At 31.0% G+C, this 57,671-nt stretch carries 56 protein-coding genes and 1 pseudogene; 29 read left to right on the top strand and 28 right to left on the bottom strand.

Translation table 11 applies throughout. The annotated features are described in order from the left end of the window. Positions 1-416 precede the first annotated feature (416 nt). Complete coding sequence (locus R6X41_RS07305) at positions 417-1,013, bottom strand: hypothetical protein (RefSeq protein WP_318498851.1); 597 nt, start codon at positions 1,011-1,013, stop codon at positions 417-419. Between the two features lie 117 nt (positions 1,014-1,130). On the opposite strand from R6X41_RS07305, the gene R6X41_RS07300 reads away from it, so the two are divergent. Further along, on the top strand, positions 1,131-2,027 hold the full coding sequence (locus R6X41_RS07300; RefSeq protein ID WP_318498850.1) for a site-specific tyrosine recombinase: 897 nt from the start codon (positions 1,131-1,133) through the stop codon (positions 2,025-2,027). Between the two features lie 13 nt (positions 2,028-2,040). On the opposite strand, the gene R6X41_RS07295 is transcribed toward R6X41_RS07300, so the two are convergent. Together R6X41_RS07295 and R6X41_RS07290 are read right to left on the bottom strand one after the other, a co-directional pair. Continuing rightward, a complete protein-coding gene (locus R6X41_RS07295) occupies positions 2,041-2,841 on the bottom strand; it encodes a hypothetical protein (RefSeq protein ID WP_318498848.1) in 801 nt (266 codons plus the stop codon). 134 nt (positions 2,842-2,975) lie between these two features. Further along, positions 2,976-4,871 carry a M61 family metallopeptidase gene (locus R6X41_RS07290; RefSeq protein ID WP_318498847.1) on the bottom strand — a complete coding sequence of 632 codons (1,896 nt, stop codon included), beginning with the start codon at positions 4,869-4,871 and terminating at the stop codon, positions 2,976-2,978. Between the two features lie 180 nt (positions 4,872-5,051). Here R6X41_RS07290 and R6X41_RS07285 point away from each other — a divergent pair, with 180 nt between their 5' ends. Genes R6X41_RS07285 through R6X41_RS07265 form a run of 5 tightly spaced genes read left to right on the top strand, consistent with a single transcriptional unit; the run spans position 5,052 to position 9,469 of the window. Then, the gene (locus R6X41_RS07285; RefSeq protein ID WP_318498845.1) at positions 5,052-6,977 is read left to right on the top strand and encodes a BatA domain-containing protein; all 1,926 of its coding nucleotides are present in this window, start codon (positions 5,052-5,054) and stop codon (positions 6,975-6,977) included. Further along, positions 6,974-8,233, top strand: a complete 1,260-nt coding sequence (locus R6X41_RS07280) for a dihydroorotase (protein ID WP_318498843.1) — start codon at positions 6,974-6,976, stop codon at positions 8,231-8,233. The genes R6X41_RS07285 and R6X41_RS07280 overlap by 4 nt, the downstream gene beginning before the upstream one ends. After that, entirely contained in the window at positions 8,233-8,559 is a 327-nt protein-coding gene (locus R6X41_RS07275; protein WP_318498841.1) for a hypothetical protein, read from the top strand. The genes R6X41_RS07280 and R6X41_RS07275 overlap by 1 nt, the downstream gene beginning before the upstream one ends. Then, the gene (locus R6X41_RS07270; RefSeq protein ID WP_318498840.1) at positions 8,560-9,210 is read left to right on the top strand and encodes an alpha/beta hydrolase; all 651 of its coding nucleotides are present in this window, start codon (positions 8,560-8,562) and stop codon (positions 9,208-9,210) included. Positions 9,211-9,265: 55 nt separating this feature from the next. Beyond that, the gene (locus tag R6X41_RS07265) at positions 9,266-9,469 is read left to right on the top strand and encodes a hypothetical protein (protein ID WP_318498838.1); all 204 of its coding nucleotides are present in this window, start codon (positions 9,266-9,268) and stop codon (positions 9,467-9,469) included. 159 nt (positions 9,470-9,628) lie between these two features. On the opposite strand, the gene R6X41_RS07260 is transcribed toward R6X41_RS07265, so the two are convergent. Together R6X41_RS07260 and R6X41_RS07255 are read right to left on the bottom strand one after the other, a co-directional pair. Next, positions 9,629-10,129, bottom strand: a complete 501-nt coding sequence (locus R6X41_RS07260; protein WP_318498836.1) for a hydrolase — start codon at positions 10,127-10,129, stop codon at positions 9,629-9,631. Further along, positions 10,129-10,890 carry an MBL fold metallo-hydrolase gene (locus R6X41_RS07255; protein ID WP_318498835.1) on the bottom strand — a complete coding sequence of 254 codons (762 nt, stop codon included), beginning with the start codon at positions 10,888-10,890 and terminating at the stop codon, positions 10,129-10,131. The genes R6X41_RS07260 and R6X41_RS07255 overlap by 1 nt, the downstream gene beginning before the upstream one ends. Before the next feature lie 95 nt (positions 10,891-10,985). Between R6X41_RS07255 and R6X41_RS07250 the strand changes: the two genes are divergently transcribed. Further along, on the top strand, positions 10,986-12,434 hold the full coding sequence (locus R6X41_RS07250; protein WP_318498833.1) for a TonB-dependent receptor: 1,449 nt from the start codon (positions 10,986-10,988) through the stop codon (positions 12,432-12,434). Positions 12,435-12,527: 93 nt separating this feature from the next. Here the strand turns inward: R6X41_RS07250 and R6X41_RS07245 are convergent. The 3 genes and pseudogenes from R6X41_RS07245 to R6X41_RS07235 form a co-directional block, all read right to left on the bottom strand. Beyond that, a pseudogene (locus tag R6X41_RS07245) lies at positions 12,528-12,779 on the bottom strand (SpoIIAA family protein); the annotation flags it as partial. 167 nt (positions 12,780-12,946) lie between these two features. Continuing rightward, the gene (locus R6X41_RS07240) at positions 12,947-13,504 is read right to left on the bottom strand and encodes a Smr/MutS family protein (protein WP_318498829.1); all 558 of its coding nucleotides are present in this window, start codon (positions 13,502-13,504) and stop codon (positions 12,947-12,949) included. 1 nt (position 13,505) lies between these two features. Further along, positions 13,506-13,706, bottom strand: a complete 201-nt coding sequence (locus R6X41_RS07235) for a hypothetical protein (RefSeq protein WP_318498828.1) — start codon at positions 13,704-13,706, stop codon at positions 13,506-13,508. A gap of 116 nt (positions 13,707-13,822) precedes the next feature. On the opposite strand from R6X41_RS07235, the gene R6X41_RS07230 reads away from it, so the two are divergent. Then, complete coding sequence (locus tag R6X41_RS07230) at positions 13,823-14,119, top strand: DUF2752 domain-containing protein (protein ID WP_318498826.1); 297 nt, start codon at positions 13,823-13,825, stop codon at positions 14,117-14,119. Between the two features lie 3 nt (positions 14,120-14,122). Further along, positions 14,123-14,440, top strand: a complete 318-nt coding sequence (locus R6X41_RS07225) for a CCC motif membrane protein (RefSeq protein ID WP_318498824.1) — start codon at positions 14,123-14,125, stop codon at positions 14,438-14,440. A 92-nt stretch (positions 14,441-14,532) separates the two neighbouring features. Here the strand turns inward: R6X41_RS07225 and rocD are convergent, their stop codons facing one another. Beyond that, positions 14,533-15,777 carry an ornithine--oxo-acid transaminase gene (gene rocD / locus R6X41_RS07220; protein ID WP_318498822.1) on the bottom strand — a complete coding sequence of 415 codons (1,245 nt, stop codon included), beginning with the start codon at positions 15,775-15,777 and terminating at the stop codon, positions 14,533-14,535. 245 nt (positions 15,778-16,022) lie between these two features. On the opposite strand from rocD, the gene rlmD reads away from it, so the two are divergent. From rlmD to R6X41_RS07200, 4 genes are all read left to right on the top strand, one after another. After that, the gene (rlmD, locus tag R6X41_RS07215; protein ID WP_318498820.1) at positions 16,023-17,432 is read left to right on the top strand and encodes a 23S rRNA (uracil(1939)-C(5))-methyltransferase RlmD; all 1,410 of its coding nucleotides are present in this window, start codon (positions 16,023-16,025) and stop codon (positions 17,430-17,432) included. 7 nt (positions 17,433-17,439) lie between these two features. After that, the gene (locus R6X41_RS07210) at positions 17,440-17,979 is read left to right on the top strand and encodes a DUF6452 family protein (RefSeq protein ID WP_318498818.1); all 540 of its coding nucleotides are present in this window, start codon (positions 17,440-17,442) and stop codon (positions 17,977-17,979) included. After that, complete coding sequence (locus R6X41_RS07205) at positions 17,951-18,700, top strand: DUF6048 family protein (protein WP_318498816.1); 750 nt, start codon at positions 17,951-17,953, stop codon at positions 18,698-18,700. Before R6X41_RS07210 ends, R6X41_RS07205 begins: the two co-directional genes overlap by 29 nt. A 139-nt stretch (positions 18,701-18,839) precedes the next feature. Then, a complete protein-coding gene (locus R6X41_RS07200) occupies positions 18,840-19,379 on the top strand; it encodes a lipid-binding SYLF domain-containing protein (RefSeq protein WP_318498815.1) in 540 nt (179 codons plus the stop codon). 39 nt (positions 19,380-19,418) lie between these two features. On the opposite strand, the gene R6X41_RS07195 is transcribed toward R6X41_RS07200, so the two are convergent. Beyond that, a complete protein-coding gene (locus R6X41_RS07195; protein ID WP_318498813.1) occupies positions 19,419-20,576 on the bottom strand; it encodes a THUMP domain-containing class I SAM-dependent RNA methyltransferase in 1,158 nt (385 codons plus the stop codon). A 58-nt stretch (positions 20,577-20,634) separates the two neighbouring features. Between R6X41_RS07195 and R6X41_RS07190 the strand changes: the two genes are divergently transcribed. The 3 genes from R6X41_RS07190 to R6X41_RS07180 are packed head-to-tail and all read left to right on the top strand — an operon-like array spanning position 20,635 to position 22,475. After that, a complete protein-coding gene (locus R6X41_RS07190) occupies positions 20,635-21,366 on the top strand; it encodes a class I SAM-dependent methyltransferase (RefSeq protein ID WP_318498811.1) in 732 nt (243 codons plus the stop codon). Next, positions 21,366-22,040 carry a ZIP family metal transporter gene (locus tag R6X41_RS07185; RefSeq protein WP_318498810.1) on the top strand — a complete coding sequence of 225 codons (675 nt, stop codon included), beginning with the start codon at positions 21,366-21,368 and terminating at the stop codon, positions 22,038-22,040. The genes R6X41_RS07190 and R6X41_RS07185 overlap by 1 nt, the downstream gene beginning before the upstream one ends. A 3-nt stretch (positions 22,041-22,043) precedes the next feature. Beyond that, on the top strand, positions 22,044-22,475 hold the full coding sequence (locus R6X41_RS07180) for a DUF4268 domain-containing protein (protein ID WP_318498809.1): 432 nt from the start codon (positions 22,044-22,046) through the stop codon (positions 22,473-22,475). A gap of 6 nt (positions 22,476-22,481) precedes the next feature. Here R6X41_RS07180 and trhA read toward each other — a convergent pair whose 3' ends face one another. After that, positions 22,482-23,108, bottom strand: coding sequence for a PAQR family membrane homeostasis protein TrhA (trhA, locus tag R6X41_RS07175; protein ID WP_318498808.1), 627 nt, complete (start codon positions 23,106-23,108; stop codon positions 22,482-22,484). Then, positions 23,105-23,788 (bottom strand): DUF4294 domain-containing protein, encoded by a 684-nt coding sequence (locus R6X41_RS07170; protein WP_318498807.1) that lies wholly within the window; start codon positions 23,786-23,788, stop codon positions 23,105-23,107. The genes trhA and R6X41_RS07170 overlap by 4 nt, the downstream gene beginning before the upstream one ends. Before the next feature lie 101 nt (positions 23,789-23,889). Between R6X41_RS07170 and R6X41_RS07165 the strand changes: the two genes are divergently transcribed. Together R6X41_RS07165 and R6X41_RS07160 are read left to right on the top strand one after the other, a co-directional pair. Next, on the top strand, positions 23,890-24,978 hold the full coding sequence (locus R6X41_RS07165) for a M42 family metallopeptidase (RefSeq protein WP_318498805.1): 1,089 nt from the start codon (positions 23,890-23,892) through the stop codon (positions 24,976-24,978). Between the two features lie 46 nt (positions 24,979-25,024). Next, positions 25,025-25,573 (top strand): NUDIX hydrolase, encoded by a 549-nt coding sequence (locus R6X41_RS07160; RefSeq protein ID WP_318498804.1) that lies wholly within the window; start codon positions 25,025-25,027, stop codon positions 25,571-25,573. Here R6X41_RS07160 and R6X41_RS07155 read toward each other — a convergent pair. From R6X41_RS07155 to R6X41_RS07110, 10 genes are all read right to left on the bottom strand, one after another. Further along, positions 25,554-26,234 (bottom strand): hypothetical protein, encoded by a 681-nt coding sequence (locus R6X41_RS07155; RefSeq protein WP_318498803.1) that lies wholly within the window; start codon positions 26,232-26,234, stop codon positions 25,554-25,556. The genes R6X41_RS07160 and R6X41_RS07155 overlap by 20 nt on opposite strands. Before the next feature lie 224 nt (positions 26,235-26,458). Further along, positions 26,459-26,902: a hypothetical protein gene (locus tag R6X41_RS07150; protein ID WP_318498801.1), complete on the bottom strand. Its 444-nt coding sequence runs from the start codon at positions 26,900-26,902 to the stop codon at positions 26,459-26,461. Positions 26,903-26,940: 38 nt separating this feature from the next. Next, positions 26,941-27,177 (bottom strand): hypothetical protein, encoded by a 237-nt coding sequence (locus tag R6X41_RS07145; RefSeq protein WP_318498799.1) that lies wholly within the window; start codon positions 27,175-27,177, stop codon positions 26,941-26,943. Continuing rightward, positions 27,178-28,218 (bottom strand): hypothetical protein, encoded by a 1,041-nt coding sequence (locus R6X41_RS07140; RefSeq protein WP_318498798.1) that lies wholly within the window; start codon positions 28,216-28,218, stop codon positions 27,178-27,180. Beyond that, positions 28,205-29,191, bottom strand: a complete 987-nt coding sequence (locus tag R6X41_RS07135) for a hypothetical protein (RefSeq protein ID WP_318498796.1) — start codon at positions 29,189-29,191, stop codon at positions 28,205-28,207. The genes R6X41_RS07140 and R6X41_RS07135 overlap by 14 nt, the downstream gene beginning before the upstream one ends. A 14-nt stretch (positions 29,192-29,205) precedes the next feature. Then, the gene (locus R6X41_RS07130) at positions 29,206-31,638 is read right to left on the bottom strand and encodes a dynamin family protein (RefSeq protein WP_318498794.1); all 2,433 of its coding nucleotides are present in this window, start codon (positions 31,636-31,638) and stop codon (positions 29,206-29,208) included. 17 nt (positions 31,639-31,655) lie between these two features. Next, positions 31,656-33,953 carry a dynamin family protein gene (locus tag R6X41_RS07125; RefSeq protein WP_318498793.1) on the bottom strand — a complete coding sequence of 766 codons (2,298 nt, stop codon included), beginning with the start codon at positions 33,951-33,953 and terminating at the stop codon, positions 31,656-31,658. Between the two features lie 54 nt (positions 33,954-34,007). Continuing rightward, the gene (locus R6X41_RS07120; RefSeq protein WP_318498791.1) at positions 34,008-36,335 is read right to left on the bottom strand and encodes a dynamin family protein; all 2,328 of its coding nucleotides are present in this window, start codon (positions 36,333-36,335) and stop codon (positions 34,008-34,010) included. A 76-nt stretch (positions 36,336-36,411) separates the two neighbouring features. Beyond that, on the bottom strand, positions 36,412-36,621 hold the full coding sequence (locus tag R6X41_RS07115) for a DUF6140 family protein (protein ID WP_318498789.1): 210 nt from the start codon (positions 36,619-36,621) through the stop codon (positions 36,412-36,414). Between the two features lie 186 nt (positions 36,622-36,807). Continuing rightward, a complete protein-coding gene (locus R6X41_RS07110) occupies positions 36,808-37,791 on the bottom strand; it encodes a helix-turn-helix transcriptional regulator (RefSeq protein WP_318498787.1) in 984 nt (327 codons plus the stop codon). A gap of 92 nt (positions 37,792-37,883) precedes the next feature. Here R6X41_RS07110 and R6X41_RS07105 point away from each other — a divergent pair, with 92 nt between their 5' ends. From R6X41_RS07105 to R6X41_RS07075, 7 genes are all read left to right on the top strand, one after another. After that, positions 37,884-39,149: an oligosaccharide flippase family protein gene (locus tag R6X41_RS07105; protein WP_318498786.1), complete on the top strand. Its 1,266-nt coding sequence runs from the start codon at positions 37,884-37,886 to the stop codon at positions 39,147-39,149. A gap of 3 nt (positions 39,150-39,152) precedes the next feature. After that, on the top strand, positions 39,153-39,821 hold the full coding sequence (locus tag R6X41_RS07100; protein ID WP_318498784.1) for a PrsW family intramembrane metalloprotease: 669 nt from the start codon (positions 39,153-39,155) through the stop codon (positions 39,819-39,821). A gap of 43 nt (positions 39,822-39,864) precedes the next feature. Further along, positions 39,865-41,781, top strand: coding sequence for a DUF294 nucleotidyltransferase-like domain-containing protein (locus R6X41_RS07095; RefSeq protein WP_318498782.1), 1,917 nt, complete (start codon positions 39,865-39,867; stop codon positions 41,779-41,781). Continuing rightward, on the top strand, positions 41,781-42,443 hold the full coding sequence (locus tag R6X41_RS07090) for a 3'-5' exonuclease (protein WP_318498781.1): 663 nt from the start codon (positions 41,781-41,783) through the stop codon (positions 42,441-42,443). The genes R6X41_RS07095 and R6X41_RS07090 overlap by 1 nt, the downstream gene beginning before the upstream one ends. Positions 42,444-42,511: 68 nt before the next feature. After that, positions 42,512-42,997 (top strand): acyl-CoA carboxylase biotin carboxyl carrier protein subunit, encoded by a 486-nt coding sequence (locus tag R6X41_RS07085; protein WP_318498779.1) that lies wholly within the window; start codon positions 42,512-42,514, stop codon positions 42,995-42,997. 17 nt (positions 42,998-43,014) lie between these two features. After that, positions 43,015-44,457: an acetyl-CoA carboxylase biotin carboxylase subunit gene (locus R6X41_RS07080; protein WP_318498777.1), complete on the top strand. Its 1,443-nt coding sequence runs from the start codon at positions 43,015-43,017 to the stop codon at positions 44,455-44,457. Positions 44,458-44,468: 11 nt separating this feature from the next. Then, positions 44,469-46,010, top strand: coding sequence for an acyl-CoA carboxylase subunit beta (locus tag R6X41_RS07075; RefSeq protein ID WP_318498775.1), 1,542 nt, complete (start codon positions 44,469-44,471; stop codon positions 46,008-46,010). Between the two features lie 74 nt (positions 46,011-46,084). Here R6X41_RS07075 and R6X41_RS07070 read toward each other — a convergent pair whose 3' ends face one another. Next, a complete protein-coding gene (locus R6X41_RS07070; protein WP_318498773.1) occupies positions 46,085-47,857 on the bottom strand; it encodes an ABC transporter ATP-binding protein in 1,773 nt (590 codons plus the stop codon). A gap of 143 nt (positions 47,858-48,000) precedes the next feature. Between R6X41_RS07070 and R6X41_RS07065 the strand changes: the two genes are divergently transcribed. Both R6X41_RS07065 and R6X41_RS07060 read left to right on the top strand, forming a co-directional pair. Then, positions 48,001-48,996, top strand: a complete 996-nt coding sequence (locus R6X41_RS07065) for an aldo/keto reductase (protein ID WP_318498771.1) — start codon at positions 48,001-48,003, stop codon at positions 48,994-48,996. A 195-nt stretch (positions 48,997-49,191) separates the two neighbouring features. Then, the gene (locus R6X41_RS07060; RefSeq protein WP_318498770.1) at positions 49,192-50,415 is read left to right on the top strand and encodes a multidrug effflux MFS transporter; all 1,224 of its coding nucleotides are present in this window, start codon (positions 49,192-49,194) and stop codon (positions 50,413-50,415) included. 137 nt (positions 50,416-50,552) lie between these two features. Here the strand turns inward: R6X41_RS07060 and R6X41_RS07055 are convergent, their stop codons facing one another. Further along, on the bottom strand, positions 50,553-51,311 hold the full coding sequence (locus R6X41_RS07055) for an acyl-CoA desaturase (protein ID WP_318498768.1): 759 nt from the start codon (positions 51,309-51,311) through the stop codon (positions 50,553-50,555). A 59-nt stretch (positions 51,312-51,370) separates the two neighbouring features. Next, positions 51,371-51,943, bottom strand: coding sequence for a Crp/Fnr family transcriptional regulator (locus tag R6X41_RS07050; protein WP_318498766.1), 573 nt, complete (start codon positions 51,941-51,943; stop codon positions 51,371-51,373). A 335-nt stretch (positions 51,944-52,278) separates the two neighbouring features. Here R6X41_RS07050 and hutI point away from each other — a divergent pair, with 335 nt between their 5' ends. Then, positions 52,279-53,517, top strand: coding sequence for an imidazolonepropionase (hutI, locus tag R6X41_RS07045; RefSeq protein ID WP_318498764.1), 1,239 nt, complete (start codon positions 52,279-52,281; stop codon positions 53,515-53,517). Between the two features lie 74 nt (positions 53,518-53,591). On the opposite strand, the gene R6X41_RS07040 is transcribed toward hutI, so the two are convergent. Continuing rightward, complete coding sequence (locus tag R6X41_RS07040; protein ID WP_318498762.1) at positions 53,592-54,476, bottom strand: chromosome partitioning protein ParA; 885 nt, start codon at positions 54,474-54,476, stop codon at positions 53,592-53,594. A gap of 131 nt (positions 54,477-54,607) precedes the next feature. On the opposite strand from R6X41_RS07040, the gene R6X41_RS07035 reads away from it, so the two are divergent. Next, complete coding sequence (locus R6X41_RS07035) at positions 54,608-55,642, top strand: formimidoylglutamase (RefSeq protein WP_318498760.1); 1,035 nt, start codon at positions 54,608-54,610, stop codon at positions 55,640-55,642. 61 nt (positions 55,643-55,703) lie between these two features. Here R6X41_RS07035 and R6X41_RS07030 read toward each other — a convergent pair whose 3' ends face one another. Then, positions 55,704-56,870, bottom strand: a complete 1,167-nt coding sequence (locus tag R6X41_RS07030) for a pyridoxal-phosphate-dependent aminotransferase family protein (RefSeq protein WP_318498758.1) — start codon at positions 56,868-56,870, stop codon at positions 55,704-55,706. A gap of 10 nt (positions 56,871-56,880) precedes the next feature. After that, positions 56,881-57,009: an RraA family protein gene (locus tag R6X41_RS07025; RefSeq protein WP_318498756.1), complete on the bottom strand. Its 129-nt coding sequence runs from the start codon at positions 57,007-57,009 to the stop codon at positions 56,881-56,883. Positions 57,010-57,671: the final 662 nt, after the last annotated feature.

Genomic DNA, 57,671 nt, shown 5'->3' with positions numbered 1-57,671 from the left:
TTAAAAAAGATTGACCGGTGCTGACTTTATTGAATTACTTGCGCTGAGGGAGGTACTTTTTCTACATAAGTTGAATTTTGTTTTTTTGGTTGGCCTATCGAAAATTTATCGTAAAATTTGAAGAGAAAGTATCGCGAAATTTAAAGCTGTTTGAGCTAAACGTATGTTTCTATATTGTTGATTTTTAGTAGCGAGTTCTTTAAATTTAGATACTGAACGAAAAATTTAGATAAAAGTTCGTAAGCCTAGATTTTTTTGGCTTGGTTTATCCAGAGCGTAGTCGAAGGATCTTTTTATCAATGAAAAAAATGAACATATAATATTATTTAGGACACGATTAGTTTAAAATGATGTGTTTTAAAGTCTACACTTTCGTTAATAAAAAAAATAACAGATAATGACTCCTTATATTTTTTCTAAACTTTTTTATTCAGATTAAACGTCATTCCTAAATTAATAGCAGACCAATGCCAATGATTTGAAATACCTGAATACGAAATATTTAATTGTAAAAGTTCAGAAATATTATAACCCAAAACAGGTCTGTAATAAAAACCTCCATTCCAATTATTACTTAATATAAAGGCATAACCTATATCTCCACCAATTACAATCCCATTATTTAAGGCATATCGGGCTGCGCCTGCTACTGGTATATATCTAAATCCAGAACCATTATATTTAAATTCCTGATTTTCTGTATTGTTTTTTTTAAAATACATCGCATAACCTGTGGCTAAACCAAACCCTATTGCTCTTCTTGATTGGTATAAATAATTCACATCTAAGAAGATACCAATAGGAACAACATTGTAATCAGAATTTAATGGTATTGAAATATTACCTCCCAAATTTAAACCATGTTGAATATTATTTCCGCCAAATAAACCAGCAACAGCTATAGGCCCCCAATCAAAAGGATCTATTTTGGTACTTTCATAAACTAAGGGTTGTGCATTAATTTCGATAACAAAAAACAGTAGAACAATTGTTGTTAAAAACTTTGTTTTCATAATAAGTAGGTGTTAATTAATAATTAAAGGCGATGTAATGTACGAAATTAACGATTAAACGCCTAAAAATTATCATATCTATAATTAGTGGTTATAATATTTATCTTATTTTTAAGCATGAAATGGGAAAATGCATTAAAAGATTATAGTTTATTTTTAAAAATTGAACGTGGATTATCACTAAACTCGGTAAGTAGTTATGTCTTAGATGTTAAGAAGCTGATATCGTTTTTAGAAACACAGTCGCTAACTATCTCTCCTATTATCATTACTTCAGATGTTGTTCAACAATTTATTTACGAGTCAGCAAAAACTTTAAACGCACGTTCTCAAGCCCGGTTAATTTCTGGATTGCGTAGTTTTTTTGATTATTTAATTTTTGAAGATTACAGAGTAGATAATCCTTTAGAATTAATTGAATCGCCTAAAATTGGTAGAAAATTACCAGACACTTTAAGCGAAGAAGATATTGATCATTTAATTGGAGCTATAGATTTATCCTCAAATGAAGGGGAACGCAATCGTGCCATGCTAGAAACACTTTACAGTTGTGGTTTGCGGGTAAGTGAACTCACCAATTTAAAAATTTCCGATTTATATTTTGATGAAGGATTTATAAATGTAACCGGTAAAGGAGACAAACAACGTTTTGTTCCCATAGTTGCATCTACTATAAAATACATTACCATTTATATTAAACAGGTTCGGCCGCGTTTAAATATTCAATCTGGACATGAAAATACCGTGTTTTTAAACCGCCGTGGTAAACAACTTACACGTGCCATGATTTTTACAATTATAAAGCAATTGGCTGTAAAAATAGATTTGAATAAAAAAATATCTCCACATACATTTAGACATTCATTTGCGACACATTTACTTCAAAACAATGCCGATTTAAGATCTATACAGTTATTATTAGGTCATGAGAGTATTACCACAACCGAAATTTATGTGCATCTGGATAAAAAACATTTAACCGAAGTTGTAGAAAAATATCATCCAAGAAAGTAACAGGTAGTTTAACTTACAATTCATTTTCAAAATAATAAATATGGTCTTCGCCATCTCTATTTGACGTAAAATAACCAGATTTTTCAGTTGTAAATACAATTGAAAAATCGCTAGCTTCACCATTTAGAGGCTGATATAGTATTGGGTTAGACCAAACATTATCGTTTAAATTAGAGACAAAAAGCTTCAGTTTGCCTGTTTGCGTATTACTTCTTGAAAAATATAATGTAGTATCATTCATGAGTCTAGGATGCAATTCATAATCTGTTGAATTTAATTCAGATAAAGCACGTTTAAATTCCCAGTTACTTTCAATATCACTTCTTGTGTATAAAAATAAGTTTACATTATTATCACTAGTTTTTGAGCTCACTATTAATTGTAATCCGTTTTCTGAAACCGTTGGATAAGCAGCATTGTTGATTTCAGAAAGTTTAACTTGCTTTGGTTTTATAATTTCCATATCCTCCATTTTAGCTTGATAAAGAACTAAAGCTCCTTTACTATTATTTGCCGTAAAGTAAATTTCGTCTGAAGCGGCTATATATGTTAAATGAGATAAATTCATGTATTTATCTCTATTTTTTAAGCTTATTAAAACGGGTTTATCTAACTGCTCTTTATCTAATATTTTAGAATAATAAAGAGAAACGTAATTTGAGTTATCAGATTCGAATGCCGAAAAAATTATGCCATCTTTATAAAGTGCTGGTGCCAATCCACTTTTTTCTAAATTGGTTTTAGTAATTTTTAATTCGGGAGTTTGAAATATAATTAATGACACAAAACTTAGAATTACAATACTTAACTTCATTGGGTTTTAATTTGGGTTAGTTTATTATTTTCCAATATATTGATTATTTTAAATAAATACTTAGTTTTCTGAAAATTAAAAAGGTCCAGATGCGAACATCTGGACCTTTTTAAAACACTATATTTCTTAATCTGTTACCCTTTTAACCACGCTTTACGTATTTCAATCTGATTCGCAGTTGCTTCAGGATTTGCTTTTAAAACTTTCCCTGTAGTAAACGATTTTGTTAATTTAGTTTTAACAACAACATTTTCTCCATTTCTATCTACTACAACTTCTATATCCTGACCTGGTTGCCAAGAAATCATTTTTTGAAGCATATTGTTTGCGTTTACGATATTCATTTCTTCACCATTTACAGTTTTAATCACATCGTTTGGCAATATACCATTATCGTTCCAAAAGCTATTATCTTTAACTAAATCGTTAAAAAAGATAGACTTTTGAACAGGATCACCGCCCAAGATTAATTCACCATTATTAAGTAAAATGTTTGTTTCAATTTTATCAGTAGCTTCTATTAAACCTACCATATTAAAATACACGTTATAATCTATTGGCGTGGTTCCTTCTACATGATTTTTCAAAAATTCGCCAACTTCAGGATATGTCATTGTTGTAATTTCGGCTATAATAGTATCGTCATCAAAGGGTTTATTTTCCCCATATTTTAAAGATAATTCTTTCATTAAAGATAAAATTCCACGTTGTCCATTACTTTCTTCTCGTATAATAATATCAATACACATACCTATCAAAGCTCCTTTTTGATATACATTATAATAGTTAGATGCGTAAGGTTCTTCTAAAACATTTTCACTCATTGTTGTAAAACTCATGGTATCGTCCATACGTTTAGACATGTTAATTTTCTCCATAATTGTAGAGTAAAAATCACTTTCAGTAACCAAATCTTCTTTGACTTGAAATAAGGTTGCAAAATATTCGGTTACACCTTCGTACATCCATAAATGCTTAGAAAATGTAGGATCGTTATAATCGAAATAATGAACATCTGCAGAATGTACACTTAACGGAGTTACAATATGAAAGAATTCGTGAGACACAACATCAATCATACTTTCGTCTAAAGACTCTTCAGATTCAGATTCTTGAAGTACAACAATTGTAGATGTATTATGTTCTAAAGCTCCAAAACCTTTTGGTTGGTCTTCTCCTTCTCCTGCTAAATATAAATAGATATCGTAGCGTGGCGTTGAATTAATATCTCCTAAAAATGCTTTTTGAGCTTGCATCATTTTCTCCATAGTCTCACGCAATCTTTTAGCCGTATGCACTTTGTTTGGAGAATATACACTTAAAACAATTTTAATATCGCCTACTTGAAACTCTTCAACATCCAAATCCCCATACATCATTGGGTTATCTGTAATGTCAAAATATCTAGGTGCAGCATAACTTGTAGTCATAACTTTACCATCGTCACTTTTAGTTTCATTCACTTTTTGTAATGCAGACGTACGTTTAAATGATGCCGGAGCAGTGACATCTAATGTGTATTGGTTGTTTTTTAATGAATCAAAATACCCAATAAATCCGTGTAGATTTAATACATAATTGTCAGTTTCAATATTAGTTCCTGCAGGAGAAAATGGTTGTTCTCCACCAATTCCGCCTTCCTCTTCAATATCGAAAGTATCGTTTACATTATAAGTAATATAATCTAAGTTTATACCGTTTAGAATTGTCCAAGTATTTACATCTGCTTTTGTTGTTGGAATTTCAACCCCATTATAATCGTAAGCTTTAAAATCGTCTATATATTTTCCGAAATCACTTACAGAATACGTTCCTTGCACTACACGAGGCAATCTATAGGTTACAGTATCTATTGTAAAACGTCCTGGATTGATCACTACTGGAGCTTTATCGTTTACAACTTTAGTAAGGTTAATGGATGTAACAATGGGTGTTTTTAGCGCCGAATCGTCTTTAGACACCTTTTTGGTAGAGCCACAACCTACAAGTACTACACTTGCAAATGCTAAGGCCAGAAATTGATTTTTCATGAATTTAATTTTGTTTTTCTATTTGTTCTTCAAATTTACAATCTGTTACAAAATATGATTATAACATTTTGTTAAAAAAATTGTGTTGCTATAATTGCAAAGGTAAGTTTTTAACTGAATTTTAAAATTTTGTTATTAATTCTGTATGCAATTCTTATCTTTGACAAACATATTTTAGGAATGCAGTTTAAACACCCCGAACTTCTTTACGCTCTATTTTTATTACTTATTCCTATTATTATTCACTTATTTCAGCTTCGCAGATTTAAAAAGGAAGCGTTTACCAATGTTGCTATATTACAATCCGTTTCTCAACAAACTCGGAAAAGTTCTCAATTAAAAAAATGGTTAACCTTACTTACACGTTTACTACTTTTAGCATGTATTATTATCGCTTTTGCTCAGCCTTTTACAACAAAAAAAGATAGTCAAGAAACACCTAAAGAAACGGTAATATTCTTAGATAATTCCTTTAGTTTACAACAAAAAGGTTCGCAAGGTGAATTACTAAAACGTGCTGTCCAAAATTTAATTTCTGAAGTAGATTTCGATAAAACCATCTCTTTAGTAACACACAATGCGGTATTTAAAAACACGACATTAAAAGCTATTAAAAATGACGTTTTACAACTACCCTATTCGGCGCAAACATTGTCTTATAAAGCTGCATTACTGAAATGTAAATCCTTATTTAGTACTACTTCCGAACAAAACAAGCAGATTATATTTATTTCAGATTTTCAGCAAAAGAAAGTTCCTTTTTCTGTTGAAGCAGATTCGTTAACACAAATTAAGCTAGTTAAACTAACCCCTACAAACACAAATAATATCGCTTTAGATAGCGTTTACATTTCTAAAAGTAACCCGTCGCAAACCGAATTAACACTTACATTAAAAAACTATGGAATTCCTATTGAAAACCTTTCGATAGCCTTACATAACGACGATAAATTAATAGCAAAGGCGGCAGTTTCCATCACAGACAAGGCTGAAACACAATTTACAATTCCGAGTAAAGATATTATAAACGGTACATTTAGTATAGAAGATTCTGGCTTGCAATTTGATAATACACTTTACTTTAACATCAATACGCCATCTAAAGTTAATGTGCTAAGTATTACTGAAGGTGATGACAGTTTTCTAAGAAAAATTTATTCAGAAGATGAGTTTAAATTCACTTCGATTTCTGCAAATCAATTAGATTATAATACGATTGAAAATCAGAATACCATCATTTTAAATGAATTAAAAGACATTCCTACAACCTTAATAAATATTCTGAGATCGTTTACAGAACAGGGTGGTAATTTGGTAATTATCCCTTCAGAACAATCCAATATAAATGCTTATAATACATTATTGACAAACTATAACACACAGTTTGAATCGCTTACAAATTCTGAAAAACGCATTACTACCATCAATTATTCGCATACTATTTATAAAGACGATGTTTTTGAAAAACAAGTGAAAAATTTTCAATATCCTAAAGTGAATCAGTATTATGGATTAAGTGGTAATTCAGGAAGTACAGCTTTAAGTTACGAAGACGGCAAACCGTTTTTAACACAATTTTCGAATGTATTTCTATTCACTTCTCCTTTAAATTTAAAAGTCTCTAATTTTAAAAGTTGGGCATTAATTGTGCCTTCATTCTACAAAATGGCGGTGAGCAGTTTGCAACATCCTAAATTATATTATACCATCGGAAAACTAAATACTTTTGATGTCGATGTATCGCTAAATCAGGACGATATTATTTCAATAAAAAATGAGCAAGAACAATTTATTCCGCAACAACAATATTTCAATAATAAAGTAAGAGTTGTTACCAAAGAGAGACCTGAAACCGCTGGAATCTATAACATAAAAAACAAGCTAGAAACAATTAAAAACATCAGTTTTAATTACAATCGCGAAGAAAGTAATTTGGTTTATCAAGACCTTTCTACGCTTAAAAATATAACTATTAGCGATTCAATACCAAGTCTGTTTGACACCTTAAAAAGTAATACAAAAATTAATGAGCTATGGAAATGGTTTACTATTTTTGCACTAGCCTTTTTGATTATTGAAATGCTCATCTTAAAATTTTTTAAATGAACGTACTTATAAAATCTGCGACTATTATTGATACTAAAAGTGAGTTTAATAACCAAACTCTAGATATTTTAGTAGAAAAAGGCAGTATTTCCAACATTGGAAAATCTTTAGAAAATCCAAATAATTACGACGAAATCGTGCTTGAAAACTTACATGTTTCTCAAGGTTGGTTTGATAGTAGTGTAAGTTTTGGCGAGCCAGGTTTAGAAGAGCGTGACACCATTGCCAACGGATTAAAAACGGCTGCCTATTCTGGGTTTACAACTGTAGCTTTAAACGCTAATAGCCATCCCGTAATAGATACGAATAGCGACATTGTTTTTATTACAAGTAAATCAAGCAATAACGCCGTGAATTTATTGCCAATCGGTGCCCTAACAAAGGATAGTCAAGGTTTAGATTTAGCCGAATTATACGACATGAAAAATGCTGGTGCTGTAGCCTATTACGATTATATGAAACCGATTACCAATGCAAATCTTATGAAAATTGCTTTGCTTTATGCGAGTAATTTTGGTGGATTGGTTTGTTCTTTCCCACAAGACAATAAGATTGCAGGAAAAGGTGTGATGAACGAACACATTACGAGTACATCTTTAGGTTTAAAAGGTATTCCTGCACTTTCTGAAGCTTTACAAATTTCTCGCGATTTATTTTTATTAGAATATACAGGTGGAAAACTTCATATTCCGACACTTTCTACAGCAAAATCTGTTGAACTAATTCGTGAAGCTAAAGCAAAGAAATTAGATGTTAGTTGTAGTGTTGCCATCCATAATTTATTTTTTGAGGATAGTGTTTTAAACGATTTCAATACGCACTATAAAGTATTGCCTCCGTTAAGAATTAAAAGTGATATTGAGGCTTTAATTGAAGGTGTAAAAGATGGCACTATAGATATGGTTACCAGCGACCATAATCCTTTAAATATTGAAGAAAAGAAAGTCGAATTCGATTATGCTGCATATGGAACCATTGGCTTAGAGAGTGCATTTGGTGCTTTACAAACTATATTTTCATTAAAAAAATCGATCGCTATTTTAACAAAAGGAAAACAACGTTTCGGAACTGAAAGTAATCCTATAAATATTGGAAATTTAGCAAATATCACCTTATTTAATCCAGATATTAAATACACCTTTACAAGAGATCATATGATATCAAGATCTAAAAATGCCATTTTTGAAGGTGAGACTTTAAAAGGTAAAACCTATGGTATTTTAAATAATAATCAATTAGTATTAAACACAAAATAATGATAAACCAAACAGTGAACGATGGTAAAAATTTAGCCATAATAAGTTATTTAACTTTTATAGGGTTAATAATAGCCATTATAATGAATCTTGAAAAACGCAATACTTTTACATCTTTCCACATCAGACAAATGTTAGGGTTAGTATTTATGGTACTTATCTCTAATATTATAGAAGAATATTTAAATAGTTGGTTAGGTACAGCATGTTGGTTTATTTCGGCGGCAGGTTGGTTGTATGCCTTTTTTCATGTAATTAAAGGAGAACAAAAACTGATTCCTTATGTCGGAGAATATTTTCAAGAATGGTTTAGAAACGTTAGATAAATGAAAGACCTAAGCTTATATCACATTACACGACCTTCTACATTGAAGGAAAATGCACCACTTTTAATCCTATTTCATGGTTATGGTAGCGATGAAAATGATTTGTTTTCTTTTGCTTCAGAATTACCTGAAGAACTTTTTATAATTTCAGTTCGTGCACCTTTTGCGATGCAACCTTACGGAAATGCATGGTACGCGATTAATTTTGATGAAGAGAATGGAAAATGGAGTGACGACGATCAAGCCAGAACTTCTCGCGATTTAATTTCTAAGTTCTTAGATGAAGCAGTTGAAAGTTATCCCGTAAATAAAGATAACGTAACGCTTTTAGGATTTAGTCAAGGAAGTATTTTAAGTTATGCTGTGGCGTTAACATATCCAGAAAAAGTGAATAATATTATAGCTTTAAGCGGATATATAAATACAGAAATTATAGCTAAAAACCATAATTCTGAAGATTATAACCATTTAAACTTTTTCTGTTCTCATGGAAGTGTAGACCAGGTAATTCCTGTAGATTGGGCAAGAAAAACACCAGGAATTTTAGACGGATTACATATTAAACATGAATATCATGAATATCCTGTAGGACACGGTGTAGCACCACAGAATTTTCACGATTTAAAAAAGTGGTTATCTAAGTTGATTTAGTTTTAACGCTTTATTCTTAGACAAAAACCACTAATATTCTAAACCTCAAGTTAATATGAAAAATAAAATATTCTCTTTAATTTTGGGGATTATAGCCATAGGAAATGTAATTTATAGTTTCTTCGGTAACGATACGACTGGTAAAATCTTCACATTCGAAATGAACATTTGGCTTTATAGGCTAATTTGGATTGGAGCAGCAATTGGTTTCTTATTAGAGTATCTAAAAATTTTAAAACAAGAAAAAAGTCAAGAATAGTAGACTTTTAATATTGCAAACGCATTTAGACAGTTATTAAAAATAGTAAAGTGTATCAAGAAACATGTGTTAAAATGGATATTGATACACTTTTTTTATATTTGAAAATGAATAAATGCAATAGGATAATTATTCTAATTCATATCAGTTAAAAATCATTTACTGAAGCGGATACAATAAGGAATCTATCACTTCAAAGGTTACTTCGTTCTGATTAATTACTTCATATTTCACAAGAAGTTCTCCCCAGAAAATACCATCAGAAAAATTGGTAATTAACCATTTATGATTTAATACTTTAATCGAGTTTATTAACATAGATTTGCCATCGTTCGCGGCATAAGGAATTAGAGGGTTCCCTCCTTTTACAGTATTCTGTTTGTAAATTTCATCTTTAACAAACGGAATTAAGGCTTCAACATCTATTCCTTTATTTTCAAAATAGGTAAAAGCATCTTCGTTATGCTCAATACTAAAATTTGATAATTCAAAAACTTTATCGTTTAAAACGCTAAGTGAATCTGTCAACTTTTCGATTTTAGCATTACTTTTTTCTATGATTCTAATGTCTTCTTCAAAAACATTTTTTGCATTTACATATTGGAATAAAATAAGTAGTAATGAGAAAATAAACAGGTACATAAAAATTTTCTGCTTCATTATATAGTGATTTGGAGGTTATCGTATGCTAAAAACACGTTGTTTGGTAATTCGTTTTGAACGGCTTCATGAAAGCCAAGTAAATGACTTATATGTGTTAAATACGCGCGTTCGGGTTTTACTTTGTTAATAAATTCTAGAGCTTCTTCTAAATTGAAATGAGAAATATGCGGTTCTTTTCTAAGGGCATTCACAACTAAAATTTTCACACCTTTTAATTTATCGATTTCAGAATCTTCTAGGGTTTTCATATCGGTTAAATATGCGAAATCTTTAAACCTAAAACCAAAAACTTGCAATTTAAAATGCATACCGTTTATAGGTATCACTTCTAGATTGTGAATCGTAAACGGTGTATTTGTAATAATATGTGTATCTACACCAGGCGCACCAGGGTATTTGTTTTCGGTTTCGAAAATATAATCAAAACGTTTAATTAAAGATTCTAAAACGCGTTCGTGCCCATAAATATTAATATTGCCTTGTCTAAAAAAAAACGGACGAATATCGTCTAAACCAGCAGTATGGTCGGCATGCTCGTGAGTAAATAAAATGCCATCTAATTTTTTAATAGGATTAGAAAGCATTTGCTGTCTAAAATCGGGACCACAATCTATTACATAACAACATTCGTCCCATTCTATTAAAACCGAAACACGAAGCCTTTTATCCTTCGAGTCGTCACTTAAACATACCGGATGATTACTCCCTATTATTGGGATACCTTGAGATGTTCCTGTGCCTAAAAAAGTGATTTTCAAAAGTGTAAAGATTTACTACAAAAATATACTTATTTTTTTGTTAAGTAGGCTATTTTGATATCTTTGTTAAACACATTCAAATCTACATTCAAAACATGGAAATCACCCTGATAGGAGACAAAAAGATTGAAGACATTCCTTCGTTAAAAACGAAAGCTCTTCGAATCAATTTAAATGAAAACATTTATGGTACGTTTGCTGAGATAGGTGCAGGACAAGAAACTGTTCGTCATTTCTTTAGGGCTGGTGGGGCTTCTGGAACAATTGCAAAAGCCATGTCTGCCTACGATAAAGCGTTTAGTGATGCCGTTTACGGGGTTGAAGAAGACGGTAGATATGTTACAGAAGCACGTTTATTGAAAATGCTTGATCATGAAATCAGATTGATTGAAGAACGTATTACTCGCGATAAACATCCTAATAAAATGTTCTTTTCTTTCGCAAATACGGTAACAACTATCGATTTTGCGAAACAATTTAAAGGTCACGGCTGGGTTGGACTGCGTTATCAAGTAGAACCTGACCAAGAATATAATGAGATTACACTACATCTTAGATTTAAAGAATCTGATGCTAGACTACAACAAGAAACACTTGGTGTTTTAGGTACAAACCTAATTTATGGAGCTTTTTACAAGTACAATGAGCCTAAAAAATTATTACGCTATTTATACGATCACCTAGATAAAGATCAGATAGAAATTGATACTATAAATTTCTCAGGACCTATTTTCGAAAATGTAGACAACCGATTAATGAGTTTACAATTGGTGAAAAATGGTATGACTGATGCCGTGATGTTCGATCCAGATGGAAACAACGTTTTACCTGCTCGTGTACTGTATAAGAAAAATATTTTAGCACTACGTGGTAGTTATAGACCTGTTACTAAAGTTAACATGGATTTATTTCACAAATCGTACGACATGTTTATTAAGGAAAATAAAGTTGATGAAAAAAATACAAAGGTTATTTTTGAAATCACATTATCTAACTTACGTGCAGAAGGTGAAATTGACGAGCAAGATTTTATGGATCGCGCCAAATTATTGTGTGCTTTAGGGCAGACAGTATTAATTTCTAACTTCCAAGAGTATTATAAGTTAGTTGAATATTTCTCTCAGTACTCTAAAAATCGCATGGGATTAGCCATGGGAGTAAACAATTTAGTCGATATTTTCGACGAAAAATACTACCGTCATTTAAGTGGAGGTATTCTTGAAGCTTTCGGGAAATTATTCTTTAAAGATCTACGGGTTTATCTATATCCTATGTTAGACGAAAACGGTAATTTAATGGATAGCGAAAACTTAAAAGTACATCCACGTATGAAAGAGTTATATAAATTCTTTAAATACAACGGAAAAGTGGTAGACATTACAGATTACGATCCGAGTATTCTTTCTGTATTCTCTAGAGAAGTCCTTAAAAAGATTGCACAAAACGAAGAAGGTTGGGAAGAAATGTTACCAGAAGGTATTGCAAAAATAATTAAACAAAAGCATTTGTTTAGTTGTGTGTCCGATGAAGGTTTAAATCCATAAATTCACCATATATTTCATAAAAAAAGCGACCATGTTATTTATAATGTGGTCGCTTTTTTATTTAAAATTTTAATTTTTTGAATATCACTACACTTAATTTTTTGAAATAAACTTAAGCGCTTCATCTAACTGTGAGACATCGAAATACTGTTCTTTTTTACCTTTTTTAAGCCTTTCAAAAAAGAAACTATCAATAGGCACTAAAGCTTTTAGTATTTTAGAATGACTTACAATCGCAATATTTCCCATGTTTTCAAATTTCCTGATAACATATATTATATCTTCGAAAAACACTTTTGTAGCTGTCTGTGATATTTTATATTCATCTATTTTTATCAACATGTTTACGGTTTTAAAACCTACATCTAATTTTTATTGAAAGAATTTCTGAACCAGTTTTTCATCAGTTTCTGTAAAACAGTCTATAACCTCAATAGCTAAAATATTCGTTTCAAACGTTTTAATTTGTTCTATCATGATTTTAAGTTTTTAAGATTAGTTAAACACAGTAACTAATTCCCATTCTGAAAAATATAAACTTCTGTCGCTCCTACCCCATATTTTTGGTAATTGGCATCGTAAAATTTCAAGTTTTCGTAACGATTAAACAGGTATTCTAATTCCATTTTAAGGACACCTTCACCTACGCCATGAATAAATACTACTTTCTGAATTCTGTTTTTAATAGCAAACTCCAACTTGTGCTTCGCAGTATCTAATTGTAAGGACAACATATCGTAATTACCCATGTTTCTTGTCGATTTTGTTAGATTATGAATATGTAAATCAACTTCCATAGTCGGCTCGAAACGTTCTTTAGGTTTAATTCTAACCGATTTTTTAGGTTTATATTCTTCCTTTTCAGAAATAGCTTGATGAGAAGGAGTGTCTAAAAATAGTTGAGAATCTAAGCGCGGATCTTTCTTTATTTTGATTAATTCATGAGCTTCAAAATTTAAAATAAAGCCATCATCAGTTTCTACTGAAATAGTTTGTCCTTCAACTTTTAAAACAATTCCAGACATATCTTCATCTAAAACCGAAACGGAATCACCTTTTTTAAAACTCATGTTATTCGTCTTCTTTTGTTAAATCGTTTTCTGCATCCTTTTTACTCGGTATGGTTTGAGATATTTTAAATATTCCAAACATCAAACTACAAATACCTAGAATTAAGAGATAAGTGTTTTCAGAGTCATCTACTTTGGCATACATTGCTACAAGAATTCCGAAGATAATTAAGATATAATATAAGGTTTGGGACGATTTCATGTTTTTGGGTTTCGCATTAAAACTCAAAATTACGATTTTTATAAAGTAGTTTCATTTTCTTCTCTATAAAATGCATTGTTATAATACTATATTTGTAATTCTAAACCCAAACTATTATGTCTTCTATCGAAGATTACATGTTACCTTGTTTAAACAAAAAGCTTTTTGGTTTTGATTGTTTAGGCTGCGGACTTCAACGTTCTATAGCTTTAATTTTTAACGGTGAATTTATTGCTGCTTTAAAAATGTATCCTGCTGTTTATACATTAATCCCTCTTGCTTTTTTTCTTGTTTTTAATCTATTCAAGTCCGTTAAACACCAAGAGGCTATTAAAAAGTGGCTTTTTATAATTAATATTACTATTATTGTAATTAGCTATTTTATTAAACTATCAACTACTAACTTTAATTAATATATGGAAAGAATTTATTTAAAAACAACAAGTATTTATATCCTGTCTGGTTTAGGCTTATTATGTTGTTGCTTAGGCGGAATTGGTGTTATATTTAGTGGAATTGCTTTTTATATGGCGTATAGTAAATTAAAAGAAGTAGAACTAAATCCTGAAAATTACGAAAATATTGAAGGGATGACTACAGCTAAAACAGTGTCTATGATTATTTTAATTATAAATGTAATATATTTAATATATTACATTTATAGACTATCTACTACAGATTGGAATGTTCTAATTGAACAATCTCAAGAGATTATAAACCAAAGTGGTTATTAATAATTTTAACTTATACTTTGAGATATTTTAATAAAAAAAGCGATTTCTTAATTTAAAGAATCGCTTTTTTAGTTTTTATATCCTTTTGAAAATTACTTTTCGAACTGTTTTAACGTTTTTATTATAATAGAAACGCAGTCTAACAATTGTTCTTTATTAATAACTAAAGGTGGTGCAAAACGAATAATATTTCCGTGGGTTGGTTTTGCTAACAATCCGTTATCGCGAAGTGCCATACAAATGTTCCAAGCGGTTTCACTATTTTCATCTTCGTTAATAACAATTGCATTTAACAACCCTTTACCTCTAACTAAGTTTGCAATAGAACTTGTCTCGATATATTTGTCTAATTCACTTCGGAATAACTGTCCAAGAGTTTCAGCATTTTCAGCTAGATTCTCATCTATTACCACATTTAATGCAGCAATTGCTACAGCAGCGGCAATAGGGTTTCCTCCAAAAGTACTTCCGTGGTTCCCTGGCTTAATAACATCCATAACAGCATTATCTGCTAAAACTGCACTAACAGGATAAGCACCACCACTTAATGCTTTACCAAGAATTAATAAATCTGGTTTTACATTTTCATGATTTACAGCTAACAACTGCCCTGTTCTGGCAATTCCTGTTTGTACTTCGTCTGCAATAAACAATACGTTATATTTCTCGCACAACGCTTTAGCTTTAGATAAGTATCCTTCGCTTGGCACATAAACTCCAGCTTCACCTTGGATAGGTTCTACTAAAAACCCAGCAACATTCGGATTGTTTTTTAAAGCAGATTCTAAAGCTTTTATATTATCGTATTCAATTTTTATAAATCCATTAGTAAATGGTCCAAAATTTTCACGCGCTATAGGATCGTTAGAAAAAGAAATTATAGTTGTTGTACGTCCGTGAAAGTTATTTTCGCACACAATAATTTCAGCTTCATTTTCTTCAACACCTTTAACTTCGTATGCCCATTTTCTACATAGTTTCAACGCTGTTTCTACAGCTTCTGCACCAGTATTCATGGGTAATAATTTATCGAAACCAAAATACTCGCAAGCAAATTTTTCGTATTTCCCTAGCATGTCGTTATAAAACGCACGAGATGTTAATGTTAATTGTTGTGCTTGTTCTATCATTGCTCCCACAATTTTCGGGTGACAATGACCTTGATTTACAGCAGAGTAAGCCGATAAAAAATCGTAATACTTTTTTCCTTCTACATCCCAAACAAAAACACCTTCTCCTTTAGTTAAAACTACAGGAAGCGGATGATAATTGTGCGCACCATATTGGTTTTCTAAGTCGATTGCTTGTTGTGAAGTTAATTGGTCTAAAACAGCCATTTTAATATATTTTAAATTGATAATTAGCTATTCCTACCTTGTCTCTAATTAAAAAAAGAAATTTTGAGATGGAGAGAAATCATCCATTAAATTTCTTGCAAATTACTAAATATAAAAAGCGGATTAAAATAATATGTCAAATTTTTGAATTCATTCTGCATTATATTCAATTAAAAATACAAATCGTTTCTAAAAAATATGTGAAGACGTACAAACAAAAGCTAAAAACATCTTATTTTTGCCGCATGTCTAGAAGAAATAGAAAAGAAGTTTTTACAAATATAGAAGTCCTTGATGCAGGAGCAAAAGGGAAAACCATCGCAAAATCTCCGGAGGGAGCTGTTATTTTTTTACCAAATGCAGTACCTGGCGATATAGTAGATATTCAAACTTATAAAAAGCGCAAAGCCTATTACGAAGGTAAAGCAACGGTTTTTCATAAATTGTCTGATAAACGTACCACACCTGAATGCGAACATTTTGGGGTTTGTGGTGGTTGTAAGTGGCAGGATATGGATTATAAATGGCAGTTGCATTACAAGCAAAAAGAAACTGAAAATAACTTACGCCGTTTAGGTCATATAGAATTACCTGAGGTTACTCCTATTTTAGGTTCGGCAGAACAGTATTTTTACAGAAATAAAATGGAATTCTCGTTTAGCGATAGCCGTTGGTTAACGTTAGAAGAAATTCAATCTGATGAAGATCTAGGAGATAAAAATGCTTTAGGTTTTCATATTCCAGGTATGTGGGATAAGATTTTAGACATTAGTAAATGTCATTTACAAGCAGATCCTTCTAATGCGATTAGAAACGCAGTGAAAGCGTTTGCTGTTGAAAATGATTTAGAATTTTTCAACACAAGAAATCAAACGGGATTATTACGTACATTAATGATTCGTACAGCATCTACAGGAGAATTAATGATACTGATTCAATTCTTTAAAGAAGATAAAGAAAAACGAGAATTATTATTGAATTATCTTGCTGAAACATTCCCTGAAATCACCGCTTTACTTTACGTGATAAATACCAAAGCTAATGATACCATTTACGATCAAGAAATTGTTTGTTTTAATGGTCGCGATCATATCTTTGAAGAAATGGAAGGCTTAAAGTTTAAGATTAATGCCAAATCTTTTTATCAAACAAATTCAGATCAAGCTTACGAATTATATAAGGTAACTCGTGAATTTGCTGGATTAACTGGAGAAGAATTGGTTTACGATTTATATACAGGTACAGGTACTATCGCACAATTTATAGCAAAAAATGCTAAAAAAGTAGTTGGTGTAGAAGCCGTTCCAGATGCTATTTTAGCTGCTAAAGAAAATGCGAAAGCCAATAACATACACAATGTAGATTTTTATGTGGGTGATATGAAAAATGTATTCAACACGCAATTTATAAATACTCATGGCCATCCAGATGTAATTATTACAGATCCACCAAGAGATGGTATGCATAAAGATGTGGTTGAAATGTTATTAAATGTGTCTCCAGATAAAATAGTGTATGTAAGTTGTAATAGCGCAACCCAAGCTAGAGATTTAGCCTTAATGGATGCTATTTACAAGGTAACTAAAGTGCAAGCTGTAGATATGTTTCCGCAAACACATCACGTAGAAAATGTTGTACTTTTAGAAAAAAGATAAATTATATATGAAATATTCATTTGTCATTTTACTCTTAGTCGCACTTAGTTTTTTAGGATGTGAAAAAGATGATATTTGCTCTGCCGACACTCCTACTACACCAAGTTTAATTATTCGGTTTTACGATGTTACCTATCCCAATACCGATGTTTTAAAAAGTGTAGCGAACTTAAGAATTCAAGGTGTTGGTAACGACGAAGTGCTGCCTGGTTACAATGTTGTAGCCACAGATTCTATAGCACTTCCTTTAAAAACTACCGAAACGATTACACAATATAGACTTTATGAAGAATATGTTGTAAACGATAATGATACTCCAGACGACGATACCGATGATTATATTACGGGTAACGAAGACATTATTACCATAACATACGACATGACGGAGGTTTATGTGTCTCGGGCTTGTGGTTACAAAACAATTTATGGAAATGTGAGTATAAATTTAGTGCCGGATAGTGATAACTGGATTAAGCTAATCCGATCAGTAGACGATAACCAATCTGTAGAGAATGACAATGAACAACAATTTAAAATATATCATTAAAACCCTTATTGTAGTTCTTTGTTTTAGTGGAAGTCTTCTTGCTCAAACAAAGACTCCTGAAATTAATGTTAAGGATTCTCTAGCAGTTATAGAGCAAGACTCAACTATAATTAAACAAAAATACGGATTGCGAGTTGGTCTAGAATTAAGTCAGCTTGTGCGCACAGCATTTGATGGAGAATATCAAGGTTTTGAGGTCGTTGGAGACTATAGGTTAACAAAATTTATATATCTAGCAGGAGAATTTGGAGCAGAAAAGACAACCTCTAGTAATACCTATTATAACGCAACAACCCAAGGAACATATTTTAAAGCGGGAGTAGATTATAATTTCTACAAAAACTGGCTAGAGATGGAAAATTTAATTTATGGTGGATTCCGAATCGGTGCAAGTGCATTTAGTCAAACGCTTAATAGTTATACTGTTTATACTACAAATCAATATTGGCAACCTCAATTTTCCTCTTCAGACGTTAAAACATATGATGGTTTAACAGCATTATGGGCAGAACTTGTTATAGGATTAAAAGTAGAAATTGTAAACAACTTATATTTGGGGGCTCATGTATCTGTTAAGGGATTAATATCTCAAGAAGAACCTAATAATTTTGAAAACCTTTATATCCCAGGATTTAACCAAACGTACGACAGCTTAGGTGTTGGTTTTGGTTTCGGATATTCTGTTTCATATTTAATTCCGTTTTACAAAAAAGATAAGTAATTATTATAATTTGCGGTTTATTTTATTTGATTACTAATGAGTTGTTTTTATTCTGTTAATTTAATAACTGCTATTTATTTTTATAACTAACTTTAATATATATTTACTTATTGAATTATAAAATTATAAAAACAGAATTATGAACAACTTAAAAAAATTAGTAATGATTTTTACTATTGGGCTTATGGCAATAACCGCCAATGCGCAAAGTGAAAAAGATAATGAAATTATAAAAGATGCAGAGGGCGCTAAAGAAACGCTTTTACAAGGGAATCCAAAATTAAAAGATTTCTTCGACAAATCTGCAGGATATGTTATTTTTCCTAATGTTGGAAAAGGTGGATTTATTGTAGGAGGTGCTTCTGGAAATGGAGTCCTTTATAAAAAAGGAGGTAACAAATTAGGAATGGCTAGTCTTAAAAAAGTAAACATCGGACTTCAAGCTGGTGGTGAAGCTATTATTGAAGTGATCTTCTTTGAAAGCACAACAGAATTAGAAAATTTCCAAAAAGGCAAGTTCCAGTTCGATGCTCAAGCTTCTGCTACAGCTCTAAAATCGGGTGAATCTTTTAATGCAAAATACGCGAATGGTGTTGCTGCATTTACACAAACAAAAGGTGGTTTAATGGCTGATGCTTCAGTTGGAGGACAAAAATTTAAATTTAAAGCGTTTAAATAAAATCGTCTTTAATTATAAATTATAAAAAAAAGCAAGTGGTTACACTTGCTTTTTTGCTTTCTTACTACCTTCATACATCACATATTTTACAAAACGTGCTTCTAATTTGGCATTAAAAAGTTTTATTTTTCTTGAAGGGCGTAATCCTACACATTTTAAAGCTTCTAAATTTGAAGTTATTAACCAAGCATCTGTTCCTGGGTAACTTTGCTTCAACGTATCCCCTATACTTCCATAAAATTCTTCCATTTCAATATCTAATCGTTCACCATAAGGCGGATTAAATAACATATGTAGTTTCTCGTCTCCTCCTTTTTGAGTCTTAAAAAAATCTTCATGCTTAACAGAAACAAATTCTTCTAAATGTGCATTTTTAACATTCTCGATGGCTTTGGTAACCGCAGATGGCGATTTATCGTAACCCATAATTCTATGATGAAAGTCTCGCGTTTTAGATAACAGAGAGGCTTCAATTTTTTCAAACAACTCAACATCCCAATCTTCCCAACGTTCAAAAGCAAATTCTTTACGCATTAAGTTAGGCGGTATATTACACGCAATCATAGCGGCTTCTACCAAAATAGTTCCAGAACCACACATCGGGTCCATAAAATCACTTTGTCCATCCCAACCCGAATGCATAATTAGCCCTGCAGCTAAAACTTCATTTATAGGTGCAATGTTAGTCGCAGTTTTATAACCACGTTTATGTAAAGAATCTCCAGAACTGTCTAAAGAAATCGTACACTTTTCTCTATCGATATGAATATTAACTTTTAAATCAGGGAATTTTAAATCTACATTTGGTCTAACACCAGTCGTATTTCTAAATTTATCTACAATTGCATCCTTTGTTTTCTGAGCGATATATAGGGAGTGCGTAAACACATCAGAGTTAACAGTGGCGTCGATAGCTAATGTTCCTGTAGATTTTAAATAATTCTCCCACGGCATTTTATATACATTGTCGTAAATATCTTGCTCGGTAACCACACGAAATGTACGTATTGGTTTTAATATTTTAATAGCCGTTCTTAAACCTAAATTAGCTTTGTACATAAAGCCCTTATCCCCAACAAAACTCACATTTCTTACACCAACTTCAACATCAAGTGCACCTAACTGAGTTAACTCTTTTGCTAATAATTCTTCAAAGCCAAATAAGGTCTTGGCAACCATTTTAAAATTATTCTCCATTATTTACTTTAAATAGGTTACAAAAATACAGTATTTTTGCACCCTACATAGTTTAGAAATGATAAAAGATAAAACAACCTGGTATGTATCGTGGTTTGATACGCCTTTTTACCACATATTATATAAAGATAGGGACGATCATGAAGCCCAAATGTTCATGGATAACCTCACTCAATATTTAAATATTGAAGAAGAAGGTAAGATTCTAGATTTAGCGTGCGGAAAAGGACGACACTCAGTGTATTTAAATTCTCTTGGTTACCATGTTACCGGAGCAGACCTCTCTGAAAACAGTATAAATTACGCAAAGCAATTTGAAAATGACACATTGAAGTTCGAGGTTCACGATATGTGTAAACCTTTTCCTGACACCTTTGATGCTGTTTTTAATTTGTTTACAAGTTTTGGTTATTTTGATAAAGACGAAGATAATTTAAACACCATTAAAGCCATTAAAAGTGATTTAAATGAATACGGAATTGGTGTTATCGATTTTATGAATTCTGATCATGTAATTGCAAACTTGGTTCCTGAAGACACTAAAGTTGTAGATGGCATCACATTTAATTTAAAACGTTATGTTAAAGATGGCCATATTATAAAAGACATCTCTTTTACTTTTGAAGGTGAAGATTATAACTATCAAGAACGTGTTAGAGCGTTTACTTTAAAAGATTTTGAAGCTCTTTTTGAAGCTGCAGATGTTAACTTATTAGAAGTTTTTGGAAATTATAAATTACACAAATTTGATGCTAAAACATCAGATAGATTAGTTATGCTTATTAAATAATGAATTCGTATTTACTTCCCATATTAGCCGTTATTATTGGTATTGCTATAGCCTTAATTGGTAAATCTAAACCGGCTTTAAACACTAAATTGTTATTATCTTTTAGTGGTGCTTTTTTATTGGCCTTAACCCTATTTGAGTTACTTCCAGAAGTGTATCATCATCTAGAATCTAAACAAACAGGCTTATTTATCATGTTCGGAATTCTGCTACAAATTGTACTAGAATTCTTCTCTAAAGGTGCAGAACATGGCCATGTGCATATACATAAACACGACACTACTTTTCCTTGGTTATTGTTTATTAGTTTGTGTATTCATAGCTTTTTAGAAGGGTTCCCGATCCATCATCACAATGATATGGTATATGGTGTTTTAATTCATAAAATTCCTATTGCGGCATTGATTACTACGTTTTTAATTCAATCGCATTATAGTAAATTACAAACTGTTGGTTTCCTTACTTTTTTCATGATTATGACACCGCTTGGGACATTTATCTCGAATCATTTAACCTTAGCCGAAGATTATATTCAATATATAAATGCGATTGTAATCGGAATATTTTTCCATATTTCTACAACTATTTTGTTTGAAAGTAGCGAAGACCATAAATTCAATTTAACAAAATTAATTTCAATATTCGCGGGTGTTGCCGCTGCTTACGTCATTTAAATTATGTTTAGTAAAGAAGAATCCCGACAATTAAGAGAATTATTTTGGACCAGTTTTGGAAAGTCTTTTCAGAGAAAATGGCTACTCTATGATACGAAAATTAAAGGCTTTAGTTTTAAATTTCATTTTGATACTAAATGTGCTTTTGTCACTTTAGATGTGGAAGAAGATTTAGAAAACCGCATTAAACATTGGGAGAAATTAGAATCGTTAAAGTCTATTTTAAAAGATGATTATTTACCTGAAGCTATTTTCGAAGAAGAATTTTTACTGGATAACGGAAAAGAAATATCTCGAATTTACGTGCCTTTAGAACAAAAAGTATCCATTCACAACAAAAATACCTGGTTGGAGGTTATGGAGTTTTTTAATGAAAACATGGCTAAATTCGAATCCTTTTTTGAAGATTACGAAGACATTTTAAAAGACGATTAGTATCGTTTAGATTACGTATAAAAAAATCATCAAAAAATGACTGATGGCTCCTGCAAGAACAAATAAGTGCCATATTACATGGTTGTACGGGATTTTATCAAAAAGATAAAAAATAATGCCAACGGTATAAAAAGATCCACCTGCAAAAAGTAAATACACACCACCATCTCCAATAACTTCAGCAAGATTGGTAAAATCGAAAATAATAAGCCAACCCATTATTAAATATAATAAGGTAGAAAATAGTTCGAATTTACCTGTAAAAAACAATTTAAGAATAAGTCCGCAAGCAGCTATTCCCCATACCGTCCAAAATAAATTCCAACCTAAACTGTGTTTTAAGGCAATTAATAATACCGGAGTATACGTTCCTGCTATTAAAAGATAAATACTAATGTGGTCTACAATTCTTAAATAATGTTTCTGATTTTCCTTAGTCACAGAATGGTATAATGCTGAGGCAGAAAACAACACAATTATAGATACACCATATACCACAACGCTAAAGGTTGTCCAATCTGTTTTTTGTTCGTTATAATATAACAATAATCCAAATCCTAATAGGCCTAATACAGCTCCTAAACCATGAGTTATGGCATTAAGTTTTTCTTCGAAAGGCGATTGCATTCTCATTTTTCAGGCTTTTCTAATCGTTTAGACCATTTGCTTTCGGCAGCATAAAAATCGAAATCTAAAACAGAATTCTGACGATCTAATTGTTGGTTCAAGAAACTACGTTGTAAGATGTCTTCAATAAAGTAATCCTCTTTAGACTCCATAGGATCAAATTTTTCTTTTAATGAAATATCGAATAAACTCGCCGTACTATTAAACCAAAATGCACGCCAACCGCTTCGTAAATCTTTAATTAAATCGAAAGTCGTAACGCCAGTTTGGCGATAAATAAGTTTAACTAATATCTGACCTTCAGTACGAGTCATTTTTTTCAATTCTGCAGTAAATTCTTCTTCCAAGTACTTTTGCACCTGTTTTGTATATCGTTTTTTAGCACGAGTTTTATCTAATTTATCTAATTGCAATTGTAATTCTTGTAATCTATCGGCTGCCATTTTTGCATACGGATACACTTTTAGCGTTTTTCGACGTAAAATTATATACTGAATGCGTTCCTTTCTATCTGTAAAATCGATTTTATTAAGAATCATAACTTCGTCTAAATCAATACTTTTTCTAACAGTACTATCGCCTTCAATAATAATAAAATTTTCCTGCAGACTGTCTTGCTCAATCTCTTCAATCTGAGCCCAAGAAAAACATGGAATTAAAAATAAAATGTAAAGTAGGATTTTCATATAAAAACAGAGGCCAAAAACTATTCCAAAATTAATAATTTACACCTGTTAAAACCTTAAAATCGTATTAATATTATTATTTTTATGCAAAACTATTATAAATGGCAAAGAAGAGTATATTAAATAAAAAATCGCTGGACTTTTTAGAAACATATTTAAATAATGCAGCGCCTACAGGATACGAATGGACAGGGCAAAAACTGTGGATGGATTATTTAAAACCTTATGTAGATGAGTTTATAACAGATACCTATGGTACTGCAGTTGGAGTTATTAATCCAGATGCACCTTACAAGGTTGTTATTGAAGGACATGCAGATGAAATTTCTTGGTATGTAAATTTTATTTCTGATGAAGGTTTTATTTATGTGGTTCGAAATGGTGGTAGCGACCATCAAATTGCACCTAGTAAATTAGTAAATATTCACACTAAAAAAGGCATTGTAAAAGGTGTTTTTGGTTGGCCAGCAATTCATACTAGAGATAAATCTAAGGAAGAAACTCCAAAGCCAGATAACATTACCATAGATGTTGGTGCAAAAACTAAAAAAGAAGTTGAAGACATGGGCGTACACGTTGGATGTGTAATTACATATCCAGATGAATTCCATATTTTAAACGGAGATAAATTTGTGTGTCGTGCTTTAGACAACAGAATGGGTGGATTTATGATTGCTGAAGTGGCGCGTTTACTTCATGAAAATAAAAAGACATTACCTTTCGGATTATACATTACAAACTCTGTGCAAGAAGAAATTGGACTTCGTGGTGCCGAAATGATTGCGCAAACCATAAAGCCTAATGTCGCTATAGTTACCGATGTTACTCACGATACGACAACACCGATGATTGACAGAAAGAAGGAAGGTCATTTAGAGTTAGGTCTTGGTCCTGTTATCGCTTATGCGCCTGCAGTGCAACAAAAATTAAGAGATTTAATCACCGAAACTGCAGAAAATAATAAGATTCCTTTTCAGCGTTCTGCCCTATCGAGAGCAACAGGAACAGACACAGATGCCTTTGCATATAGTAATGGTGGTGTTGCTTCTGCCCTAATCTCTTTACCGCTTCGTTATATGCATACCACTGTAGAAATGGTACATCGCGAGGATGTTGAACATGTAATTAAATTAATTTATGAAACGCTTTTAAAGATTGAAGAAGGCGAAACATTTAGTTATTTTAAATAAAATTATAATTCAGCCTCAGATAATTCTGAGGCTTTTTCTTTTAATTATGGACGAAATTATAGACATAGTAACCAAAGATTATAAACCCACTGGTAAAACAGCTTTAAAGTCTGAAATCCATACCAAAGGTTATTACCATAATACGGCTCACGTTTGGTTATACACGAATTCTGGTGACATTTTATTAGCGCAACGTAGTTATAAAAAAACGATTTGTCCTGGCATGTGGGACGTCTCTGTTGCTGGTCATGTAGATGCAGGAGAAACGATTGAAGACGCAGCTATTCGAGAAACTTTAGAAGAACTCAGTTTAACTTTAACCAATTCGGATTTAATTAAAATTGGGGTTTTTGAATGTTTTCAAAGTTACGAATCTGGAATTCAAGACAATGAATTTCATCATACTTATATTGCCAAATTAAGTCAGTCATTACATACATTAACACCACAAGATGAGGAAGTTGAAGCCTTGCAATTGGTGACCATTACACAATTTGAATCACTTTTAGCTAATAGTGAGACTAACGATTATTTTGTGCCTTCTAATAGGGCTTATTATAAACAGATTTTAAAAGCTATTCAAGAAGTCGTATAGCTTCTAGATCTTTAGGTTTATCGTAAGACATTGGATTAATCTTATTATTATTTGTACCATCAACCATTTCCGATAAACGTGTGTTTTTTAAGACTAGGAAATCTTCTAGGTTATCTTTAATCATTTGATTTTTAAGTCCAAACCAAACACAAATCACTGTAGTTAGAACAACGTCTAAAACAAAAAGTCGGCCTTTAGTATACACGACTACAGCTCCCATTAACATCCAAATAAGCCCCAAAATAGCTACTTCAGTTGTATATTCAGCAATACTTTCGGTAGTGATTATATTTACGATTTTGTTTAAATCGGTTTGAGATTGTTCTGCATTTAATTGCTTTTTAATATGTTCATTTTCGTAGTTTGAAAAGGTAGACGCATTAAAATACTTTTCGACTCTTGGCTCCCAGCGTTCTATTCGTGTCTCATCAGACTGCCAAAATTTTGACGCTTCTTCCAAAACCCTAACAAAACTTATTTCTTGATTAATGAATTGCTGACTTTGTTCGGAGATATACTGTCTATCAATTAAAATGGGATTAAATTGATTTTTATCGCGATCTTTAATTACTGTCGTATTTGTATTATTTAAAGTCGCTGCTTGGACTGAAAACATATTACAGCATAGTAAACAACAAATACATAGTAGGATATGTTTCATTTATGGGAGTTTTGATTTGGGATCAATAAAAACAATTTATGTTGCTATAATTACCAAGGCCACACGAACTATTTTACATAAACAAATTTAATTATCAAATAGACAAAAGGTGTCTATTTGATAATTATTATAACAAAAAAAGCTGTTTATTCATACAAATTGTACAAACAGAACAGCCTTTTAATTTTAGAATTGGCAGTACTTTTATAAGATACTCCATTTACTTAAGTTTGTCTATTTAAAATCTCTTCAGCCTTTTGATGTATACCTAAATCGGCTTTCATAATAGATGAGCTGGTTACTTTAATATTTATGCTATGTGTATCGATATTTGAAGCGTTATTCAACCAATCTTCCATTTTATATTTGCCCTTAGATTGATTAATCGTTCTTAAGGTTACAGACACATTTTCCAGGCAGTTAACGACTTCTGCAATTTCACTATTGGTTAATCGATCCCGATACTCCATAAACACAGCTTCAGCAGAACGGATGTGCTCATAATCGTAACGATCGCCACCTCTCAAGGTTTCTCCAGTATAACAATCTGTATAAAGTGCTAAACCATCTCCTCCTCTAATCAAGGCTTGTTTTTGCATTTGTGCTTTGACTTTGGTGAATAATTGGTCGATTTCTGTACGGTGGTATGGACGGTTTGGATTTTGCATATTATTATATCTTAGTTTGTAGGGTTAAAACAACACATCTACGAAAATAGTTTCTTTCTGATTTGTTGAGATATTACTAATAATTTTAAAACTTGCCTATTTGAACCACTATAAGCATGTTGTCGGATATTATCTAATAAAAGGAAATACAAATCTATTTTTTCTGATAACACTTCATTCTCTATCGTAATAAGACTCAAATCCATATCCTTATAAATAGAATTAAAAGTATTTTCTTCCATATCAATTAAGCCTAATAAATTCAGTTGTGTCATTTAAGTTAATAAATTTAAAATTAGTTCCTCATCCACTTTATGTAATTCCTTTAAGTCTTCTAGTATCTCCTTTGAATTATCCAAATATCCTTTTTGAACTTTTTCCATTTTAATATTTAAATCTTCAATAAAAGTCTTTATTTCGTTGTTATTTTTTTTAGAAATGGAAATAAAATCATTTAATTTACTTGGAAATTCTTCAAGTGATGAATTAAAGCCTCTAAAAGATTTCTTCATATTTACTACAGAAATGTCAAAATTACTAAAAGAAGTAATTACAGTTTCCTTAAAATTAATTTGATCATTTGATAAATTTTCAATTAATACGTTATGGTTTTTTTCAAAACTATTCACAAACTCCATGAGCATGTCAAGGTTTCTTTTATAAGCAATATTATTATCATTAATTGAAATAATATTTGAGGTAAAAATTTCTTGAGTCTGATTTATGCTCTTTTGGTTAGCTATATTAGCTTCTTTTATTTCTTTTCCTAATAGATGATTAATACTATTTAAAATAAATTCTTGTTTACCAAACGATTCATCTATTTTACCTATCAATCTGTCATTAGAATTGGAGAAACTATTTATAGTTTGATTTCCTAAATCAAGGATAGATTCTATCATCTTACTTTCCAAGACCATAAGCTGTGCACTATTGGTTTTAGCTATTTCATAAAAGGATTGAATAGAACTTTTAATATCGTTGTTAAGTGCTTTTGTTTGTATATTAAGAGAATCAAGAACTTTTTTATGTGATAATGAATTTTCTTCCTTCAAAGAATTTATAACATTACTCGTATCAATAGAACTTTGTTTTAAAATGTTTTCCAAACTAATTTGGTATGCTTTTAAAGAATTTACAGCTAAATCTCTTTCTTCTTTCGTTTTTTCACCCTGTAAATAAAAAAATATTGCTATAAATAATGACGGTGCTATTCCCCAATAAAATTGTCCATTTGCAATAATATTAAATAGAGGTATAGTAAATGAGCCAATAGCTATAAATATTAAAATTGATAATACGTTATTGTTTTTCATTATTCCAGTAATTTATTTCATTTTTATTATGACTATATACTTTATCCGCTAATACTTTTGAAGTTTTAATCAAATTATTTCTTTTATTATTTTTAAAAAAATCAATGAAGTTTTTAGCTAATAAAAAGCTATCTTTTTTTATCAATTTCTTAAGATTTTCAATACTGTTTTTTCTTTGGAAACTAATTAAGTCTAATAATTCGATATTGTCGAAAACTCCATTGTAAATTTTTGTAGACAATTCATTAACGTGAAATTTATTAGTTTTATACTCTAAACGTATCTCAATTATAATATTTTCGAAATCTAAGTCAAACATTTCTTTCATTAATGTATTGTTTTTAATCAAAGAATTTACTGATTTCAAATGTCTTAGATGTCTTAGCAAACGAAAAGAGCCTTTCCTAGATATAATTTGTTTTAAATTATTATGAGAAAGTTTTGAATTTATTTTAAATATTTCATTCTTATTAATTAAAGATTCATAATTAGTTACAGCCTCTTCCATTGCTTGAGGCAGCCCAACTATATCTGTTGAGCTAAATTGCCTTGTTCCATAAACTATACCAACTGATAATGGAATAAGATTTTCAATTAGGTTTTCATTTAAATTAGTTATAAAATCTAATGTATCAGATTGTTGAAAAGGAAAGGCATCATACACAACAACTTTCCTGATTCTATGAATTACAGAATTAATTTGGTAATGATCAGAAATATTAATAAAACTTTTATATCCTTCTTTATTTAAAGAAACAAAAATAAAATTCACCAATTTAAATGGTATATGTATATTTATTTCTCCTTCCTTAACTATGCTCCTTTCAGATTTCAGACAATAAACCTTATTCTTATTTATTACTTGACTTTCTTCATCAATAAAACTATCAAATAAGGATAATCCAACATCTTCAGAAAGAGAAATACAGAGAAAAAAATCTCCTTGTGTATTGCTCAACTTCAAATTTTCCATATTAAAAACATCTTTTAAAGAGCAGAAACTAGATTATCATATTCTTTTTCAAAACTTTTAACACTATCCATATTATTTTTCTTGCCTTCCAAAGTTTTAGATAATGCTGTTTTTACTGCATTTAATTTATCCATTGACATTTGATTTGTTGCTATTTTCATATCATTGGTGATATCTTTAAGTAATACGGAACTTTGTGACAATATTTGTTTTTCAAAATCACTTAAACTGGATTCTAATTTTTCGTTTACTACAATTTTAGCTTGTTCTTTTGACTTAACTGTAGCTTCAGAATATAATTTAACTTTTTCTTTTTGTAAACGTAACTCTAACTCTTGATTACTTTTTAAAATCAATTCTTTTTCTTTTCTTATTCTTGCATCATTACTTTCAAAAAGTCCATTCTTATTCATTTCTTCAAGCGTCCGATTACGAACCACATTTAAGTGATGATCTATAGCCCTTCTTCTTTGCGAAAATTGTTGTTCATGTTCATTATCAAGTTTCATAGTTATAGGATCAATTGAATCACCTAATTTTTCTCCCCAATGAGAAAAAGAAAGCATAGATAATGTCTTTGTTATACCTGATAACACCTTATTATGTCCATCTTTACTCATTCCTTTTGTTACTAATTCTCCAATTTTAGTTTCATCCTTAAACTTGTCCGTTTTAGAAGCAATTGTCATAATCTTAGAACCACCATTTAAAACCGTAGAACCAACCTTTAACCCTGTTTTAGTAAGTATATTAGTGATTTTTCCAGCTTTGGATGTCATTTTAGCAACTTTACTTCCTTTAGAAGCCATAGCTGCTGCTTTAATCCCTAGAGCAGATCCCGCTTTTGCAAAACCTGAAGCTGGAATAAATAATGCTGCCAAATCCAATACATCTCCAACAGTTTTTAATACACTTCCTGCATTACCTCCTTCTGTAATATAAACAGGTTCATAAGACTCATTCAATTCAATTTTCTGATTATTTAATTGCAACTGAACTTCATTCATTTCAATTAAAGTAGATTCAAGTTTTTGTTTATTTACACCTATTTCCTTTAGCTCCACTGATTTCACAGTTAGTAAATGTTCTATCTCAGATTTTTTTTGATAAAATACCTCAAGTTTTCTGGAATTCTCTTCAGATTTTTTTACATAGGTATCTAAGTTGAAATCTAAATCTATTTCTAAATTTTCATTTCCCAAAGCCGTCTTTAATTCCGTGAAACATGAGTTAAATTTTTCGGCTGAATTTTCAGTAAATTTATTAACTTTTTGCTTTGCAGATTCAATCATTAGATCTTGTGCTAAATCAAATGATTCTTCAAATTTAATCTTTAAAAATTCTTGACATTTTTCAAGATTAATATGTTCCAAATTACAAGCTGATTCAAAATTTAAAAGTTCAGTTTGAGTTATTTTTTTAATATCGTGTTTTAATTCAGACATTAATTCTGGAATTATTGAAGCAATCTCTTTTTCAGAGATTAAAACTTCACGCTCAATAGTACGAATTTGGTATTCTAAACTTTGTTGTTTCTTTTCAATTTCCTGAATACTACTATGTGATAAAGTTTCTAATAATTCCTTTTTATCATTCAATTTAAAACGTAATGTCTCCTTCATTATAATCAATCTGTCTTCTAGAGAATTAATATAAAAGGATTGAGTATTCTTAGATATGGTTTCCGAAATATATAATTCTAATTTTGAAAAATAATTTTCCCATTCAGGTTTCTTTCCAATTACAGGATGATTACTTATAGGGAAATAGACTAATTCCTTACCCTCCAGTTTTGTTAAGATATTTTTATCGGTCGATAAAGCTTGTTCAATTGTTTCTTCTTGCAATTTTAAATCATCTAATTTGGTTCTAACAAACAAAAATTTAATTCCAATTTTCTTTAATTTTTCTATTAATTTTAAATCTTCTGAAGTAACTGATTTTCCAAAAACATAAATAATATATTGTGATTCATCTAAAACTGATTCAGTAAGAGAAATATGGTTATTAATTAGTGTATTCACACCAGGTGTGTCAAGTAAAACTAAACCATTTTCGAGCATAGGATGCTTAAGTGTAACATGAATGCTTTCAATACTATTAGTTCTAACTTCAGATTCTTGTTGATCTAAAATTAATAAATCTTTTAATTCTATTTTTTCAATAGTACCATCTTTGTATAAGAGCTCTGCGCCGTTCTCACCATATTTTATATACGTTATATATGCTGTCGTTTCTATGCTTTTAACAGGTAAAATTATTTGTCCTAATAATTTATTAATTAATTGTGATTTTCCTGCCGAAAATTGTCCTACGACAGGTAAATAATATTCATTATTTTGAAGACGCTGTAAAAAAGATTCTAAAACAATTTTAGCACCATTATCCTCTATATTTTCAGCTACCTTAATACAATTCTCTAATTCTGTGGTTATATTTGTATTCATTGTAATTTATTAAATAATTAATTTGCCATTTTTATAACATCTGTTTCTTCACTCTCTAACTCAGAAGATATTTCGATTGCTATACCCAGAAGTTTTTTAATACTACTTATTTCAGTTTGAGTATTAGAAATAATAATTGTTTTCTCCTCTACCGAAGACGAAAGTTGTTTTTTCTTTAATTCTAGTTCTTTTTTCTTAAGACTTATAAGTTCATTAAGATTATTTGAAACGACTATTATAACTTCTTTAGTAAATTCTTCTTTTTTTGATTTTATAAATTTGTTTATTGAAATTGTCGCATCTTTTTGTGTTTCATCAATTAAATCTTCAACCTTAATTATAGCATTTCGAAGAATAGTCTTACCTTCTTTAAGCATATTTAGTTTAAATTCTTCACGTTTTTTTTGAATTTCTTCCTCTTTTTTTTCTTTTCTTCTTTCTAATTGTTTCAGTAAAATTTCTAATTCTACTGATGATTCGTTTTTCTCGAGTTTCGCAATTTTAGATTCTATTTCTTCTTTAATACGTTTCTCTTCATCAGCTTTTCTTTTTTTCTCTTGGTCATAGTATTTTTGAGCAGAATCATCTACTACCTCTTCTGTATAAGTTTTTTGACCAGAAACTAAAATTCCCCATAAACCACCTATAAGACCTCTTCTATATTTCTCTTTAGTAACTGTTCGCCTATCTACATCAGGACGAAGTTCTTGGTTATTATTACTTCCTATTTTTTCTCTTTTAAAATCAAGATCCGCAATCTGTCTTTCAGAAAAGATAGCTTTACCCTTGTTAATTTCAGTACTTTCCATTTCATCATCTAACCTTTCTATTTCAGCTTCTTTTTGCTTTAACTCTTCAGTATGTTCTTCTAAACCAAATTTTGTTTCAAATACTTTACTATCTAAAGAAAGTGTTTTATTTCCATCAAGCTGTACCTTGGATAGTGGCAATTTCTTTTCTATTTCACCTGCCATTTCCGAAAAATTATCTCGAATTATATCTTTAAAATCATTTATAAAATCAGTATATCTATGCTCATACTGAAACAGTAAATCTGAATTTAATTTTGTAATATAACGTTCATAATTTATTTCTAATTCTTCTAAATCCTCTTGATTTTCTAATTTAGCTATGTATTTATCTTTAGTTTCTGTGGAATCACTTTTAACACCTCGTTCAAAGTCACGAACTAAAAGCTCAACTTGTTTATAAATTTTATCCTCTTCATTTGCTAAGTTTTTACCTATTTCCGAAATTTCTTTTTCTAAAGTGATAATATGATTTTCTACTTCTTCAGTATCTGTAGCCCTTTCTAACTCCGATATTAGTTGCTCTGCTTTTTGTTTTTTTACAAGTAACATACTTTTAACATGATAAACGGGTGATAAAAGTTCCGCTTTTGCTTTTTCTCCTTGAGTCAAAAACCTCAATAAACGGTTTTCAAAATCTTCAATTCTTGATTTTTTCAATAAATCATTACGCTCTTCATTGGAACGTTCCAACTTATTTAGATATTCAAGACTTTCGTTATTTCTAGATACCAAAGCAGCAAAGGCAGAAATAGGCCAAATTTCTGGAAGTTTTTTGTTTGGAAACTGACTCTGAAATGATGTTTTTAATTTATTAATAACGTCGGCTACAGTCTGCTCACTTTCATTAACACTATCTATACGGTTTAAAACAATAATTATGTTTTTACATTTAGATTTTAAATGACTTAGAAACTCAAAATCTGATTTAGATCCAGGTTGTACTGCTGAAAACATAAATATCGCAGCGTGAGATTTTTCGATCTGTGACTCTGTAACTTCTTTGTGTCCTCCAGCTACACCATTTAGACCTGGACTATCTACTAAAGTAACACCATCTTCTAAAAATTTGGAATCTAAAAATAAATCTACCCTACTTATTTTTTCAGCTACATTGTCTCCTTTTGTACTTACAAAATTCTCAATAGTTTCAAAAGAAGCTTCTGGATATGTTTTTTCTGTATTATCTTTATAATAAACCCGTACACCTTCTCCCGAAAGTGCTTGATTCTTATGTTTTAAAAAATTTACAGTTGCTGTAGTTTCTGAGCTCGTTGATGGCAAATATTTATTCCCCATCATAGCGTTCAAAAAAGTCGATTTTCCCGCGCTAAATTCACCTACCACCACTATTGAAAAATTACCTTTTTCAACTTGTTCATGTAAATTTATACAAGATTCAGCTTGATCTTCACTTTCATATTTTTGTAAAAATGTTGCCGTTTTACCTAATAATTCAAGCACATTATTTTTTTTATCTAGATAAGACTTTCTGTATTGATTCATTATTTTTATTTAAATACGTTTATATTTATCTACTACTAACTTGAGAAACACTTCTTAATTTAAAAAAGCTAAAATATTTTTTTCAAAATTCACTTTTTCTTTTTTTAGTATATTTATGTTTTTCTCTAATCCTTGCACTTCATTAATACTACCTTTACCCTGAATATTTAACAGAATAGTTTGTAATTTAGCTTCATATTCCTTCACCTTCTGATCGTAATATTTCATATTCACATCTTCAAGTAATTTAATATTTTTAGCTATATTAATCCTTGATATTTCACGTAATTCGCAATAAATATTTCCAGATGGAGGCATTAAAACTTTAATTATATTTTCGTTAATTTCTTTTTTTTGATTCCTTATAAACTCGTTTTTCGCATTTGTTTTATAAAACTCTACGTCTGTTTTAACTCTATCTAATTTCTTTTGATAAGTTTCTTTTCTTCTTTGTAATGCAGTGATTTCATTGCTTTTAGTATTCAAACCAGTTTCAATATTTCTCATTCCATTATTAATTTTATCAATGCTTTCAATTAATATTTTCTCGTTATTTGATGCATCTATAATAATTTGATTGAACTTTTTAGTCCATTTATTAACATTTGTATTGCTATATTTATTTTCCTCAACTGTTTTTTTTCCAATTACAGGTTGAAAGAACAAACCTAAAATACTAGTTCTATCCTTTTCTACTTTTACAACTTTTTTTTGAGGGTAAGGTTTTGCGCCTAGTTCTTTTTTAGCTCTAGCTGTAGCCTCTTTAATTTTAATAATTTCTTTATTTTTTTTAGATATTTCTATATCAGCTTGAATCTTTTTATTTTGTAATTCATTTTGTTCTTTCTCATAAACAGAAGATTTACTTTCAAATTCATTATTTAACTCAATCAAGACTTTATTCAATATATTTTTATCTGACTCTAGTTTAACATCTGTTAAAACAATTTCTGAAGAGGATACAAATTTTAAATTTCCTTTTTCACCAACTTCAATCATCGGAATATATTCATGAATATGGTCTTGTATTATTGTATTAATCACTGTAAGTTTATCTTGTAAAATAACAGTTAATTTATTCTGGAATATTTGTATTTCAGATCGAATCATATTATTATATTTATGATTCACTTTTTTTTCTAATGTTTCTAAAGTCTCTTTGTCAACCTCTAATTTAATTTGGCTTCTGATTTTTTCAAGTCCTAGCTTTATAATTGCAACTGTACTCTTCTCTAAATCGCCTTGTTGAGCATGCAAATGCGTTTTAACCTTTTCTTTATTCCTTATTGTTTTCTCATTAATATGATCCAGTTTTTTAGATATTAACCCAAGCTCTGCTTTATTAATTTTAGCTTCTGATATTTCTTTTTTCCCTTCAAATAAATTATATAAATCAGAAATTAACGTATATAGTTTTTGGGCAATGGAATTATAAAACGTTTTAAGCCGTTCTCCACTATTTATATAAGAATATAGATCAATTTCTAAAGGACCCATTAATGATTTCGAATATAATTCACTCCTTTTTTCGAGAGAAATTTCTGTTTGATTAATGTTGTTATATAAACTTGTAATTGAATGATCTTTTGAAACTAAACCAAGTAACGCCGAAACACCATACACCTTAGCATTATTTGGCTTACCATTATAAACAAGTTCATTAATTTGTTTTTTGAATTCTGTCAATTTAGACTTCTCAGATTCCCCTTCATGTTTTTTTATTTCATCAAAGAAATTCATTACATAAAAAATTGACTTTTGATAATTACTAATTTCCTTAACATAAGCTAAATCACTTTCTCCAAACCCTCTTAAATGGAATAAACACAAGCTAGCATGTGCATTTTGAATTTCTCTAATAGCAATTTCTCTATGACCTTTAGCTGTACCATTGGATCCAGGTGTATCAATCAAAACTACATTTTCCGTAATTCCCTTAAAAGTAGTATATAAATGAACAGATTGAACTTCCTTTACTACATCCAATTCTCTTGAAATTGTAGATACAAATTCATTTAAAGCATTCTTATTTTCTTTAAAAGATATTATTGTTTTTTCCTTAGAAGAATCGTTATAATGTACAACAGCTTTATCACAATATTCATGAGTATTAACTACGTTATGTACATAGGTTATTGTAGCTGTAGTTTCATTTACACCTTTAGGTAAAATATCTTTACCTATTAAACAATTTAAAAAAGTAGATTTACCACTACTAAATTCTCCCACAACAGTAATTCTAAACTCTTTGTTTAATAAATTTTCTTTTATATTTTGAAGTTGAGTTTTATAGTAAAGAAACGAAGGGTCTGCTAGAAAAGGATATTTTTCTATTTTATTTATTTGATTAAGAAATATTTCATCTGGATTTTTTAAACTCATATTTATGGAAAATTAGTATCACTCTCTAAAATATTTGAGAAAGTTATCTTAATTAAATGATAGGTTATTTACAAGATTAAAGTTCCTCAATATTAAAATACCCAGGATTCAAATAACCTTCAGGCTTAAAATCTATACCATGCATTCTTAGAAATGCTTTATGAACTTTTTCTACTTCGTCGAATGGGTTTAACATCATGCATGTAACTTGAACAAAAAGGCCTGCTCCTACATACTCTCCTTGCACGCTAAGTGCTTGTTTGGTTGTAATTTTAAATGTTGGCATTTAGTTAGATTTTAGGTTAACACCCTATTAATTACATATATTTCAGATGAAATACACATAATGTAGGATTTTTAATAAACCAAATTTAGTGACCAAACAGACAAAATGCGTCCATTTCAAACAAGGTGTAAGAAAAAAGTGAATTTTAAGTTAAATAATAATTGGATAGAGTTAATAAAATTGAAATTAATTATAATACTCCGAAATTTGTTTTAATGTCAATTTCATATCGGCAACGACATGCGAAGGTGATATAATTTTTACCCACCTATTAAACTTTAAGATTTGCATAAAAAACTCGTAAGTCGGTTCTACATAAATTTTAATTTCACCCCAAATGCGCTCATCTGCATAGTTTAAATCTTGAGTATCCAAATCTAATGGTCGAGCGACTATAACCTGTGAATGATGCATCGGATTACTTTCTAAATACTTAAAGTGGTGATTTGCTACTTTTATATGAATCCATTCGGCTTGCAAATCGGAGTTTAAAATACCTATAGAATTTTTAAAGTACTCAGCTTCATTAAATGTAATAGGATGTTTACAAATCCTATTCGTTATAAATAAACCATTTATTCTACTATCTAAACACAACGAGTATATGCCTACTTCAGAATTATAAGCGATGAGATACCAAGCATTATTAATTTCCTTTATATGCAGTGGTTGGAACATATTTTTAACTTTTTGAAATCGATTATCGTCGTACCAACCTTTATAATCAATTTCTATCATATACTTACAATCTATGGCATTAATTAACGCCACCATATCAACATACACACTTAACGATGTACGTGAAATACTCACAAATTGTTTCCATGCTTGTGCATGATGATGCAATAAATAAAGTTCAGTTTTTTCGAATACCTCCTTTAGTTCATCAGACATTATAAAATCTTGTTCCAAAATATAATATCCCCTATTTCGCTTAAGTTTTATATCAATATGATGAAACGATTTAATATCGGCTAAGTCTCGTTTAATCGTTTTTTTACTATTAGACTCAAGTTTTTCGTATAGTTTATCCTCTATGTTTTTTTCAACAATTAACTTTAATGCACGTTTTAATTCTTCGTAACTCACATACGGTCTGGAAAGTCCATATAATTCTGGATCTTTAATAATACGCAATACATAATAACGGCGAAGGAATTCTGAAGTCATAAATAGGTCTTAGAACTAGCCAAAATAATAAAATTAGTGGCAAACTTCTTTAAACAAGAGTATTTTATATATTTGAGACTTATTATATAGGTATGCCCATTGCTTTCAGCAGAAAAGATTTAAATTCTACCGCTTGGTTTTCACTTGAAAAAGGTATTCAACTCTTTGCTGGGGTTTTTATTATTCCCAAAATATTTAATGTTTTAGGAACCATAGATATAGGAAAATTACATTTTGTTGAGGCGCTTTTAGGCATGTTTTCTCCTGTTTTTTTCTTAGGACTTTCAGCTATTTCTATTCGCGAAATGGTGTTAAAACCTAATGATTCTGAAAAAATTATGGCAACCACAATGGGTATGCGTTTAATTAGTTGTATTATATTAAGCATAAGTGTTTTGGGCTATTTAATATTCACAAATAACACAACATTATTCGGCTTATACTTTATTCTACTCTTTAGTTATTTATTCCGATTAACCGATGTTTTTGAATTGTATTTCTTGGCAAAAAAACAAGCTAAATTTATTTTTATATGTAAAATTACTAGTCTTGCCATTATCATATTACTTCAATATTACGGCGTAAAACATAATTTGGATGTCTTGTTTTTTGCTAAAGTATTGGCCTTAGATTTTCTTATACAAGGTGCTATATATGGCGTGTTACTTATGCTAAACAAAGGGTTTTCCTTTAAAAAATTATCGATTTCAATACCATTAGGAAAACAACTATTAATCATGGCTTTTCCATTAATTATATCTAGTGCTTTGGTGATGGTATATATAGGTATAGACGAACTTTTTTTAAAATACTATTATAACGACCATGCCAATGGTGTTTTTGGAAGTGTTCAATACCTGGTTATCGGATTAAGTTGGACCATAGGTTTTGCTATTATAAATGCACTGTATCCTTCGTTAGCAGAATCGTACACTGAAGACAGACAAACTTATATTACAAAATTAAGACAATTAGCTTTAGGCATGATTATTCTTGGTATTAGCATCGGATTGTTTTATACCGTTTTTGGAAACAGCATTTTAAACACCTATTTCTCTAATCAATATGCCGATGCGAAATCTGCATTACGTATTTTTTGCTGGGCACCATTATTTGTGTTTATGGGTATGTTATACGAAAAGCATTTACTAACAACCAAGCAGTTACAACATGAGGTTTATAGATTCTCTTTAGGATGTATTTCTAACCTAATTCTTTGTTATTATTTAATTCCGTTATACTATATAAATGGTGCAGCTATGGCTGTTTTAATCAGTCACTTTATAACAAACATTATATATCCTTTTTTACAACTAACAATAAAAAAACGATCTATTTATATCTTAAAATTTAAATAAACAATGAACTTACTCTTTCTGGCTCTTGCTCCTATTGTTGTCATTATAGTTTATATATACAATAAAGATAAATATGAGAAAGAACCTAAAATGTTTCTATTTTACAACTTTCTGCTTGGGGCATTTGTAAGTATTTTTATTACAACAATATTGTCTTTGGTTTTTAACTATCACGTGCCGTTAAAAGAATCTAACGTTGTTCAGTTATTTATAAAAGCCTTTTTTGTTGTTGCATTTACAGAAGAATTTAGCAAATATATTATTGTTCGTTATTTTGCACAACCCAATAAGGCATTTAACGAACCATTTGATGGTATTATGTATGCCGTTATGGTTTCAATGGGGTTTGCTGCTACCGAAAATATTTTTTATGTACTTGACGGCGGTGTTCGTTCTGGAGTTTTAAGAGCATTTACAGCTGTTCCTGCTCATGCAAGTTTTGCTATACTTATGGGCTATTTTATGGGAAAAGCGAAATTTTCGAACAACAGAATTACATATAATTTATTAGGATTATTACTTGCCATGGTGTTTCACGGAAGTTACGATTTCTTTCTCTTTATCGATTTTGTGCCAGGGATTTGGGTTGGTGCCTTTGTCTCTCTAGGGATAGGAATTGTATTAGCAAGAAAAGCAATAAAAAAACACCAAGAGAAATCATATTTTAAATAATAATACTATCTTTATTTCCCGAAAATCTCATTAAATGAACACGATGAAGAACACGATAGCTGACCGCGTAGCAGACTTTATAAAGAACTTTCCTCCTTTTGATTTACTTGATAAAAATCAATTATTAGACATTTCTAAAGAGGTTAAAATCAAGTATTTAGACAAAGAGAATGTAATTTATAATATGAACGATCCGTTACATGATCAGTTCTATATGATCTATAAAGGAGCCGTAAAACTCAAGAAATACATCAATGAAAAATTGGAAACAATCGATCAGTTTGATGAAGGAGATGTGTTCGGATTGCGTCCTTTATTTGCAAAAGAAAATTATGCAATAACATCTGTTACCGAAGAAGAGACCATTTTATATTGTATTCCAATAGAAATGTTCAATCCTTTTATAGATAATAATAAAGATGTACGTCAGTATTTAATTGAGAGTTTTGCTTCGAATACAGAAAATCCATTTTCAAACGAGTTTCAAAAGAAGTTGCTTGAAGACGATGTGAAATTAGATTTCACAAAAGATATGTTCGAGATGCAACCGGTTCGACTTATTAAAAATGTAATTACAACTAAGCAGAGTTCTAGTATAAAAGATGCTGCGAAGTTAATGACAGATAATAACGTTGGGTCTATTATTATTGAAGATAAAGAATGCCCTATAGGTATTATTACAGATAAAGACTTGCGATTACATGTGGCAACAGGAAACTATTCTATAAATGAAGATGTTTCTAAAATCATGATACAACCTGTAATGTGTTACAAGAAAAATATCACGATTGCACAGGCGCAAATCACCATGATGAAACACAAAATCAATCAGATTGTTGTGACTAAAGATGGTACTGCAAATTCAAAAATTTTAGGTGTGTTTTCTGAGCATGATATTATAGTTATGAAGGGAACAAACCCTTCTGTTTTAATGAAAGCTATAAAACGCTCAAATTCTACAAAAGAATTAAAGCGTATTCGTGAAAAAATCATGATGCTTTTAGACGGATATATTCAACAAAACATTCCTCTTACACATATTAACAACATTATTTTCGAACTAAACGATGCCACTATAAAACGTGTTATTGAACGTTGTATTGAGAAAATGGATCAAGTGCCTCCAGTAAAATTTGCTTGGATGTCCATAGGTAGTCAAGGACGAAAAGAACAACTTTTACATACCGATCAAGACAATGCACTTATTTTTGAAAACACAGACGACGATCATCTTGAAGAAGTAAGAACGTACTTTTTAACTCTTGCTAAAAAAGTAAATAAGCGTTTAAAAACTATTGGTTTTGATTATTGCCCTGGCGAAATGATGGCGAAGAATCCTAAATTTTGCTTAAGTGTTGACGAATGGGAAAATCAATTCTCGGCTTGGACTAGAGAAAATGAAGAAGATGAGTTACTGTTCTGTTCTATCTTTTTCGATTTTGATGTAACATATGGAGATCCTACTCTAACCAATCAGCTTGCTGATCATGTTTTAGAAATCACGAAAAGCAATCTAATATTTCAATCTAAATTAGGGGCGAGTTCATTAAGAAGTCCTTCTCCTTTAGGATTTTTCAGACAGTTTTTAGTAGAACAAGATGGAGAACATAAAGATCATTTCGATTTAAAGAAACGTGCAATTATGCCAATTACCGATGCAGGTAGATTATTGGCTATGCATTATCAAATTAAAAATATAAATAATACTGCCGAACGTTTTGAGAAATTAGCAGAATTAATGCCTGAAGATCAAGAGCTGTATTATTCTTGTGCTTATGCTTCAAAAGCATTATTAAAATTCAGAACAAAACACGGAATTCGTCATCACGACAGTGGACGTTTTATTGCTTTAGCGGAATTATCTAAAGAAGAAAAAATGAAATTAAAACGTTGTTTTAAAGCAGTAGGAAAAGTACAAGAACTTATTAAATTAAAATTTAATTTAAAGAATTTCATTTAATGAAATGGCTTAATAACAAAAACGAGAGTACATATCCAGAATATTGGTCACGTTACGAGTCCTTGTTTTTAGATACTAAACAGAATGATATAAACTCATCTACTTATGTTGTATTAGATACCGAAACTACCGGTTTTAATTACGATAAAGATAGAATGCTGTGTATTGGAGCTGTTAAAGTTACAGATGGTTATATTGATGTCAATACAGCCTTCGAAATTTATATTAAACAAGATTATTATGACGAAGATGCTGTTAAAATTCACGGTATACTTAGAAACGAAAGAATAGAAACCATTTCTGAAGAAGAAGCAATAATCTTATTTTTAGATTATATAAAAGATTCTATTTTAGTTGCTCACCACGCCTTTTTCGATATCACAATGATTAATGTGGCGTTAGACAGATTACAACTTCCAGAACTAAAAAACAAAGTTCTGGATACCATGTTTATTTATAAAGCAACACGTTTAAAGTCTAATACATCAGATGCTAAAAAGAAGTATTCTTTAGACGACCTTGCTGAAAACTATGACATCGATTTAAGCGATAGACATACCGCTTCCGGAGATGCTTTAATTACCGCCTTAGCCTTTTTAAGATCTGTGCACTTTCTTGTTAAAACAAAAGATTTCACTTTAAAAGATCTTCTTAAATTGTAAATAACTCCATTCTAAAGATTACTCATCCTCGTCTTATTTATTATATTTACAAGACAAACAACTACCACATGAGTAAATCTACCAAAGTAACCGTAAACGATTTGCATCATTTTGATCTCACTCTAAATGATGTTGAAGGTTTAGATAGTGTTCAAACAGAACACGATAACTTTCATATTATTCAAAATCATATTTCTTATACTGCCGAAATTTCTAAAAAAGATTTTCAGAAGAAATCCTATACAGTCAAAATCAATAACACGCTTTATCAGGTAAATATTGAAAATGATTTAGACGAACTGATTAAAAAAATGGGATTTGAAATAGGTGCTTCGAAAAAAATAGATGCTATAAAAGCACCTATGCCAGGACTTATTTTAGACATCACTGTCAATGTTGGAGATTCTATAAAAATAGATGACCCATTACTCATATTAGAAGCCATGAAAATGGAAAACAGTATAGTATCTCCTCGCGATGGAATTATAAAATCTATCGCTATAAAAAAAGGGATTACAGTAGACAAAGGTGATCTTTTAATCGAATTCGAATAATTTTAACGCGCTTTACTATGAAGAAAATTTTAGTTGCAAACAGAGGTGAAATAGCCTTGCGCATCATGAAAACAGCAAAGAAAATGGGCATTAAAACTGTTGCCATTTACTCAACTGCCGATAGAGAATCTCCACATGTAACTTATGCAGATGAAGCCGTTTGTATAGGCGAACCACCTTCAAATAAATCGTATTTACTTGGAGATAAAATAATAAAAATTGCCAAAGAATTATATGTCGACGCCATTCATCCTGGTTATGGTTTTTTAAGTGAAAATGCAAAATTTGCAGAAAACGTAGAAGCCAATAACATCATATTTATAGGTCCAAAATCTGAATCTATAAAAATTATGGGAAGTAAATTAGCTGCAAAAGAAGCTGTTGAACACTATAATATCCCAATGGTTCCTGGAACTAAAGAAGCCATTACAGATGTTAAAGAAGCAGAACTTATTGCTAAAAAAATTGGATTTCCTATACTTATAAAAGCATCAGCTGGTGGTGGCGGAAAAGGCATGCGCATCGTACAAAATGAACATGAATTGGAAGCACAAATGACACGGGCAATAAGCGAAGCTACTAATGCTTTTGGAGATGGATCTGTGTTTATAGAAAAATATATAGCCTCTCCCCGACACATCGAAATTCAGATTATGGCAGATAGTTTAGGTCATACTGTACATTTATTCGAACGCGAATGTAGTATTCAACGTCGTCATCAAAAGGTTATAGAGGAAGCTCCTTCAACAATCCTTACCCCAGATTTACGTAATAAAATGGGAAATGCAGCGATTAAAGTTGCTAAAGCTTGTAATTATGTTGGTGCTGGTACGGTAGAATTTCTTATCGATGAAAATAATAAATTTTATTTCTTAGAAATGAATACGCGCTTGCAAGTCGAACATCCCGTAACTGAATTAATTACAGGTTTAGACTTAGTAGAATTACAAATAAAAATAGCCAGAGGAGAATCTTTAAACTTTACACAATCCGATTTAGAAATTAAAGGTCATGCTTTAGAATTAAGAATTTATGCTGAAGATCCTTTGAATAATTTTCTACCAAGTGTTGGGACATTAAATGTATATAAACTACCCCAAGGAGAACATATTCGCGTAGATAACGGAATAAACGAAGGTGCCGATGTACCTATTTATTACGATCCCATGTTAGCAAAATTAATCACCTATGGAAGCACACGCGAAGAAGCAATTCTAACAATGTTGGACGCTATAAACGACTACAAAATTGAAGGTATTAATACAACATTAGGTTTCGGGAAATTTGTATTTCAAAATGCGGCATTCCGTGAAGGAAACTACGATACCAATTTTGTAAACATCTATTATGAACCTAAAATATTACAAAAACAAACTGAAAAGGAAGCTAGACTTGCTGCATTAATTGCTTTGAAACAATATGAAGCCGATCTTAAACAAGTGAGATTACCTAATAGTTAAATTGAAATTGTATGGATTCTAAAATAAAAATATTAAACGATAAACTAGCCCAGGCAATGCTTGGTGGTGGCTCTCAGCGTATTAAAAAACAGCATAGTAAAAAGAAACTTACTGCAAGAGAACGTGTGAATTATTTATTAGATGATGGTTCTTTTGAAGAAATTGGCATTCTAGTTACTCATCGTACCACTGATTTTAATATGGATAAAGAAATTTATTATGGCGATGGAGTGATTACCGGATATGGGACAATTAATAGCCGATTAGTTTATATCTTTGCTCAAGATTTTACTGTTTTTGGTGGATCTTTGTCTGAAACTCATGCAGAAAAGATATGTAAAGTTATGGATCTTGCGCTTAAAATGGGGGCTCCGATAATTGGATTAAACGATTCTGGAGGAGCTCGAATTCAAGAAGGTGTACGTTCGCTTGGTGGCTATGCAGATATTTTTTATAAGAATGTACAATCTTCAGGAATCATTCCACAAATCTCTGCAATTATGGGACCATGTGCAGGTGGCGCTGTGTATTCTCCAGCGATGACAGATTTTACAATGATGGTAGAACATAGTAGTTATATGTTTGTTACGGGACCAAATGTTGTAAAAACAGTGACTAATGAAGAAGTAACATCTGAAGCTTTGGGCGGTGCACATACACACGCTACAAAGTCTGGAGTCGCACATACAACATCTACAAACGATGTGGAATGTTTAGAAGACATAAAATTACTTTTAAGTTATTTACCTCAAAATAATACACGAACAGCAGATAAAATTCCGTTTGAATTACAAGATGAAATCCGTGAGCAATTAGCAACCATTATTCCTGATAATGCGAACAAACCTTACGATATGCATCATGTAATTGAAGGCATTATCGATGACAGTTCATTTTTTGAAATTCATAAAGATTTTGCCGAAAACATAATAGTAGGATTCGCCAGACTTGGTGGTCGCAGTATTGGTGTTATTGCCAATCAGCCTTTATTTTTAGCGGGAGTATTAGATGTAAATAGTTCTAAAAAAGCAGCTCGTTTTACACGTTTCTGCGATAGTTTTAATATTCCACTATTGGTTTTAGTTGATGTCCCTGGCTTTTTACCTGGAACAGATCAAGAATGGAATGGTATTATTACAAATGGTGCAAAATTACTGTATGCGTTAAGCGAAGCAACTGTACCTCGTATTACTGTAATCACCCGAAAAGCATACGGTGGTGCTTACGATGTTATGAACTCGAAACACATCGGTGCCGATATGAATTTTGCTTGGCCAAGTGCCGAAATTGCTGTTATGGGAGCAAAAGGTGCTAGTGAAATTATCTTTAAAAAAGAAATACACGACGCCAAAGACCCAATTGCAACATTAGCAGAAAAGGAAACTGAATATGCCAATACTTTTGCAAATCCGTATCGTGCTGCGGAACGAGGTTTTATTGATGAAGTTATATTACCACAAGATACACGTCGAAAATTACTAAAGGCGTTTAGTATGTTAGAAGATAAAAAAGTAGAATTACCTAAACGAAAGCACGGTAATATTCCATTGTAATTTTACAAGATTTACAATCAAAAAAGCCTTCAAATTATAATAATTTGAAGGCTTTTATCGTAATATACTATACGTTATATTTTGGCTTGATATGTATACAAATCATAGTAACGTCCTTGAGTTGCTATAAGTTCATCATGAGTTCCGCGTTCTTTAATTCTTCCTTCTTCAATAACTAAAATTTGATCAGCTCTACGAATTGTACTCAATCTGTGAGCAATTACAATGGTGGTTCTATCTTTAGTTAATTCATTTAAACTTTTCTGAATAAAACCTTCACTTTCTGTATCTAAGTTTGATGTTGCTTCATCTAAAATAATCACTTTAGGATTTGCTAAAATAGCACGTGCAATGGCAATACGCTGACGTTGACCACCAGACAATTTCACACCGCGTTCTCCTATTAAAGTGTCCAATCCATCATCAAATCGATCTGTAAATTCGCTAACATAAGCAGATTCTACTGCTTTTAAAAGTTCAGCTTCAGTCGCATTTGGTCTAGGAAATAAAATATTTTCTCGGATTGTACCTTCAAATAAAAACTCGTCTTGCAAAACAACTCCTAAATGTTTTCTGAAACTCTTCAACTTCACTTTGGATAAATCGTAACCATCTACAGAAACCACACCTGATTTCGGATTTAAAAATGTAGCCGATAATCCTGCTATTGTAGATTTTCCTGAACCAGAACTTCCAACCAAAGCAATAACAGAACCCGATGGGGCATTAAAACTGATATTATGCAACACTTGTTTTCCGGCTTCGTAAGCAAAAGACACATCGTTAAACACCAAATCACCTTTCATATTCTCAATTTCTAAAGTTCGATTTTCATCATCTTCCTCGGCTTCCATATTCATTAATTCTTCGGTACGATCTAAGCCTGCCAAAGCTTCGGTTAACTGACTTCCAATATTACTCATCTGTACAATTGGAGCAATCATAAACCCTAGAAGTAAGGTAAAAAACATAAAATCACCAATGGTTAAATCGCCTTGCATAATTTTGTAACCACCAATTCCCATAATTCCAGTAGACGCAATTCCTAATAAAAAAGTAGAGGAACTCGTCATAATTGCTGTTGCAGTTAAACTCTTTTTTACATTTTGGAATAATTTATCTACACCAGCTTCAAACGTTTTATTTTCTTGATCCTCTGCATTAAAGGCTTTAATAACACGAACGCCACTTAACGTTTCGGTTAAACGTCCAGTAACTTCAGCATTAATAACCCCTCGTTTTCTAAAAATTGGTCTGATGTATTTAAACGCTTTCAAAGCCAAAATTCCGAAAACAGCCACAGGAACTAAAACAAAAAAAGTCATCGACGTGCTTATTCGCAATAATAATACTAGAGATATTATTGCTGTAAACGTCCCTCCTACTAATTGTACTAAACCTGTACCTATTAAATTCCTAACGCCTTCCACATCAGTCATAATTCGAGAGACTAAGACACCTGATTTTGTATTATCGAAGAAACTTATAGGAAGTGATAACACCTTTTTCTGAACTTTTGCTCGCAATTCTGATATTAAATACTGTGCTTGTACACTTAGTATTTTTGTAAGTAAATATGATGTCACTGCTTGTACCAAAATGGCCCCTCCTACAACTGCTAATAAACTGTATAATTGATCGTAATCTTTATTTGGAATAACGTCGTCTAACAGAATTTTACTTTTCCATGGTAGAACTAAACTCGCCAAACGGCTGAATACAATTAATATTAAACCTACAAATACTAAGTTTCGTTTTGGCCAAATTATAGTCTTGAAGGCTTGCGCCATACTTATTTTAGATTTTGTATTATGGTCTTCTTGCGACGTTTTTTTTAGATGTCTCATATTTTAATTTAGAGTGTAAAGATAATTTTACTAGTTAAACTATTGATCATTAATGGAGAAAATTAATATTAAGAGTTTCATAAAAAGTTTACGTGTTTACAACCTAATTATTAACTTTAAACTTCTTAAAGAACTTACATATTATGGAATATAGAACACTAGGAAATTCAGATTTAAAATTATCGGCAATTACATTTGGTGCATGGGCAGCTGGTGGATGGATGTGGGGCGGAACCGAACAAAACGACGCTGTAAAGGCTATGCAATCTGCTTTCGATTTTGGTGTAACAACTATAGATACGGCTCCTATTTATGGTATGGGACACAGCGAAAAAATTGTTGGTGAAGCTATTAAAGATTTACCTAGAGATCAAGTTCAAATTATTACAAAGTATGGTTTGCGTTGGGATGCAACTCAAGGTGATTTTTATGTGAATTCGCAAGACAATGACGGCAAGGACATTGCTATTTATAAGCATTCATCTAAAGCCAGTATTATTAAAGAATGTGAGGATAGTCTAAAACGTTTAGGTACCGACTATATCGATCTGTATCAAATACATTGGCCTGATAAAACTACAGAAATCCAGGAAACAATGGAGGCTGTTGCACAATTAATTAAAGAGGGAAAAGTACGACATGCAGGGGTTTGTAATTATAGTGTTGATCAATTAAAAGAAGCTAATACGTATGTAAATATCGTTTCTAATCAGGTACCTTATAGTATGGTGAATCGTGGAATTGAAAGTGATCTTATTCCGTTTGCAATTAAAAACAACACCTCAATTTTAGCTTATAGCCCACTACAACGTGGTTTATTAACAGGAAAAATGAAAGCAGGACATCAATTTGCTAAAGGTGATCATAGAAAAACATTACCATTTTTTAAAGATGAAAACATTAAAAAAACAGCTCTGTTTTTAGATAAATTAAAACCATTAGCTGAGGCTAAACAAGCCTCAATTTCGCAATTGGTTTTACGATGGACAATAGAGCAACCTGGTATTACGATAGCTTTAGCTGGAGCTAGAAATGCAGAACAATCAATTTCTAACGCAAAAGCAATAGATGTAAAATTATCTGCTGACGAATTACTATTTATAAATAATGAATTAGAACGGTTGAAATTGGATTTATAGCTAGTGTTAAATTTTTAAGTACCTAAGTTTGAAAATGCATAGAGAAGCATTCAGAATTTGAAAATATTTTAGCAAAATTTCTGCATTATATGTATTAAATTCGAATAAAATCAACAACAAAACACTTAGCCTTTAAGCGTTGAGATATAACGTTAAATTAATTATTTTATAGATGCGGAAATAGTATTTTTACGCATGCAAAAAAATGAAACAAGATACCAATTTGAGTTCATAGCGTTAATGGCGTCACTTATGTCTATAGTAGCACTATCTATTGACGCTTTACTCCCTGCTATACCAGAAATTGGTTTTGCAATAGGTAACCAAAACAGTACAGATTTACAGTTATTAATTACCATGATTTTTTTAGGTTTTGGGGTTGGACAATTAATTTTAGGTCCGCTGTCTGATAGTTTTGGAAGAAAACCTATTATGTATATTGGGTTTGTTATTTTTATATTTGCTAGTTTTATCTGTGTGTTTTCAACATCTTTAGAGTCGATGCTTGTTGGTAGAATTCTACAAGGAATTGGGCTTTCTGCACCAAGAACGATTTGTATTTCTATAATTAGAGATTCTCATAAAGGTGATTATATGGCACGAATGATGTCGTTTGTAACCGCATTCTTTATTTTGGTTCCTGTAATTGCTCCTGCATTGGGTCTGTTTATTCTAAATCATTTCGATTGGCAAACTATATTTTATACACAAGTATTTTTTGCTATTCTTGTTAGCTTTTGGTTTTGGAAGCGACAAGCAGAAACATTAAACCCAGATTTTAAAATACCCTTTAATAAACATGTATATGTTAACGGATTTAAAGAATTGATTCGTTATAAAGAAGCAATGGCCTTTACAGTTGTTTCTGGTTTTATTACTGGAGCGTTTATGGTCTATTTAAGTTCTTCGCAACATATATTTGAAGACCAATATGGTATTGGCGATAAATTTCCTTACATTTTTGCTGGACTTGCTACTTCTATTGGTATATCGACCTTACTGAATGGAACCTTAGTTGTTCGCATTGGGATGAGACGATTAGCATTTATGTCTTTATGCCTGTTTTGTTTAATTTCGACTAGTTATGTTCTCTTGTTTTGGAACAAACCCAACCCTAGCTTATTTGTTCTTATTCCGTTTTTAGTCGGTTTATTCTTTGCTTTAGGTTTCCTTTTTGGAAATCTGCGAGCAATTGCAATGGAGCCTATTGGGCATATTGCAGGAATTGGAGCCGCCATAACCGGATTTATTTCTACTTTAGTTGCAATACCAATTGCAACGTTAATAGGGAAATTTATGACAGATACAGCTCTCCCTCTATTTGTAGGATTTTCTATATGTGGAAGTTTATCTTTAATTACTTTTATCTTGATGAAACGTCACATTCTATACAGAAGATTTAACCTTAAATGGCGTTAGGGATTGTAGCGGCATCCTTTTTATGCTATTTCGCATAAAAAGATATAGCGGAAAGCCCGACCTTTTTATTTAAAAAGGGAACGCACTAATAAGATTAAAAAAGCAATACATAAAGTTTGATAAGCTGTTTGTATGGTTTATACTTCTCGCTTAACAGGAATTAAAGCACTTTTCTTAATCGTAATGAAACCTAAAGCATTTAGCACTTTCATAATACCATAAGTGACATCTAATTCGTACCAACGTACACCACCAAAATTGGCACGACCACCATATTTATGATGATTATTATGATAACCTTCACCCATCATTAAAAAATCGAAAGGCAATAAATTCTTAGACGTATCGCTCACTTTAAAATTAACGTAGCCATAAATATGTGCAAACCAATTTATAATAACGCCGTGAATAGGTGCCATAAAAAAGGCTACAGGTAAAAATAACCACTGCCACCAAGCTGTTGCAAATACAACAAAGAAAACAATGTATAGTGCAGCCCAAATTAATCGAGACACTCGCGAACTTGCAAAGCTGTCAAAGCGTTTCCATTGGGGTACATTTTTGGTAAATTTAGCATCTACTGCTATATTTTGATTATTTATATCTTGATAAATAGTCTTGGTACGCCACATCATTGAAAACACATTGCTATCGTATTTTGGAGAATGCGGATCTTTTTCTGTATCGGCATATGCATGATGCATTCTGTGCATTACACCATATCCGTAAGCGCTTAAATAATTAGAACCTTGACATATCCAGGTTAAGACAAAACATAATTTCTCGCCAAATCGAGACATTTTAAACGATTGGTGCGCTGCGTATCTGTGAAGAAAAAAAGTTTGAAAAAACAAACCTGAATACCACAGTATAATCATGAAGATAATTATTTTCATTTGCTATAGTTTATAATAGCAAAGAACTTAAATTATTAGGATTTAAATCTGAACATGGGTTAAGAAATTCGTTTTCTTATTCGGCTTAAAGCTTGAGCCGTTACCCCAATATACGAGGCTATATATTTTAAAGGAATGTCTTTTATAAGGTTTGGACGTTCTGTAAATAAGTTTAAATACCGTTGTTCTGCAGTTTCTGTTAACAAGGATTGTTCGCGCTTCGATTTTATTAGAAATAAACGTTCTGAAGACAATCGACCTATTAAATTACCAACTTCTGTTTTCTTATAAACCTCTTGTAAATCAGCATAAGAGACACTCCATATAGACAAATCGGTTAGCGCTTCTAAGGCATATAAAGACGGTTTTTGCGTTAAAAAAGAATCGTATGCACTTACAAATTCATTTTCGAAACAAAACCCGAAAGTCACATCTTTATCTTCGTCTTCATTTGGTATTAAAAAACGAGCGATACCCGAGCCAATAAAAGAAATATAATGTTCTGTTTGACCAACATTTAAGATACGTTCTCTTTTTTTAAAGCTTCGTGTTTTAAGTTTCGATGAAAATAACTTCCAATCGGCATCACTTATGGATACTGTAGATTCTATATAATCTCTAATTTCTATCATCTTATACCATCACACTTTTAATATTTTCTAACAAGCTGATAAATTTATGCAATTCAACTTATTTTAAAGCCTAATCCAACATGTTTTATAATTGAAATATAATTTTTATTTGAGAAATTGTAATGGGAAGTTTAGATTGAATCAATACTAAAAAAGTAAAAATAAAATGTGTTTTTTTTAAGGTAATTCCAAAAAAAATATTTCAAAGCATATAGTTTGAAGAATGGTGGTAAAAAACACATCATAATTACTAATTTATCAAAAACCTATGCCTTTGTAAAGATGACAAGTAAATATATTTTTATAAATTTATGGAACACTTAAAATTATATTTAATGTCTATACTTATAACCAACATAAAACAATTACTACAAACAAGAACTCACGGGATTTATAAAGTTTCTGGTAAAGAAATGAAAGAATTACCTTTAATAGAAGATGCTTACCTTCTTATTGAACACGACACTATTGTAGAATATGGTTCAATGAAAAATATTGGAGGTATTATTGCTGAAAAAACCATTGATGGAACGGGTAAAGTTGTTTTACCTGCTTGGTGCGATTCGCATACCCATTTGGTTTATGCGGGACATAGAGAGCAAGAGTTTGTTGATAGAATAAACGGATTGACTTATGAAGAAATCGCTAATCGTGGTGGAGGAATTTTAAATTCTGCCGAAATTTTAGAACAAACAAGTGAGGACGAATTGTATAAACAATCTGTAAAACGTTTACATGAAGTGATGCGCTTAGGTACAGGTGCTATTGAAATTAAATCGGGTTATGGTTTAACTTTAGAATCTGAACTAAAGATGCTTAGAGTTATAAAACGACTAAAACAGGATTTCACTATATTGGTTAGACCTACATTTCTGGGAGCTCATGCTATTCCTAAAGCTTTTAAGGACAATAAAGACGGATATGTAGATGAGATTATAAATAATATGATTCCTGCAATTGCAAAAGAACAAATAGCTAAATATATAGACGTTTTTTGTGAAGAAGGTTATTTTACGTTAGAAGATACTGATAGGATTTTAGAAGCAGGTATTAAACACGGTATGGTTCCTAAAATTCACGTAAATCAATTCAATGCTTTTGGAGGTGTAGCATTAGGGGTCAAGCATAACGCACGTTCTGTAGACCACCTTGAAATTATGAATCCTGAAGATATAAAAGCCTTAAAAGGTAGTAATACTATGCCTGTTGCATTACCAACTTGTTCTTACTTTTTAGGTATACCATATACTCCAGCAAGGGAGATTATAGATGCAGGTTTACCTCTTGCATTAGCTAGTGATTATAACCCAGGTACTACGCCTAGTGGTAATATGAATTTTGTAGTTAGCACTGCATGTATTAAAATGAATATGACTCCCGAAGAGGCTATTAATGCAGCTACAATTAATGGAGCTTATGCCATGGGAGCTCATAAAATGTTTGGAAGTATTACTAGAGGTAAAAAGGCTAACATTATAATTACCAAAGAGATACCTAACTATAACTATTTACCTTATGCGTTCGGAGATAACTGTATAGATACCGTTATTATTAATGGTGAAATTGTAGAGTAATATAAACAAATAAAGCATGAAAAATCCCGAATGATTTAAAACCATTCGGGATTTTTTTATGATGTTTTAATCTTTTATTTAAGCGTAAATTCTGTTGAAGATACTAAATCTTTAGCGTTGTAAACGTTAATTACATAACGACCTTCTTCAAAACTTTCGTCACCTTTAGAAGCTACAAACTCACAAACATTTAAACTTGTGTTTTCATAATTAAAACGGCTTATTAAACTATAGTTTAAAGCTTTTTCACCAAATACGACTTGTTCGTTAGCACCTAAAACATTGTTTTTTGGGTCTATAACTTGAATGTATAATTCTTGATCGCCTGCTTGTACTAAACTATTTTTAGCCACAGTAAAACAAACTCTAAGCTTATCTGCTCGTTTTGCACGTTCGGTTGGAATAAGCTTTCCAGAACTACGTTCTATAACACCAAACCCTTTTAAACCAACAGTACTTAAAACTGCAGCATTTTCCATAACTTCTGCTAAAGCTGTATTCTGTACAAGTAAGGAATCTGTAAATACATTACGCTCATTTAAACGTGTACGTGTACTATCTAATGAGGTTGATAAAAGACTATTTTCAGCTTTTAGCTTCCCATTTTCTTCTAACAAGAAATCCATTTCTTTTTGTAAGTTCACGTATTTTTGTTTGTATAACCACAAGCTTTTTACGTTAGTTTCAGAAATTTGAAGCGAATCCATTAAACCTTGAATACGTGTTCTTGCTTCAATTAAATTAGCATTAGCTATATCATTTTCGCTTATGGCAACATCGTATTGTTTTGCCATATTACCTAAATCAATCATTACTGCTTCTTTCTCTTCTTTAAGTTGAGTTTCTGTTTCACGTTTACTTTTCATAAGGTCGAACGTGTAAAACGCTGTTCCTAAAAATAAAACTAAAAGGATTCCTAAAGCGACTTTTAAACCATTATTTGATTTATTTTGTTCCATAATTTATTTTTAAATTAATAATTTCTAATTGGTTAACGATTTATTGGTTTTAATCTTGCTTAATATTATTAAAATTAAGTTCATAAAGCAAAAAAACCTGTATTTTTAATTTTTAATTAATCGAATTCATAATGGATAAACTTGTTGTATTTAATAATTCAGATCTTTCAAGACTTTTAAACATTCGCCCTTTCGAATCTAAATTCGGAGAGCATGTAAACATACTACCCGAGACATGCAATATATACGAATATATAGAAACTTTAGACGTCGATTATATTTTAGTTGGACTTCCTGAAGATGTAGGTGTTTTTGCTAATCTTGGAAACCTTGGCACTTCAAAAACTTGGGAGACGACTCTCAAGAATTTATTAAATATTCAGAAAAACGAATTTACAAATCCTGAAAGGGTTTTAATTCTAGGACATCTAAATTTTGAAAAAGAACTTGAAAAAATTAACACTCTTGATCGGAAAATTGATAAACAGCTAGCTAAATCACGCAAAATTGTATCCAAAATAGATAAACATGTTTCACATTTAATATATTCCATCATAAAAGCTGGTAAAAAACCGATAATAATTGGCGGTGGACATAACAATGCCTACGGGAATATTAAAGGTGCAGCATTAGCTTCTAATTCTTCTATAAATGTAATCAATTTTGATGCACATACCAATTTTAGACCAGAAGAAGGTAGGCATAGTGGCAATGCTTTAACATATGCCTTTACCGAAGGGTTTTTAAATAATTATTACATTTTCGGATTGCATGAAAGCTATATATCTAATACCATATTAAAAACCATAAATAAATTGAACCATGTTAATTTCAGTACTTATGAAGACATGGAAATCAAACAAAATACGTCCTTTAAGAAAGAATTACAAAATGCATTAACTCATGTTGGAGATCAATCTTTTGGAATAGAATTAGATTGCGAAGCCATAGAAAACATAAGTAGTAATGTTATGTCTCCTGCCGGATTTAGCTTAAAAAAAGCAAGACAGTTTGTACATTATTTCGGGAAACGAGAACGTGCACAATATTTACATATATGTGAAGCATCTCCTACCGAAGAAAATATTGATCAAATTGGAAAGCTTATAACCTATTTAATAACAGATTTTATAAGCGCAAATACTTCTAAAAAAATGGAGGAATAAAAAAGAGGTTGATGAAAATTTTATTTTTCATCAACCTCTTACTAACATATTTAGTATCTAATCATTTAAGTAGTTCATTTTGAAAAACTTGTAAGCTTTTACCTGATTTAATTGGATAGCCTAATTCTATTAAAGCACGTTCTAGAGCTCCTAAAACAGATAACAAATCGTTTGGAGAAACAGACCCCATATGCCCTACTCTAAAATATGTTGATTTAATATCTGCTAATAAACCTCCTGCAATTATTACATCACTAGCATTCATTTTAGCACTTAATGTTACACTGTCTACGCCTTTGGGATAATATATTGCCGATAAAGTATTAGCTGATATTGCATCAGAAACTGGCAGTGTTTTTAAATTTAAAGCATCTATACCTAATCTAAAAGCTTGTGCTAAACGTTGATGTCTTTGTACACGTTTATCTATGCCTTCTTTACAAATTATTTTCAAGCTAACCTCTAATGCTACAATTAGGTTAACCGGTGGCGTACCAAAATACGAAGGTCGTCGTTCTTCATAAGCTGTCATAATTGGAAGCCAATTTTTCCAATCTGCATAATAATTACTAACAGGCTTTTTTCTGTTTTCCCAAACTTGAATCGCTTTTTCAGAAACCATTAAAAGCGCCAATCCAGGAGGAACTCCTATTGCTTTTTGAGAGGCTGTTAACACCACATCAATTCCCCAATCGTCTTGATTAATCTCTTCCCCCGCAACAGAACATACACCATCTAAAATACTTAATGTATTATACTTTTTAGCTAAAGAGGTTATTGGTTTTGGGTCTATGAGAACGCCTGTAGAGGTATCCACATGAGTCATAGTTAAAACTTTATAGTGCTTGCTTTTTAATTCTTTTTCAATTTCATGAAGACTAACAACTTCTCCTATTGGAGCTTCTAAAATAGTTACATCTGCCCCATAGCACTCTAAAATATCTTTAAAACGTGCACCAAAATATCCGGAAGAAATCACGAGTGCATAATCGTCTTTTTCTATAAGATTAGAAATAGCCATATCCATACCTAAAGTACCTGTTCCTGAAATAATAAAAGGTTGTCCTTTTGGCGATTTCCAAATGGTTCGCATGAGCTCAAGACTGTTACCAAAAGTTTCAATAAAATCTGGTGCTATATGACTGTCTGTTGCAATGCTCATGGCCCGTAATACATCAGGTTCAAATTCTATAGGACCTGGTATCATTAGTAATTTTCTACCTTTCATTGTATCTATATTATTTTATTAAATTAAGTTCACTAACAAGTATACCATCCAAATCTACGTAAATATATTCGCCAGAATTAATAGAAACACCTCCAAATTTTACAGAAACATCGACCGATCCTCTCTCAATAAGCTTCATGATTAGATACTTTACGTTCCGTTATTACTCCTAAAACAAAAACATTGCTACTTGCGAGTAGAATGGACGAAGATCAACAGACTTTTGTTTTCGCTAAAGAGATAACTTATAATCATCTATAATATAAAGAGTTACTCTATATCTTTTCAGGGATTAAATTTTAAAATTTTTACCAAGTTCTAAATAATTTCTTTGAATCATATCTTGCAGGTGCCTAAATTTTACCTAAAGCAATTATAACTAAAAAGCTGACAACTTTATTTAGTAAAAACACCTTTAACCAATATTATTACCTAAAGAGTTTAACATTCAAAATCTATTCTTTTTACGCTTTATACACCGTTCTGAAACGGAAAGATTTCACCATAAAAAAGAATTTCATCTATCTCATCAACATTCAACAAATGCCAACGAAAGCAATAAGCATTATTGTAGACGCTGGGTTTCTTTAATAATCTTAAAAAAATAGATTAAGTTAATAAAGATCATAATTTCGATATGCAAATTTCGAATTACACTAGAGATACTTTGAGTTATTTAAGACCGTTGCAATATTTAATAATTTTCTAAGTTCCATGTTTTTTAAATGGATTTGACTTACTTTTTATCTTAAAAAAAAGATTTTTGTACTATTTCTTGATTTTATAGGTCTTTCTATTAGT

Source organism: Formosa sejongensis (assembly GCF_033447105.1).
Taxonomy (GTDB): Bacteria; Bacteroidota; Bacteroidia; order Flavobacteriales; family Flavobacteriaceae; genus Formosa.
This window is presented reverse-complemented; position numbering and strand designations above follow the sequence as displayed.

Coding starts and splice junctions, on each gene's coding strand:
- R6X41_RS07305 (WP_318498851.1), bottom strand. CDS start 1,013: ATGAAAACAAAGTTTTTAACAACAATTGTTCTACTGTTTTTTGTTATC.
- R6X41_RS07300 (WP_318498850.1), top strand. CDS start 1,131: ATGAAATGGGAAAATGCATTAAAAGATTATAGTTTATTTTTAAAAATT.
- R6X41_RS07295 (WP_318498848.1), bottom strand. CDS start 2,841: ATGAAGTTAAGTATTGTAATTCTAAGTTTTGTGTCATTAATTATATTT.
- R6X41_RS07290 (WP_318498847.1), bottom strand. CDS start 4,871: ATGAAAAATCAATTTCTGGCCTTAGCATTTGCAAGTGTAGTACTTGTA.
- R6X41_RS07285 (WP_318498845.1), top strand. CDS start 5,052: ATGCAGTTTAAACACCCCGAACTTCTTTACGCTCTATTTTTATTACTT.
- R6X41_RS07280 (WP_318498843.1), top strand. CDS start 6,974: ATGAACGTACTTATAAAATCTGCGACTATTATTGATACTAAAAGTGAG.
- R6X41_RS07275 (WP_318498841.1), top strand. CDS start 8,233: ATGATAAACCAAACAGTGAACGATGGTAAAAATTTAGCCATAATAAGT.
- R6X41_RS07270 (WP_318498840.1), top strand. CDS start 8,560: ATGAAAGACCTAAGCTTATATCACATTACACGACCTTCTACATTGAAG.
- R6X41_RS07265 (WP_318498838.1), top strand. CDS start 9,266: ATGAAAAATAAAATATTCTCTTTAATTTTGGGGATTATAGCCATAGGA.
- R6X41_RS07260 (WP_318498836.1), bottom strand. CDS start 10,129: ATGAAGCAGAAAATTTTTATGTACCTGTTTATTTTCTCATTACTACTT.
- R6X41_RS07250 (WP_318498833.1), top strand. CDS start 10,986: ATGGAAATCACCCTGATAGGAGACAAAAAGATTGAAGACATTCCTTCG.
- R6X41_RS07240 (WP_318498829.1), bottom strand. CDS start 13,504: ATGAGTTTTAAAAAAGGTGATTCCGTTTCGGTTTTAGATGAAGATATG.
- R6X41_RS07235 (WP_318498828.1), bottom strand. CDS start 13,706: ATGAAATCGTCCCAAACCTTATATTATATCTTAATTATCTTCGGAATT.
- R6X41_RS07230 (WP_318498826.1), top strand. CDS start 13,823: ATGTCTTCTATCGAAGATTACATGTTACCTTGTTTAAACAAAAAGCTT.
- R6X41_RS07225 (WP_318498824.1), top strand. CDS start 14,123: ATGGAAAGAATTTATTTAAAAACAACAAGTATTTATATCCTGTCTGGT.
- rocD (WP_318498822.1), bottom strand. CDS start 15,777: ATGGCTGTTTTAGACCAATTAACTTCACAACAAGCAATCGACTTAGAA.
- rlmD (WP_318498820.1), top strand. CDS start 16,023: ATGTCTAGAAGAAATAGAAAAGAAGTTTTTACAAATATAGAAGTCCTT.
- R6X41_RS07210 (WP_318498818.1), top strand. CDS start 17,440: ATGAAATATTCATTTGTCATTTTACTCTTAGTCGCACTTAGTTTTTTA.
- R6X41_RS07205 (WP_318498816.1), top strand. CDS start 17,951: ATGAACAACAATTTAAAATATATCATTAAAACCCTTATTGTAGTTCTT.
- R6X41_RS07200 (WP_318498815.1), top strand. CDS start 18,840: ATGAACAACTTAAAAAAATTAGTAATGATTTTTACTATTGGGCTTATG.
- R6X41_RS07195 (WP_318498813.1), bottom strand. CDS start 20,576: ATGGAGAATAATTTTAAAATGGTTGCCAAGACCTTATTTGGCTTTGAA.
- R6X41_RS07190 (WP_318498811.1), top strand. CDS start 20,635: ATGATAAAAGATAAAACAACCTGGTATGTATCGTGGTTTGATACGCCT.
- R6X41_RS07185 (WP_318498810.1), top strand. CDS start 21,366: ATGAATTCGTATTTACTTCCCATATTAGCCGTTATTATTGGTATTGCT.
- R6X41_RS07180 (WP_318498809.1), top strand. CDS start 22,044: ATGTTTAGTAAAGAAGAATCCCGACAATTAAGAGAATTATTTTGGACC.
- trhA (WP_318498808.1), bottom strand. CDS start 23,108: ATGAGAATGCAATCGCCTTTCGAAGAAAAACTTAATGCCATAACTCAT.
- R6X41_RS07170 (WP_318498807.1), bottom strand. CDS start 23,788: ATGAAAATCCTACTTTACATTTTATTTTTAATTCCATGTTTTTCTTGG.
- R6X41_RS07165 (WP_318498805.1), top strand. CDS start 23,890: ATGGCAAAGAAGAGTATATTAAATAAAAAATCGCTGGACTTTTTAGAA.
- R6X41_RS07160 (WP_318498804.1), top strand. CDS start 25,025: ATGGACGAAATTATAGACATAGTAACCAAAGATTATAAACCCACTGGT.
- R6X41_RS07155 (WP_318498803.1), bottom strand. CDS start 26,234: ATGAAACATATCCTACTATGTATTTGTTGTTTACTATGCTGTAATATG.
- R6X41_RS07150 (WP_318498801.1), bottom strand. CDS start 26,902: ATGCAAAATCCAAACCGTCCATACCACCGTACAGAAATCGACCAATTA.
- R6X41_RS07145 (WP_318498799.1), bottom strand. CDS start 27,177: ATGACACAACTGAATTTATTAGGCTTAATTGATATGGAAGAAAATACT.
- R6X41_RS07140 (WP_318498798.1), bottom strand. CDS start 28,218: ATGAAAAACAATAACGTATTATCAATTTTAATATTTATAGCTATTGGC.
- R6X41_RS07135 (WP_318498796.1), bottom strand. CDS start 29,191: ATGGAAAATTTGAAGTTGAGCAATACACAAGGAGATTTTTTTCTCTGT.
- R6X41_RS07130 (WP_318498794.1), bottom strand. CDS start 31,638: ATGAATACAAATATAACCACAGAATTAGAGAATTGTATTAAGGTAGCT.
- R6X41_RS07125 (WP_318498793.1), bottom strand. CDS start 33,953: ATGAATCAATACAGAAAGTCTTATCTAGATAAAAAAAATAATGTGCTT.
- R6X41_RS07120 (WP_318498791.1), bottom strand. CDS start 36,335: ATGAGTTTAAAAAATCCAGATGAAATATTTCTTAATCAAATAAATAAA.
- R6X41_RS07115 (WP_318498789.1), bottom strand. CDS start 36,621: ATGCCAACATTTAAAATTACAACCAAACAAGCACTTAGCGTGCAAGGA.
- R6X41_RS07110 (WP_318498787.1), bottom strand. CDS start 37,791: ATGACTTCAGAATTCCTTCGCCGTTATTATGTATTGCGTATTATTAAA.
- R6X41_RS07105 (WP_318498786.1), top strand. CDS start 37,884: ATGCCCATTGCTTTCAGCAGAAAAGATTTAAATTCTACCGCTTGGTTT.
- R6X41_RS07100 (WP_318498784.1), top strand. CDS start 39,153: ATGAACTTACTCTTTCTGGCTCTTGCTCCTATTGTTGTCATTATAGTT.
- R6X41_RS07095 (WP_318498782.1), top strand. CDS start 39,865: ATGAAGAACACGATAGCTGACCGCGTAGCAGACTTTATAAAGAACTTT.
- R6X41_RS07090 (WP_318498781.1), top strand. CDS start 41,781: ATGAAATGGCTTAATAACAAAAACGAGAGTACATATCCAGAATATTGG.
- R6X41_RS07085 (WP_318498779.1), top strand. CDS start 42,512: ATGAGTAAATCTACCAAAGTAACCGTAAACGATTTGCATCATTTTGAT.
- R6X41_RS07080 (WP_318498777.1), top strand. CDS start 43,015: ATGAAGAAAATTTTAGTTGCAAACAGAGGTGAAATAGCCTTGCGCATC.
- R6X41_RS07075 (WP_318498775.1), top strand. CDS start 44,469: ATGGATTCTAAAATAAAAATATTAAACGATAAACTAGCCCAGGCAATG.
- R6X41_RS07070 (WP_318498773.1), bottom strand. CDS start 47,857: ATGAGACATCTAAAAAAAACGTCGCAAGAAGACCATAATACAAAATCT.
- R6X41_RS07065 (WP_318498771.1), top strand. CDS start 48,001: ATGGAATATAGAACACTAGGAAATTCAGATTTAAAATTATCGGCAATT.
- R6X41_RS07060 (WP_318498770.1), top strand. CDS start 49,192: ATGCAAAAAAATGAAACAAGATACCAATTTGAGTTCATAGCGTTAATG.
- R6X41_RS07055 (WP_318498768.1), bottom strand. CDS start 51,311: ATGAAAATAATTATCTTCATGATTATACTGTGGTATTCAGGTTTGTTT.
- R6X41_RS07050 (WP_318498766.1), bottom strand. CDS start 51,943: ATGATAGAAATTAGAGATTATATAGAATCTACAGTATCCATAAGTGAT.
- hutI (WP_318498764.1), top strand. CDS start 52,279: ATGTCTATACTTATAACCAACATAAAACAATTACTACAAACAAGAACT.
- R6X41_RS07040 (WP_318498762.1), bottom strand. CDS start 54,476: ATGGAACAAAATAAATCAAATAATGGTTTAAAAGTCGCTTTAGGAATC.
- R6X41_RS07035 (WP_318498760.1), top strand. CDS start 54,608: ATGGATAAACTTGTTGTATTTAATAATTCAGATCTTTCAAGACTTTTA.
- R6X41_RS07030 (WP_318498758.1), bottom strand. CDS start 56,870: ATGAAAGGTAGAAAATTACTAATGATACCAGGTCCTATAGAATTTGAA.
- R6X41_RS07025 (WP_318498756.1), bottom strand. CDS start 57,009: ATGAAGCTTATTGAGAGAGGATCGGTCGATGTTTCTGTAAAATTTGGA.